48 protein-coding genes (2 of these 48 cut by a window edge) are annotated in these 57,671 nt (G+C 31.8%); 41 read left to right on the forward strand and 7 right to left on the reverse strand.

Going from position 1 to position 57,671, the window contains the following annotated elements:
* The 13 genes from N524_RS0105865 to N524_RS0105930 all read left to right on the forward strand — a co-directional run.
* On the forward strand, positions 1 to 117 hold the 3' portion of the coding sequence (locus tag N524_RS0105865; protein ID WP_029055923.1) for an FtsX-like permease family protein. 1,890 nt of this gene lie to the left of the window's left edge; the window shows 117 of its 2,007 coding nt (coding positions 1,891–2,007); its start codon lies beyond the left edge, outside the window; its stop codon occupies positions 115 to 117.
* A 122-nt stretch (positions 118 to 239) separates the two neighbouring features.
* A complete protein-coding gene (locus N524_RS0105870) occupies positions 240 to 1,034 on the forward strand; it encodes a DUF4064 domain-containing protein (protein WP_029055924.1) in 795 nt (264 codons plus the stop codon).
* Between the two features lie 358 nt (positions 1,035 to 1,392).
* Positions 1,393 to 2,577 carry a 5,10-methylene-tetrahydrofolate dehydrogenase gene (locus N524_RS0105875; RefSeq protein ID WP_017636665.1) on the forward strand — a complete coding sequence of 395 codons (1,185 nt, stop codon included), beginning with the start codon at positions 1,393 to 1,395 and terminating at the stop codon, positions 2,575 to 2,577.
* Positions 2,577 to 3,698 carry a hypothetical protein gene (locus N524_RS0105880; RefSeq protein ID WP_029055925.1) on the forward strand — a complete coding sequence of 374 codons (1,122 nt, stop codon included), beginning with the start codon at positions 2,577 to 2,579 and terminating at the stop codon, positions 3,696 to 3,698. The genes N524_RS0105875 and N524_RS0105880 overlap by 1 nt, the downstream gene beginning before the upstream one ends.
* A 177-nt stretch (positions 3,699 to 3,875) precedes the next feature.
* Positions 3,876 to 4,643, forward strand: coding sequence for a zinc-ribbon domain-containing protein (locus N524_RS0105885; protein WP_026083450.1), 768 nt, complete (start codon positions 3,876 to 3,878; stop codon positions 4,641 to 4,643).
* 523 nt (positions 4,644 to 5,166) lie between these two features.
* Complete coding sequence (locus tag N524_RS0105890) at positions 5,167 to 7,032, forward strand: assimilatory sulfite reductase (NADPH) flavoprotein subunit (protein ID WP_029055926.1); 1,866 nt, start codon at positions 5,167 to 5,169, stop codon at positions 7,030 to 7,032.
* Between the two features lie 20 nt (positions 7,033 to 7,052).
* On the forward strand, positions 7,053 to 7,670 hold the full coding sequence (locus N524_RS0105895) for an NAD(P)-binding protein (protein WP_029055927.1): 618 nt from the start codon (positions 7,053 to 7,055) through the stop codon (positions 7,668 to 7,670).
* A 250-nt stretch (positions 7,671 to 7,920) separates the two neighbouring features.
* Entirely contained in the window at positions 7,921 to 9,138 is a 1,218-nt protein-coding gene (locus tag N524_RS0105900; RefSeq protein ID WP_029055928.1) for an ArgE/DapE family deacylase, read from the forward strand.
* Positions 9,139 to 9,493: 355 nt separating this feature from the next.
* Positions 9,494 to 10,285: a CHAP domain-containing protein gene (locus tag N524_RS0105905; protein ID WP_017636659.1), complete on the forward strand. Its 792-nt coding sequence runs from the start codon at positions 9,494 to 9,496 to the stop codon at positions 10,283 to 10,285.
* Between the two features lie 283 nt (positions 10,286 to 10,568).
* Complete coding sequence (gene nrdD, locus N524_RS0105910) at positions 10,569 to 12,419, forward strand: anaerobic ribonucleoside-triphosphate reductase (RefSeq protein WP_029055929.1); 1,851 nt, start codon at positions 10,569 to 10,571, stop codon at positions 12,417 to 12,419.
* Positions 12,416 to 12,979: an anaerobic ribonucleoside-triphosphate reductase activating protein gene (gene nrdG, locus N524_RS0105915; protein WP_029055930.1), complete on the forward strand. Its 564-nt coding sequence runs from the start codon at positions 12,416 to 12,418 to the stop codon at positions 12,977 to 12,979. Before nrdD ends, nrdG begins: the two co-directional genes overlap by 4 nt.
* Positions 12,980 to 13,715: 736 nt before the next feature.
* Entirely contained in the window at positions 13,716 to 15,008 is a 1,293-nt protein-coding gene (locus tag N524_RS0105925) for an anaerobic C4-dicarboxylate transporter family protein (RefSeq protein WP_029055932.1), read from the forward strand.
* Positions 15,009 to 15,358: 350 nt separating this feature from the next.
* Entirely contained in the window at positions 15,359 to 16,981 is a 1,623-nt protein-coding gene (locus N524_RS0105930; protein WP_017636654.1) for a BCCT family transporter, read from the forward strand.
* 401 nt (positions 16,982 to 17,382) lie between these two features.
* On the opposite strand, the gene cudC is transcribed toward N524_RS0105930, so the two are convergent.
* The gene (gene cudC / locus N524_RS0105935) at positions 17,383 to 17,940 is read right to left on the reverse strand and encodes a choline uptake/conversion transcriptional regulator CudC (RefSeq protein WP_029055933.1); all 558 of its coding nucleotides are present in this window, start codon (positions 17,938 to 17,940) and stop codon (positions 17,383 to 17,385) included.
* A 383-nt stretch (positions 17,941 to 18,323) separates the two neighbouring features.
* On the opposite strand from cudC, the gene betB reads away from it, so the two are divergent.
* The 12 genes from betB (at position 18,324) to N524_RS0105995 (ending at position 33,946) form a co-directional block, all read left to right on the forward strand.
* Positions 18,324 to 19,814, forward strand: a complete 1,491-nt coding sequence (gene betB / locus N524_RS0105940) for a betaine-aldehyde dehydrogenase (protein ID WP_029055934.1) — start codon at positions 18,324 to 18,326, stop codon at positions 19,812 to 19,814.
* 144 nt (positions 19,815 to 19,958) lie between these two features.
* A complete protein-coding gene (betA, locus tag N524_RS0105945; protein WP_017636651.1) occupies positions 19,959 to 21,668 on the forward strand; it encodes a choline dehydrogenase in 1,710 nt (569 codons plus the stop codon).
* Between the two features lie 156 nt (positions 21,669 to 21,824).
* A complete protein-coding gene (locus N524_RS0105950; RefSeq protein WP_029055935.1) occupies positions 21,825 to 23,000 on the forward strand; it encodes an amidohydrolase in 1,176 nt (391 codons plus the stop codon).
* A 388-nt stretch (positions 23,001 to 23,388) separates the two neighbouring features.
* Positions 23,389 to 23,598, forward strand: coding sequence for a YozE family protein (locus N524_RS0105955; protein WP_017636649.1), 210 nt, complete (start codon positions 23,389 to 23,391; stop codon positions 23,596 to 23,598).
* Between the two features lie 31 nt (positions 23,599 to 23,629).
* Positions 23,630 to 24,103, forward strand: coding sequence for an antibiotic biosynthesis monooxygenase family protein (locus N524_RS0105960; protein ID WP_017636648.1), 474 nt, complete (start codon positions 23,630 to 23,632; stop codon positions 24,101 to 24,103).
* Positions 24,104 to 24,276: 173 nt separating this feature from the next.
* Positions 24,277 to 25,866 (forward strand): acyl-CoA synthetase MbcS, encoded by a 1,590-nt coding sequence (gene mbcS, locus N524_RS0105965; protein ID WP_029055936.1) that lies wholly within the window; start codon positions 24,277 to 24,279, stop codon positions 25,864 to 25,866.
* A gap of 240 nt (positions 25,867 to 26,106) precedes the next feature.
* Positions 26,107 to 28,737, forward strand: a complete 2,631-nt coding sequence (ppdK, locus tag N524_RS0105970) for a pyruvate, phosphate dikinase (RefSeq protein WP_029055937.1) — start codon at positions 26,107 to 26,109, stop codon at positions 28,735 to 28,737.
* 1 nt (position 28,738) lies between these two features.
* A complete protein-coding gene (locus tag N524_RS0105975) occupies positions 28,739 to 29,563 on the forward strand; it encodes a pyruvate, water dikinase regulatory protein (protein ID WP_029055938.1) in 825 nt (274 codons plus the stop codon).
* A gap of 256 nt (positions 29,564 to 29,819) precedes the next feature.
* Complete coding sequence (gene lqo, locus N524_RS0105980; RefSeq protein WP_017636644.1) at positions 29,820 to 31,313, forward strand: L-lactate dehydrogenase (quinone); 1,494 nt, start codon at positions 29,820 to 29,822, stop codon at positions 31,311 to 31,313.
* A 127-nt stretch (positions 31,314 to 31,440) separates the two neighbouring features.
* Positions 31,441 to 32,880 (forward strand): 6-phospho-beta-glucosidase, encoded by a 1,440-nt coding sequence (locus N524_RS0105985; protein ID WP_029055939.1) that lies wholly within the window; start codon positions 31,441 to 31,443, stop codon positions 32,878 to 32,880.
* A 31-nt stretch (positions 32,881 to 32,911) separates the two neighbouring features.
* Positions 32,912 to 33,226: a YciI family protein gene (locus tag N524_RS0105990; protein WP_029055940.1), complete on the forward strand. Its 315-nt coding sequence runs from the start codon at positions 32,912 to 32,914 to the stop codon at positions 33,224 to 33,226.
* Positions 33,227 to 33,367: 141 nt separating this feature from the next.
* Complete coding sequence (locus tag N524_RS0105995) at positions 33,368 to 33,946, forward strand: PadR family transcriptional regulator (RefSeq protein WP_029055941.1); 579 nt, start codon at positions 33,368 to 33,370, stop codon at positions 33,944 to 33,946.
* A gap of 58 nt (positions 33,947 to 34,004) precedes the next feature.
* Here the strand turns inward: N524_RS0105995 and N524_RS0106000 are convergent, their stop codons facing one another.
* Positions 34,005 to 34,895: a fructose bisphosphate aldolase gene (locus N524_RS0106000; protein WP_017636636.1), complete on the reverse strand. Its 891-nt coding sequence runs from the start codon at positions 34,893 to 34,895 to the stop codon at positions 34,005 to 34,007.
* Between the two features lie 155 nt (positions 34,896 to 35,050).
* Here N524_RS0106000 and N524_RS0106005 point away from each other — a divergent pair, with 155 nt between their 5' ends.
* Both N524_RS0106005 and N524_RS0106010 read left to right on the forward strand, forming a co-directional pair.
* Positions 35,051 to 35,509, forward strand: coding sequence for a topology modulation protein (locus tag N524_RS0106005; RefSeq protein ID WP_029055942.1), 459 nt, complete (start codon positions 35,051 to 35,053; stop codon positions 35,507 to 35,509).
* 157 nt (positions 35,510 to 35,666) lie between these two features.
* Positions 35,667 to 36,884 (forward strand): putative glycoside hydrolase, encoded by a 1,218-nt coding sequence (locus N524_RS0106010; protein WP_029055943.1) that lies wholly within the window; start codon positions 35,667 to 35,669, stop codon positions 36,882 to 36,884.
* 64 nt (positions 36,885 to 36,948) lie between these two features.
* On the opposite strand, the gene N524_RS0106015 is transcribed toward N524_RS0106010, so the two are convergent.
* Together N524_RS0106015 and N524_RS0106020 are read right to left on the reverse strand one after the other, a co-directional pair.
* Complete coding sequence (locus tag N524_RS0106015; protein WP_029055944.1) at positions 36,949 to 38,310, reverse strand: FAD-dependent oxidoreductase; 1,362 nt, start codon at positions 38,308 to 38,310, stop codon at positions 36,949 to 36,951.
* A gap of 214 nt (positions 38,311 to 38,524) precedes the next feature.
* Positions 38,525 to 39,082, reverse strand: a complete 558-nt coding sequence (locus tag N524_RS0106020; protein WP_029055945.1) for a hypothetical protein — start codon at positions 39,080 to 39,082, stop codon at positions 38,525 to 38,527.
* Positions 39,083 to 39,386: 304 nt separating this feature from the next.
* On the opposite strand from N524_RS0106020, the gene N524_RS0106025 reads away from it, so the two are divergent.
* Positions 39,387 to 40,319, forward strand: a complete 933-nt coding sequence (locus N524_RS0106025; RefSeq protein WP_029055946.1) for a hypothetical protein — start codon at positions 39,387 to 39,389, stop codon at positions 40,317 to 40,319.
* Between the two features lie 57 nt (positions 40,320 to 40,376).
* Here the strand turns inward: N524_RS0106025 and N524_RS13650 are convergent, their stop codons facing one another.
* A complete protein-coding gene (locus N524_RS13650) occupies positions 40,377 to 40,808 on the reverse strand; it encodes a hypothetical protein (RefSeq protein WP_072291833.1) in 432 nt (143 codons plus the stop codon).
* A 263-nt stretch (positions 40,809 to 41,071) separates the two neighbouring features.
* Here N524_RS13650 and N524_RS0106030 point away from each other — a divergent pair, with 263 nt between their 5' ends.
* Positions 41,072 to 42,409, forward strand: a complete 1,338-nt coding sequence (locus N524_RS0106030; protein ID WP_029055947.1) for an aspartate aminotransferase family protein — start codon at positions 41,072 to 41,074, stop codon at positions 42,407 to 42,409.
* Positions 42,410 to 42,482: 73 nt separating this feature from the next.
* On the opposite strand, the gene N524_RS0106035 is transcribed toward N524_RS0106030, so the two are convergent.
* Entirely contained in the window at positions 42,483 to 43,937 is a 1,455-nt protein-coding gene (locus N524_RS0106035; RefSeq protein WP_029055948.1) for an APC family permease, read from the reverse strand.
* 330 nt (positions 43,938 to 44,267) lie between these two features.
* Here N524_RS0106035 and N524_RS0106040 point away from each other — a divergent pair, with 330 nt between their 5' ends.
* The 5 genes from N524_RS0106040 (at position 44,268) to budA (ending at position 49,657) form a co-directional block, all read left to right on the forward strand.
* Entirely contained in the window at positions 44,268 to 44,954 is a 687-nt protein-coding gene (locus N524_RS0106040) for a YoaK family protein (RefSeq protein WP_017636628.1), read from the forward strand.
* 31 nt (positions 44,955 to 44,985) lie between these two features.
* The gene (gene cidR / locus N524_RS0106045) at positions 44,986 to 45,867 is read left to right on the forward strand and encodes a cidABC operon transcriptional activator CidR (RefSeq protein WP_029055949.1); all 882 of its coding nucleotides are present in this window, start codon (positions 44,986 to 44,988) and stop codon (positions 45,865 to 45,867) included.
* 322 nt (positions 45,868 to 46,189) lie between these two features.
* Complete coding sequence (locus N524_RS0106050) at positions 46,190 to 47,143, forward strand: L-lactate dehydrogenase (protein WP_029055950.1); 954 nt, start codon at positions 46,190 to 46,192, stop codon at positions 47,141 to 47,143.
* A gap of 110 nt (positions 47,144 to 47,253) precedes the next feature.
* Complete coding sequence (alsS, locus tag N524_RS0106055) at positions 47,254 to 48,918, forward strand: acetolactate synthase AlsS (RefSeq protein ID WP_029055951.1); 1,665 nt, start codon at positions 47,254 to 47,256, stop codon at positions 48,916 to 48,918.
* A 34-nt stretch (positions 48,919 to 48,952) separates the two neighbouring features.
* A complete protein-coding gene (gene budA, locus N524_RS0106060) occupies positions 48,953 to 49,657 on the forward strand; it encodes an acetolactate decarboxylase (protein WP_017636624.1) in 705 nt (234 codons plus the stop codon).
* Positions 49,658 to 49,720: 63 nt separating this feature from the next.
* On the opposite strand, the gene N524_RS0106065 is transcribed toward budA, so the two are convergent.
* Complete coding sequence (locus tag N524_RS0106065; protein WP_037555593.1) at positions 49,721 to 50,599, reverse strand: oxidoreductase; 879 nt, start codon at positions 50,597 to 50,599, stop codon at positions 49,721 to 49,723.
* 76 nt (positions 50,600 to 50,675) lie between these two features.
* Between N524_RS0106065 and panB the strand changes: the two genes are divergently transcribed.
* The 7 genes from panB to N524_RS0106100 all read left to right on the forward strand — a co-directional run.
* The gene (gene panB, locus N524_RS0106070; protein WP_029055953.1) at positions 50,676 to 51,494 is read left to right on the forward strand and encodes a 3-methyl-2-oxobutanoate hydroxymethyltransferase; all 819 of its coding nucleotides are present in this window, start codon (positions 50,676 to 50,678) and stop codon (positions 51,492 to 51,494) included.
* Entirely contained in the window at positions 51,487 to 52,338 is an 852-nt protein-coding gene (panC, locus tag N524_RS0106075) for a pantoate--beta-alanine ligase (RefSeq protein ID WP_017636621.1), read from the forward strand. The genes panB and panC overlap by 8 nt, the downstream gene beginning before the upstream one ends.
* A 1-nt stretch (position 52,339) precedes the next feature.
* On the forward strand, positions 52,340 to 52,720 hold the full coding sequence (panD, locus tag N524_RS0106080) for an aspartate 1-decarboxylase (RefSeq protein ID WP_029055954.1): 381 nt from the start codon (positions 52,340 to 52,342) through the stop codon (positions 52,718 to 52,720).
* A gap of 163 nt (positions 52,721 to 52,883) precedes the next feature.
* Positions 52,884 to 53,825 (forward strand): zinc ribbon domain-containing protein, encoded by a 942-nt coding sequence (locus N524_RS0106085; RefSeq protein ID WP_029055955.1) that lies wholly within the window; start codon positions 52,884 to 52,886, stop codon positions 53,823 to 53,825.
* A gap of 184 nt (positions 53,826 to 54,009) precedes the next feature.
* Complete coding sequence (locus tag N524_RS0106090) at positions 54,010 to 54,897, forward strand: TcaA second domain-containing protein (RefSeq protein ID WP_029055956.1); 888 nt, start codon at positions 54,010 to 54,012, stop codon at positions 54,895 to 54,897.
* Between the two features lie 344 nt (positions 54,898 to 55,241).
* Positions 55,242 to 56,333 (forward strand): zinc ribbon domain-containing protein, encoded by a 1,092-nt coding sequence (locus N524_RS0106095; protein WP_029055957.1) that lies wholly within the window; start codon positions 55,242 to 55,244, stop codon positions 56,331 to 56,333.
* Positions 56,333 to 57,671: the 5' portion of a zinc ribbon domain-containing protein gene (locus N524_RS0106100; RefSeq protein ID WP_029055958.1), read on the forward strand. It continues 26 nt past the right edge of the window; only the first 1,339 of its 1,365 coding nucleotides appear in the window; the start codon lies at positions 56,333 to 56,335; its stop codon lies off the right edge, out of view. Before N524_RS0106095 ends, N524_RS0106100 begins: the two co-directional genes overlap by 1 nt.

The raw sequence follows: 57,671 nt of genomic DNA on the forward strand, positions 1-57,671 counted from the left end.
GGTATATATATTACAAGCTTTATAAGTATTGTTCTCATTGTAGGTATAATTTATTTTATTATGTATAAAATGACATCTTATTTATTTACAAAATTAGTAAAACAATTAAAGAAATAATACTTATTAAACATTGATATAATAGGGATAATTAAAATTTTATGAATTTAATTTAATAATTTAAGCATATATTAATATTCATTTGGGTAATGATTAAGAAATAGAGAAAGAGGTGTAAATTGATGAAAAGAACAATTGAACGCATCCTTGCTTGGTTAGGGATCATTACTCAATTATTTGTAATATTAATTTTAGGGGTAGCATCATTATTTGGTGGAAGAAGTGAAGTGCAAAGTGAAATAAAAAGACAAGCGAAAGAACAAGCAGCTTCTAATCCGGCCGTAGACTCAACATCACACATGTCTGAATTATTACCTTCAATCTTTAAAGTAGGTCTAATATACGGTTTAGTTATTTTTGTAATTGCAATAATTGCAACGTTATTAATAAAAAAACATGCAAAATTAGCAGGTATCTTATTATTAATTGCAGGAGTCCTATCATTAGTGATGAACTGGATAGCAGCATTATTCTGGATAATTGCTGGTATTATGTTATTAGTTAGAAAAAACAAACAAGTAGACAATCATAATGATGACAAGCATAGAAATAATGAACATCATACTAATGATCAACATAACGATAATCAACGTCATCATGAAACTGATGAAAAAAGAAATGACCGTGTAGTAGATAATCATAATGATTATGACAATCAACGTAAAGAAGACAATGTTCATAGAGAACATCGTGAAGATATAGATAATCATTTAAAAGATGATAAACAAAGAGATAACAATGTAGACAATCATCGTGATTCATATGAAGAAGAACATAGAGAAGATGATCACTTTAATGAACATAATCATCACGAAGAATTAAGTCGTCAAAAAGATAAATTAAAAAAAGACGATTCTAACAAAGATGATTTCACTGACGAAGTAACACGTCGTTTTAACGATAATAAAGAGAAATAATTAAAGTAATATCTATAAAAAGTAAATAGGCTTATTTTTAATTCAACACCTTGAAAGGAAATCAATTGAGTTCCTTTCAAGGTGTTTTGTGTTTGAGATTAAACTTATTTATTTTAGACTATTATTTGCTAAAAAAAGTAAATGTATAAAAAGATTGTTTGTAAATGTTAATAAATACAGTTATTATGTATTATTGTCTGCTAATTCTTTTTAAAAGGTTTAAAAAGGAAAAGTTAGGTAATAATAAGATTTGCATATCATTATATTTATATATACTAAAATAGTTTCTGCTATTTTTATTAATAATAGGTAATTAGACCAAAGTTTCAAAAATTATATAAAGAAAGGAGGTATGACGATGTATACAGTAGGTTTAGTACCATCTCCAGGCGTAGCGCACGAGCATGTGACAAAAATCATTCCTAAAGTAAAACGCTTATTATCACAACGAATTAACGATGATAGTCAGTGGAACTTTGATGTAAAAGAAGATTTAATCATTGGATCTGCGGAAGATGTACACGAAAGTGTTGATAAAGCTGAACAAATTAAAAATGAAAAAAATTGGGATTTTGCAATATGTGTGACGGATCTTCCAAGTATTTCAGGAAAAAGAGTTGTAGTGAGTGATTTTGATAATGACAAACAAGTTGCAATGTTGTCATTACCCTCATTAGGAGCAATTGATTTAAAACGAAAGTTAATCAGTAGTATCACAACTATGATTGAACAACTTTATTATAATGAACCCTTAAAGAAACCTAGTACACACCCCCTCATACATTTACGTTCTGTTGAACCTGCAGAAGATGAATCCGCTAAAAGACGCTATATCAATACATTAATGTTAATAAGTTGGATTCAGTTAATATGTGGCTTAACACGAGCAAATAAGCCGTGGAAGAATGTATTTAACTTTAAAAAAATTATTTCTGTAGCCTTTGCGACTGGAACATATGTCTCAATTTTTTCAATGCCATGGGAACTCAGTGTTATTTATTCACCATTAAGATTTATTATCTTAATGATTATATCAATAGTTGGGATGGCAGGTTGGCTTTTTTACGCCCATAGATTAATTGAAAGAAAAACAGCTAAATCTCAAAGGACTTATAGATGGATATATAATGCGACTACAATGTTGACACTTGTTGTCATTACTCTTATTAACTATTTTGTATTATATATACTGTTAACTATAAGTATTACCTTATTCGTACCAGTAAGTTTATTTAATAGTTGGACAAGTGCACAAGCTGAATTTACATTTATGAATTACGTTAGATTAATTTGGTTTGTTTCCTCACTTGGTTTATTAGCTGGTGCAATGGGATCTACAGTTGAAAATGAAGAAAAAATCCGTAAGATTACTTATTCATATCGTCAGTACCAACGTTATAAAGAAGCTCAAGAAGAACAACAAGAGGAAGAACAGCAACATGATCCATCACATCAAGAAGTGGAACAGCAATCTTCAAGTGATGATCGTAATGATGATTTAAACAAAGGCAAGAAACAAGAGCACAGAGAGGAGGGACGCTAATGTCGCAACGAAAAATGATTGGTTTAGTAGTAGCACCTGGTGTTACAGAAGCACTTGCAGAAAAAATAATGGAAGATGTTCCTGATATTTTATCTGAACAAAATGAAAATCAATATGAATGGGAAATTGACTTAGTTGTCGATCCTCTGACTGGTTATGCTGAAAATGTAGAAGATATATTTAGTAAAGTTCAAGAGTATCACGATGAACGTGAGTGGGATTACGTTCTTGCAATTACAGATTTACCTATTTTTCATCAACATCGTGTGATAGCTGTAGATATTAATATGAAAAATGGTGCTGCTATCTTTTCTTATCCTGCATTTGGTTGGAGACCAGTTAAAAAGCGTTTTAAAAGTGCGATTTTAACAATTATCAATGAAGTGCATCATGCTGAACAAGATCATCGTGACTATGATGAAAATAACAATATTGAACAAAGTATAAAGCAACAGTTTCCTTTATCTAAAATCGATAAAACGCAAGTATATTTAGAAAATACAGAGACTCATCATACACGATATTTATCAAGCTCTAGAACAAGAGGTATGTTTAGGTTAGTTAGCGGCATGACATTTGCGAACAATCCACTCAATATGATGGCTAGTTTAAGTAATATTGTAGCTATCGCTTTTACTACAGGCGCCTTTGGTTTAATATTTACTACCATGTGGCAGATGGCTGACAATTTCTCAATGTGGCGATTATTTGGTATCTCTATTATTGCAATATTAGGTATGTTGCTATGGATTATGGTGTCACATGATCTGTGGGAATCTTCAAAGCACAGCAAAAATAAAAGAATCACCTTATTATATAATTTAACAACTGTTATGACATTGTTTATTGCAATTATCATATATTATATTATTCTCTATTTAATGTTTTTATTCGCAGAATTAGTTCTTTTACCAGCAGATTTCTTAGGAAAACAAATTAGTCTTAAAGGTCCAGCTGGCCCTGATTTATATTTAAGCATTCCTTGGTTTGCAGCATCTATTTCCACAGTAGCAGGTGCTATTGGTGCTGGATTACTCGATGAAAAATTAATAAAAGAAAGTACGTATGGTTATCGACAACGCATTCGATATGAAGACACACATCAAGACCAGGATTCATAAAAAGTATCGCCCTTTTTGGAGCGGTATTTTTTTATTAATTGATAGGATTAAAACAATTAATTTTAAAAATGTAAAAGAAAAGATAGTCATTTTACATAAATTAATTTAAAATATTGTATAACAATATTTTTAAAACTATAAACTGTGAACGATTATTGAGAGAAGGGAACGATGAAAATGAAATATTGTCCCAATTGTGGAAATGAATTAAAGTCTGGGCAAGCATTTTGTAATAAATGTGGGAAGTCTTTAAATAATCAGGATAAAGCAACTTCATCGGCATCACAAAATGAACAAACTAATCAACAGTATCCAGATCGTAATCAATATAACCCTCAACAAAATAAAAAGACTAAAAAACCGATATGGATCGTGATTTTATCAATTATCTTTATTCTATTGATAGCAGCATTGTTATATGGCGCTTATTATTTTTATAACAATGTAATCAATAATAGTTCTGACGATAATCAAACTACAGAGACAAATAAAAAATCTAAAGATACTAGTAAATCAAATGATAACGCATCAAATGATAAAAAAGGTTCAGAAAAAGCACCAACGATTGATGTATTTAGTAGTAACTTCGATCAAGGTTATATGAAATCTGCTTCTACTGATGGTTACAAAGGCATTTATGAAGATATGACGAGAAAAGAAGTTGAAAGTAAATTTGGCAAGCCTACAGGCAAAGTTGATGGGGGCCAAACATATTATGAAAAATATGGTGATTTAGCCGTGTTATATTCTGGTGATAAAGTTGATCGAGTGGGTGTAGCACCTTCGAATGTATCAGAAGATGATTTTACAGACGTATATAATGAGCCAGATGAACGTAAAGGCGATGAATTGATTTACGATAGTAATAAAGATAATGATTTCTCAGTCGTTGTGCATAGTAAAAAAGGCAAAATCACTTTAATTGAAAATATGGATCAATTGTAATTGGATAAATAATCAGTTAAATCTGGTTGAATCAGACTGTCGACAAAGTATATGACTTTGTGGGCAGTTTTTTTATTCGTGATTTCTTAGGAAATCTTTTAGTTTGGTATTTTACACAGCTATATCTTTCAAAATATCAAGGTGATAATACTGTTTTTATGCGAGTTAACGCATAATTGATAACAATAAAGGTATTATTTCCTGAGAAATGTTAAGTAAGATACTGTTTATAAACCACTTATCTTTAAATTTGAAATCAAATCGTATCAAATGGTACTAAAAAAGAGATGTAATTACACTATCATTTACTGTTTTAACGTTTTGGTACATAATGAAAGTAATCGAATCCGACTTAAAAATTAATATGTATAATAGAATTTTAAGATGATTAGCTATTAGTATTTGAACGCTTACAGATTGAACGTTTAAATTTAAAATTAATAAAAAATATAGAACGACAAATCATTTCATATATAAAGTACGGATTTAAAGAATTTAGTATTGAAGATAAGAGGTGGAAACAGTGAAGATTAACATCACAAATAGTCCTTTCAATGAGGAACAAGCAGAACAACTTAATGAATTACTTCAAACACTATCACCCGAACAAAAAATGTGGTTAAGTGGATACATTTTAGCTAGTGAACAAGTGTCAAATAATGAAAAAGAATCAACTTCCACGTTGAACTCAAGTGATTCAGTACAAAGTAACCAACAGACTGAAGCGCTACTAGCTGAAAAGGAACCAGAAGTTACTCCAGAATCGCGAACAATTACCATTTTATATGGTTCTGAAACAGGAAATGCACAAAGTTTGGCTGAAATATTTGAAGAAAGACTTGTGAACCTAGGAAACGATGTCACATTAAAATCAATGGAAGATTTCAATACTTCTGATCTTAAGAAAGTAGAAGACTTATTTATTATTACCTCAACATATGGCGAAGGTGACCCACCAGACAATGCATTTGAATTTCACGAAGCGTTACATAGACGCGAAGCACCAAAATTAGATGGTGTAAGATTTTCAGTATTAGCTTTAGGTGATCAAACCTATGAATATTTCTGTCAAGCTGGTAAAGATTTTGACATTAGATTAGATGAATTAGGTGCTGAACGTATCTATGACCGTATAGATTGTGATGTAGATTATGAAGAAGACGCTGAAAAATGGATGGCCAATGTGATTAATTCAATTGGTTCTAAACCTGAAGATACAGAGAGTGAACAGGTGGTAAGTGAGTCTATAAAATTAGCAAAAGAAAGAAAATATTCTAAATCAAATCCTTATGAAGCGGAAGTATTAGAAAATATTAATTTAAATGGTGAAGGATCAAATAAAGAAACACGTCATGTTGAATTACTATTAGATAATTTTGGTGAAGACTTTGAACCAGGGGATTGTATTGTTGTGTTACCACAAAACGATCCAGCTATAGTAGAGTTATTAATCAGTACATTAGGTTGGGATTATGAAGACCAAGTACTTATCAATGATGATGGAGATACACTTAACTTAGAAGAAGCATTATCATCCTACTTTGAAATTACGAAACTAACAAAGCCATTGTTAGAAAATGCTGCTGTGTTATTTGATAATGATGATTTAAAAGAGAGAGTTCAAGATAAAGAATGGATTCAAAATTATATTGATGGTCGAGATCTTATCGATTTATTAAATGATTTTGATACAACAGAATTACAACCAGATAACCTATTCCAATTATTGAGAAAATTACCGCCTAGAGAGTATTCAATTTCAAGTAGTTATAAAGCGATACCTGATGAAGTACATATTACGGTCGGTGCAGTTAGATATCAATCACATGGTCGTAATAGAAAAGGTGTATGCTCTGTAGAATTTGCAGAACGCCTTCAACCGGGTGATACAGTACCAATTTATTTAAAACGTAATCCGAATTTTAAATTCCCTCAAGATAGTGATATTCCAGTTATCATGATTGGACCAGGAACAGGCATTGCACCATTTAGAAGTTATATGCAAGAAAGAGAAGAACTTGGATTAAAAGGAAATACATGGCTATTCTTCGGTGAACAACATTTTGAAACGGATTTTCTATACCAGGAAGATTGGCAAGAGTGGTTGGATAAAGGTTATCTAACTCAACTAGATGTTGCTTTTTCTAGAGATACTGAACACAAAGTGTACGTACAACATCGTATTTTAGAAAATAGTGAGCAATTTAATGAATGGATTCAAAACGGAGCGGCTATTTACATTTGTGGAGACGAAAAACAAATGGCTAAAGATGTACATCAAACAATTAAAGAAGTATTGATAAAAGAACAAAATTTATCTGAAACAGAAGCTGAAGATTATCTAAAACAAATGAAAAAAGAAAATAGATATCAAAGAGATGTCTATTAAAATAGAAATGGGGATTACGCATGCAAATGCCAATAATGATTGATTTAACAAATATGAATGTAGTTGTTATTGGAGGCGGAAAAATTGCCACTCGTCGCGTAAGTTTGCTCCTTGAATATACATCACAAATTCATGTAGTCAGTCCGCATATTACAGATATATTGGAACAACTAGTACGACAGCAACAGATTACGTGGGAAGAAAAATCTTTTGAAGCATCAGATGTAAACAATGCCGACCTAGTGATTGCCGCTACAAATCAAGCGCATGTTAACGATGAAATTAAAAATCATATATCCCCTCACACACTATTTAATCATGTTGGTAATGCCCAACAAGGTAATATAACGTTTCCTAATCAACTTAGAAGAGGAAGATTAACTATCAGTGTCTCCACAGAAGGTGCAAGTCCCAAATTAGGAAAACAAATTATTCAAGATTTATCTGAAACATATGACAAATCTTATGAGAATTATATTGATTTCTTATATGAGGCAAGACAATTAATTAAAATGAAAGTAGTAAATCCGTCTAAGAAACAGCAACTACTTAAAGATATTTTGTCTGAAAAGTATTTTAATCAAGCGGAACAACAATCATTTATAAGTTGGCTTGAATCTATGAATTTATATAGATAGGGGACGTCTTGAAGTATTTATAAGAGTTTTAATAATACATTTAACTATGTCTATAAACAGTAAAAAATTCGTTATTTAATTAATAGAGGGTACGATGAAGAAAGTTGATATTTCATCGTATCCTCTTCGTTTTTCCAAAAAAATCTTTATACAATGAAAAACATATTTAAAATAGTGTTTATTTATTGGTTGTAAGTGAAATATTTAATGTAAAGTGAATAATTACATGAAATACAATGGGGATGATGACATGAGTGTATTTTCAGAAGAAGATAAAATAAAAATTTTAGCTGATATTGTAGAAATAAATACTGAAAATGATAATGAGCTTGAGGTTTGTAATTATTTTAAAGTATTATTGAACAAATATGATATTGATTCGAAAATAATAAAAGTTGACAATCGTCGTGCTAATTTAGTTGCTGAAATAGGTGAAGGAAAGCCTAAAATTGCTATATCAGGACACATGGATGTAGTTGACGCAGGAGATTATAATGAATGGAAATATGATCCTTTTAAATTAACTGAAGAAGATGACAAGTTGTATGGACGTGGAACAACAGATATGAAAGGTGGATTAGCAGCATTAATTATAGCCATGATTGAGATTAAGGAATCGGGTCGTTTACAAAAAGGGACAATTAGATTAATGGCTACTGCTGCAGAAGAAAAAGAAATGTCAGGTGCTCAATTATTTAAAGAACAAGGATATGTTAATGATTTAGATGGAATGATCATTGCTGAACCATCAGATGGTTTCGCTTTTTACGCAACAAAGGGATCTATGGGATTAAAAGTAACATCTAAAGGCGTACCGGCACATTCATCTTTACCATCATTAGGGCACAACGCAATCAATTCATTAATTGCATTCATACAAAGGATTAAAGAAAAATATGTTGAAATCAAAAAGAACGAAAAAGAACATTCGCTTGATGTTCATCCTTATATTGATGAATGTATTAGAGAGCAAGGTCATTATAATGATGGTGACCTAAAGGAAGATGTGGCAGCAGGCCTAGTAATTGTAAACTCAATTATTAGAGGAGGCGAGCAATTCAATACAGTGCCAGAATCTGCCTACGCAGAATTTAATATAAGAACAGTGCCAGAATATGATAATGTTGCTATTGAAAAGTTATTTAAAGATACTGTAAAAGAAATAGACAGTGAAAGATTATCTGTAGAAGTCACTGTTAATCATCCTACAGTTTATACGCATAAAGATAATCGTTTAATAAACACATTTTTAGAATATAATCACGACTTCAAAGTATCAGGTATGGTTGGTGCAACAGATGCAGCAGAATTACTAGGGGATAAAGATGAAGATTTTGATTTAGCTATTATTGGACCAGGACATATAACGTTGGCACATCAAACAGACGAATATGTTTATAAATCTAGATATTTAGATTATATAGATATGTATCAACAAGTTATATTGAATTATTTGAATCAACATTAATAGATTATCAAATACTAAGATAATAGTAGAAATAAAGCTATTATCTTAGTATTTTTATGTCTGTAATTGTCAGATAAATTACATAAACAGTAATAAATAATATAAATATAATTAAATAATAGCCTAGGCAATGAATTGAAAGCCATTACAACGATATCCAACAATTTTACAAAAAATGTTGGATTATTATGATTCATTTACAAAACATTAACATTGACCACAAACCCTTGTATGTCTGTTAGAGTGTGACTTGTCGTTATTTAACGAGTAAAAAACTTTTATTAATTGAAAATTGAAGGTAGCCACGAGATAAAGAGAATAAATAGTTATATCAATCTTTAGGAGGATATTTAAAATGAAAAAAATCGCTACAGCTACAATCGCAACAGCAGGTTTCGCAACTTTTGGTTTAATGCAACATGATGCAGATGCAGCAGAAAACAATAATAATGGATATAATCCTAATGATCCTTATTCATATGAATACACATACACAATAGACCAACAAGGTAATTACAATTACGATTGGAAAGGTAATTGGAGCCCTAACCAACAGAACCAACAAAATCAACAACAAGCTCAACAACCACAACAAGGTAATTACTATAGTTATTCATATGGTAACCAAGGAACTCAAAGCTACAATTCAAATAACGCTACAACAAATAATAATCAATCTACACAATCTTATACAGCAAATAATTCAAATAACCAAGGTGGCGGATTAGGTGCTGATTATTCAACATCAGATAAAAATATTAAAGTAACTACACAAAATGCGCCATCATCAAATAATTCAACTGCATTTTCAGGTCAATCAAGCTCTGGTTCAAATGCATACACAGCTGGTCAATGTACTTATTATGTATATGACAAAGTTGGCGGAAAAATTAGTTCTAACTGGGGCAACGCTAGCAACTGGGCAAACGCTGCTGCACAAGATGGTTACAATGTAAGTAATTCACCTAAACAAGGTGCAATCATGCAAACATCACAAGGTGCATATGGTCACGTTGCTTATGTTGAAAATGTAAATTCTGATGGTTCAATTAAAGTTTCAGAAATGAACTATAATGGTGGACCAGGTAACGTATCAACTCGTACAATTTCAGCTAGCCAAGCTGGTTCATACAACTATATTTCATAATATAGATTGAGTTTATTAAGACAAACTTACCATGAGGTGGGTTTGTCTTTTTTTTATTAAAAAAAATAAGTTATTTATGCTGATTAAAATAATAGTATTGATAAGTAGCGCACTCATTGTTATCAATTGGATTGCCATCAATAATGTAAGTATTATTTTATAGTTGTTCATTAATTAGTAAAAACTTTATGACAGTTTGGTTAAGTGTCGAGTTATTCATTGAATAACTATATATAGTGGATTAAGTTTAAATTAAACACTATATATAGAAAAGAGTGAAAAGATGAATCAACTAGAACAATCATTAACTGGACTTATAGAAAAAGACCCAACTATTGTAAATGAAAATGCTAATAAAGATAGTAATACATTTTCCACAATGAGAGATTTAACAGCAGGAATTGTTTCTAAATCATATGCTTTAAATTACTTATTACCTAAACATATAGCGCAAGCACATGAAAGTGGTGATATTCATTTTCATGATTTAGATTATCATCCATTTCAACCTTTAACGAATTGTTGTCTTATAGATGCAGAAAGTATGTTAAAAAATGGCTTTGAAATCGGTAATGCTAATGTAACTTCTCCTAAATCCATTCAAACAGCGTCAGCACAACTTGTACAAATTATTGCTAATGTTTCTAGTAGTCAATACGGTGGTTGTACAGTTGATCGTGTAGACGAATTACTTAGTAAATACGCAGAAAGTAATGAACGGCATCATAGTGAAATGGCTCATAATTATGTGAAAGAAGACCAGATTCAAAAGTATATAGACGAACAAGTTACAAAAGATATTAACGATGCTATAGAAAGTTTGGAATATGAAATTAATACTTTATATACATCAAATGGCCAAACACCTTTTGTGACTTTAGGTTTTGGATTAGGAACTGATCGATTAAGTCGAAAAATACAGCAAGCTATTTTGAATACAAGAATTAAAGGACTAGGTAAAGATAGGGTAACAGCTATTTTCCCAAAATTAGTATTTTCGATTAAAGATGGTGTGAATTTGAAGCAAAATGATCCTAACTATGATATTAAGCAACTCGCATTGGAATGTTCAACGAAACGTATGTATCCAGATATTTTAAATTACGATAAAATTGTTGAGTTATTAGGTGATTTTAAGGCACCAATGGGATGTCGATCATTTTTACCAAGTTGGCGCAATGACAAAGGAGAATTTGAAAATAATGGTCGTTGTAATTTAGGTGTTGTGACATTAAATTTACCTAGAATAGCTTTAGAATCAGAAGGGGATATGACGACGTTTTGGAAACTATTTTACGACAAAATGACATTAATGCATGATGCATTAGTATATAGAATTGAACGACTAAAAAGTGCTACAGTCAATAATGCTCCTATTCTGTATAGAAGTGGTGCATTTAAATACAAACTTAACGATGATGACCAAGTCGATACTTTATTCAAAAATAAAAGAGCTACCATTTCTATGGGTTACATTGGGTTATATGAAACTGCAACAGTTTTTTATGGACCTGAATGGGAGGATAATCAAGAAGCTAAAGCATTTACGCTAGAAATATTAAAGGAAATGAAACGTCTTCAAGAACAATGGACCAATCAATATGATATTTGGTTCAGTATTTATAGTACACCGAGTGAATCTTTGACAGATCGCTTCTGTCGATTAGATAAAGAACGGTTCGGTGACATTCCAGATATCACAGATAAAGGTTATTACCAAAATTCATTTCATTATGATGTAAGAAAAGATATTACACCATTTGAAAAAATTGATTTTGAAAAGGATTATCCATATTATGCGAGCGGTGGCTTTATACATTATTGCGAATACCCAAAATTGAATCATAATATTAAGGCATTAGAGACAGTATGGGATTACGCTTATGAAAGAGTAGGGTACCTAGGAACCAATATTCCTATTGACCATTGTTATGAATGTGGCTTTGATGGAGATTTTGAGTCTACTAAGAAAGGTTATAAATGTCCACAATGCGGCAATGATAACCCAGAAACAGTAGATGTAGTTAAACGTACATGTGGCTATTTAGGTAATCCAGTACAACGTCCTGTCATTGAAGGTAGACATAAAGAAATGTGCGCCCGTGTTAAACATATGAAGGAATCTAAAGCATGAAATCTTATTTGAAAATTGAAAATGGGCGTGGATATATCGCTAAAATAGAGACGCATAGTTTTGTAGATGGAGAAGGCGTACGTTGTAGTGTCTACGTTTCTGGTTGTCCATTTCAATGTCTTAATTGTTATAACGAAGCTGCACAAAATTTTAGATATGGAGAACCTTTTACAGATGATATATTAGAAGAAATTATCACATATTGTGAACCTAATTTTATAAGTGGCATAAGTATTTTAGGTGGAGAACCATTTTGTAATTTAGACGTAACCTTGAAGTTAGTACAAACGTTTCGACAACATTTTGGACAGCAAAAGTCTATATGGGTATGGACTGGGTTTCAATATGAATATTTAGCGCAAAATAAAGGTAAACGTCATCAATTATTAGAATATGTAGACGTTTTAGTGGATGGAATGTTTATAACACAATTGTATCGTCCTAACTTACCTTATAAAGGATCATTAAATCAAAGAGTCATTGATGTGCCACTTTCTTTAAAGAACCATCATGTAGTTGAATATATTTATAGCGGTCCATCAACATTTGAGTATGTATAATCATGTGATGAATTAAAATAGTTGAATAGGGAAATATAATAGTAAGTCAATGATAGAGAAGGTGAGACATTATGTGGTTACTAAATGGTAAATGGATTATCGCCATCGGTCTTATCGCAGGTTCAATCATCGAAGAAACTATTTATAAAAAGCGACGTCAAGCGAAGAAACAGAATAAATGAATAAGTGAAATGAGACATACCTGAGACATAAAACCTAAAATAATAACACTAAGATGATTTATTTTAATCATTTTAGTGCTTTCTTTATATCCAATACTTCGTATTTTATGGCTTCGCTATGCCCAACTTGCTTTGCTTGTAGAAACTGATTTAATCAGTTTCTCTGTGTATGGTCCCTTCCTAGGGTACAGTTTCAGCCAGAAATACTACACAGATAAATCTGTGAGAATTTCTAAGGTCTTCAACTAGTACTGTTCCCTCAGGAGGCTCGCCATAAATACTACGTATTTATATGTCATGTTATATTAAAAAACTTTTTCACTTGTCCAAAAATTTTATGTCCTAGACACTAAAATTATGTATTTTCTCAATTGTTACTAATTTTTGACTGTATTAAAACCATTGATACAACAGTTCTGATAGATATTTTATACATACAAAAACATGATTTTGATTTTATAATCAAATATGAAAATATATACTTATCACATATTAAAGTGATAAAATATTAATGTTCCAAAATTTAACTTCAATAAAGATTAGGGGTTCATGAATTGCTACTATTTATAATAGAAATCATCATTATGATTTTAGCAGTGCTACTCGGTTTAAGAACAGCTGGCGCGCTTGGCTGTGGAATCTTTGCCATCGTAGCCCAACTTATTATGATCTTCGGGTTTCAATTGCCACCAGGTTCAGCACCAGTAACTGCAGTATTGATTATACTTTCAATAGGTATAGCAGGAGGTACGTTACAAGCTACTGGAGGTATTGATTATCTAGTATATATTGCATCAAAAGTTATCGAAAGATTTCCTAAATCAATCATTTTTATCGCACCTATGATTGTATTTATCTTTGTTTTTGGTATAGGTACTGCAAATATTGCTTTATCATTAGAACCAATTATTGCAAAGACCGCTCAAAAAGCCCATATACAGCCTAAAAAGGCTTTAACTGCATCAGTTTTGACAGCTAATTTAGCACTTTTATGTAGTCCAGCTGCATCAGCTACAGCATACATCATTTCTGTATTAGCAGGTTATGAAATTTCAATGGGTAAATATTTAAGTATCGTATTACCTACTGCTATATTGAGTATGCTTTTATTAAGTGTATTTTGTACGTTTGTCGGTAAAAAAGAACCAATACCATCACATAAGTTAGTTGAGTTACCTGAAGAAACGTTGCAAAGTCAATTTTCTAAAAAGGTTAAATTTGGCGTGCTAGCATTCTTATTGTGTGTATTGTGTATTTTAACATTCGGCATTTTTCCAAATTTGATGCCATCATTTAATGTGAACGGTAAAACCGTTAATGTTGAAATGACTGATATTGTTCAATGCTTTATGTATTTAAGTGCAGCAACAAACTTATTACTAGCCAAAATTAACACTTCTGACATTTTAACTTCTCATATTACACAGTCAGCATTTGGTGCTTTATTTGCTGTATTAGGACCAGGTTGGTTAGGTGCAACTATATTTAATGCACCGAATAACTTGAAAATATTAAAACAAGATATTGGTGCAACAATTAGTAATACACCCTGGTTAGTTATTATTTTAGTTTCAGTTGTTGCGATGATTGTTATTTCTCAAACTGCGACTGCATCTATAATGGTACCTATCGTTATGAGTTTAGGTATTCCGCCTATTTATTTTGTCGCAATGATCCAAACACTTAATGTTAACTTTGTAATTCCTGCACAACCAACATTATTGTTTGCAGTTGAATTAGATGAGACAGGTAGAACAAGACCAACTAGTTTCATCATTCCAGGATTCTTTGTCATTGTCGTATCTATCATCATTGGTTTTGCATTAAAATTCTTATTAGGTTATTAACAAATATATAAATAAAGCAACTATCTTTCATCATTCGTATGAAAGATAGTTTTTTTATTTGAAATAAATAAATATTCTTTTATTTCGTATAAAAATTCAATATTAAACTAAAGTAAAGTTTGTTCAATACGTTAAATCTAAACTTAACACTGTTGTCACGACAATTAATAGTGATGAATTATATGACGGAAATTATATAAATATTCAATTTGACTGTTGTTATTGTTTGTATGTAATTTGCATTATTATTAAATGTTCGTTATTGTCAATTTTGTGAATCGAATAATTTTGAGCGTGTAACTTTTAGAACATCAAGATTCATAAATCATTTAGTATTAGGGGGATCACGATTGAAAAAGGAAAAAGTTATGGACTGGACGACCTTTATAGGTGTAGTCGTAGTATTACTTATAGCTGTTATACCTATGATGGTTTTCCCGAAAGCAAGTGAAACAATTATTACAGATATCAATAGTGCTATTTCAAATTCCATTGGTTCTGTTTATTTGTTTTTAGGTTTAGTTATATTTTGTTTCGTATTATACATAGCATTTGGCAAGTACGGTAATGTTACCTTAGGTAAAGCAACTGATAAACCAGAATTTAATACTTTCACTTGGGCAGCAATGTTATTCTGTGCAGGAATAGGTTCAGATATTTTATATTGGGGTGTCATTGAATGGGCATTCTATTATCAAGTGCCACCAAACGGCGCTAAAGGTATGTCTGATGAGGCTCTCCAATACGCAACCCAATATGGCATGTTCCATTGGGGACCAATAGCGTGGGCAATTTATGTGCTACCAGCATTACCAATTGGTTATTTAGTATTTGTAAAAAAACAACCAATTTATAAAATTAGCCAAGCATGCCGTCCAATTTTAAAAGGCCAAACTGACAAATTTGTCGGTAAAGTAGTTGATATCCTATTTATCTTTGGATTATTAGGCGGCGCGGCAACATCCTTAGCATTAGGTGTGCCTATGATTTCAGCAGGTATTGAAAGACTTACAGGACTTGATGGTCATAACATGATTATGCGTTCAATCATTCTCTTGACGATTACTGTTGTCTTTGCAGTTAGCTCTTATACTGGACTGAAAAAAGGTATTCAAAAATTAAGTGACGTCAACGTTTGGTTATCGTTCCTACTATTAGCATTTGTATTCATCGTAGGACCAACAATATTTATTATGGAAACAACAGTTACTGGATTAGGGAATATGATTAATGACTTTTTCCATATGGCAACTTGGGTTGAACCATTTGGAGGAATAGGGCACCGTAAAGAGTCTCATTTCCCACAAGATTGGACTATTTTCTATTGGTCATGGTGGTTAGTTTATGCACCATTTATAGGGTTATTTATTGCTCGAATTTCAAAAGGTAGAACATTAAAAGAAGTAGTACTAGGTACAATGTTATATGGTACCTTAGGTTGTGTTCTATTCTTCGGTATTTTTGGTAATTATGCTGTTTATTTACAAATTTCAGGACAATTTAACGTAGTAGATTTTTTAAATCATCACAGTACAGAGTCGACAATTATTGAAGTGATGCATCAACTACCATTCCCATCGCTGATTATTGTTCTATTCCTAGTATCAGCATTCTTATTCTTAGCAACAACATTTGATTCAGGATCATATATTTTAGCTGCTGCATCTCAGAAAAAAGTAATCGGCGAACCATTAAGAGCCAATCGTTTATTTTGGGCATTTGCATTATGTCTATTACCATTCTCATTAATGTTAGTAGGCGGGGAGCGAGCATTAGAAGTTCTAAAAACAGCTTCCATATTAGCCAGTGTACCGCTGATAGTTATATTTATATTTATGATGATTTCATTCTTGATTACTCTAGGTAACGATCGTATCAAGTTACAAACGCGTGCTGAAAAACATAAAGAAATAGAAAGACGCTCATTGAGGATTGTTCAAGTTAGAGAAGAAGAACAAGACGATAATTTATAGAATAAGAAAATGGGAGCGGGACAGAAATATAAAGCACTACTCCTAATTTTATTAGGTTAGTAGTACTTACACATTAGCTTTAGCTAAGGTGTACATTAATGGAACACATGAGTTGAACTCATGCGTAAGAAATACTAATTTCTAAAGAAAAAGTATTTCTTTATCGTTGTCCCACCCCGGCAAGGTTGACTAGAGTTGAAAAATAAAGTGTCACTACTATTTTAATAGTTTAGTGATACTTACACATTAGCTTTAGCTAAGGTGTTCCACTAAGGATTACATGAGTTAACACTCATGCATAAGTAATTCTAATTTCTAAAGAAAAAGAATTACTTTATCAGTCAACTACTGCCTATATATAATTGTAGCCTGAGACATTGATTTATGTCCCAGGCTGATTTTTATTTATCATCATTATGTTCTGGAATAGGGAAGTATTTAAATATTTCACCGGTTTCTAAGGCTTCGCTAAGCTGAGCTAACCACTCGTAATAAACCTTTGAATGGTCGAGTTGTGCTTTGACTTTATTAATGTCTTGACGTTCTTCATCAGTTAAATCGTTGTTATCCAGTAGCGGTTTTAGAAGTGTTTCCGCATCTTTAACAGCTTCCATATTAGTGTCAATTTCTCTTTCCCATTTTTTAGTGAAGAAATTACGAAAGAAAGTGAAGAAATCTTTTTCAGCGATAAAGTGTTGCTTTCTACTACCTCTTGTAAATTGTTGTTTGACGATATCATATTCTTGTAATTTTTTAACCCCTGCACTCATGCTAGGTTTACTCATTTGTAGTTGTTGTCGCATTACATCAAGTGTCATACTTCCTTCAAACACCATGATACCGTAAAGGTTACCGACACTACGATTAATTCCATATAAATCCATAGTTTCTCCAATGGAATTAATGACCAAGTCTTTGGCTTGCTCGACTTGAGATGAGTAGTTATTCGATTGTGTCATGACTGTACCTCCAATAATAATTATTTTATTTTACCACGTATCACAACAAATTTAACATGATTTCATTTTTTATATGCCAACATTTTATATATTTTATTTTAAAGAGATGAAAAACGACTATATATTATCATTATTTATTGATGAATATATGAAAAGAAGTTCTTTACCATTTCTTTGTTTCTCACCAATTCGAATCTGCTGAGATTAAAAAGGAACACCTTAGCTAAAGCTAATGCGTAAGTATCACTAACCTATTAAGAATAGGAGTGATACTTTATTCTCCAGACCTTTTTGATAAATTGACATATTTTCAATTTCTATGCTAACATAATTCTGTAAAATTCGTTAAATAAAAATTTAACAAACTTAACGGAGGTCATTTGATGGAACTTGTAAAGGACTTGTCTAATCGCCAATATATTGATGGTGAATGGGTAGACAGCTCAAATAAAAATACGAGAGAGATTATTAATCCATATAATCAAGAAGTTATTTTTACAGTAGCTGAAGGTACAAAAGAAGATGTAGAACGAGCAATTTTAGCTGCAAGAAGATCATTTGAAGATGGCGAGTTATCTTCAGAAACAGGTGAAGTCAGAGGTCAAAAAGTCAGAGCGATTGCAGATAAAATTAAAGAACATCGTGACGAATTAGCTAAATTAGAAACATTAGATACTGGTAAAACATTGGAAGAGTCATACGCAGATATGGATGACATCCATAATGTATTTATGTATTTTGCTGGTTTAGCAGATAAAGATGGCGGAGAAATCATCAATACGCCAATTCCAAATTCAGAAAGTAAAGTTGTTAAAGAACCAGTAGGCGTAGTGACTCAAATCACACCATGGAATTATCCTTTATTACAAGCATCTTGGAAAATCGCACCGGCCTTAGCAACAGGTTGTTCATTAGTAATGAAACCAAGTGAAATTACGCCTTTAACAACAATTCGTGTCTTTGAACTAATGGAAGAAGTAGGATTTCCTAAAGGTACAATTAACTTAGTATTAGGTTCAGGTGCTGAAATTGGTGACGTCATGTCAGGTCACGAAGAAGTAGATTTAGTGTCATTTACAGGTGGCATTAAAACAGGTAAACATATCATGAAACAGGCTGCAGACCACGTAACTAATGTAGCTTTAGAACTTGGTGGTAAGAACCCTAATGTTATTTTTGATGATGCTGACTTTGAATTAGCAGTAGACCAAGCATTAAATGGTGGTTACTTCCACGCTGGTCAAGTATGCTCAGCGGGTTCTAGAATTTTAGTTCACAACGATATCAAAGAAAAATTTGAAAAAGCACTTATAGATCGCGTTAGTAAAATTAAATTAGGTAATGGCTTTGATGATGATACTGAAATGGGACCAGTTATTTCTCAAGAACATAGAGATAAAATTGAAAATTATATGCAAATTGCAAAAGATGAAGGTGCAACAATTGCTATAGGTGGCAAACGTCCTGAAAGAAAAGATTTACAAGATGGATTATTCTTCGAGCCTACGGTAATTACAGATTGCGATACATCTATGCGTATAGTGCAAGAAGAAGTATTTGGACCAGTTGTTACTGTTGAAGGATTTGCAGATGAAGCAGAAGCAATTCGTTTAGCTAACGATTCAATATATGGATTAGCAGGCGCTGTATTTAGTAAAGATATTGGTAAAGCACAACGTGTAGCTAATAAATTGAAATTAGGTACAGTTTGGATTAACGATTTCCATCCTTACTTTGCACAAGCACCATGGGGTGGATATAAACAATCAGGTATTGGTAGAGAACTTGGTAAAGAAGGCCTAGAAGAGTATTTATCTACTAAACATATCTTAACTAATACAAACCCAGAACCAGTTAACTTCTTTAGTAAATAAAACATAACAATTATTCAGAGGTTTGAATGATGCGCTATTACTTAATAGGTCATTCGGCCTCTTACATATGTAAGAACGATTCAAGATAACTATGAAAGAGATGAATATAAAAACTAAAAAAATTAATTTCGGAGGTTATTTGTGATGAGTAGAAAACATGATTCATATGATTATATTATCATTGGCGGAGGTAGTGCAGGTTCAGTTTTAGGTGCACGACTAAGTGAAGATAAAGATAAAAATGTATTAGTATTAGAAGCGGGACGCAGTGACTATTTCTGGGATTTATTTATTCAAATGCCAGCAGCATTAATGTTCCCTTCAGGAAATCCTTTATATGATTGGATTTATCAAACTGAAGAAGAACCGCACATGGGACGTAAAGTTGACCATGCACGAGGTAAAGTGTTAGGTGGTTCAAGTTCAATTAACGGAATGATCTTCCAAAGAGGTAACCCAATGGATTATGAAGGTTGGGCAGAACCAGAAGGTATGGAAACTTGGGATTTCGCACATTGCTTACCATACTTTAAAAAGTTAGAAACAGCATATGGATCAGCGCCTTATGATAAATACAGAGGTCATGATGGACCAATTAAATTAAAACGAGGTCCTGCAACGAATCCATTATTCAAATCATTCTTTGATGCTGGGGTTGAAGCAGGATATCATAAAACACCAGACGTAAACGGATTCCGACAAGAAGGTTTCGGACCATTTGATAGCCAAGTTCATCACGGACGCCGTATGTCTGCATCAAGAGCATATTTACGACCTGCAATGAGACGTAAAAATTTAGATGTAGAAACAAGAGCATTCGTAACAAAAATTAACTTTGATGGTAGAAGAGCTACAGGTGTGACTTATAAGAAAAACGGCAAAGAAAGAACAATCAATGCCAAAGAAGTTATTTTATCAGGTGGCGCATTTAATACACCACAATTGCTACAATTATCTGGAATTGGTGATTCAGAATTCTTAAAATCTAAAGGTATTGAACCTAGAGTTCATTTACCTGGCGTTGGAGAGAACTTCGAAGACCATTTAGAAGTGTATATCCAACATGAATGTAAAGAACCGGTATCTTTACAACCTAGTTTAGATGTAAAACGTATGCCATTTATTGGATTGCAATGGATTTTTGCTCGAAAAGGTGCAGCAGCTTCTAACCACTTTGAAGGTGGAGGATTTGTACGTTCAAATAACGAAGTAGACTATCCTAACTTAATGTTCCACTTCTTGCCAATCGCAGTTCGCTATGATGGTCAAAAAGCACCAGTAGCGCACGGTTATCAAGTACACGTTGGACCTATGTACTCTAATTCACGCGGTAGCTTAAAAATTAAATCTAAAGATCCATTTGAAAAGCCAAGTATAGTATTTAATTATCTTTCAACTAAAGAAGACGAACGTGAATGGGTAGAAGCTATTCGAGTTGCAAGAAATATCTTATCTCAAAAAGCGATGGATCCATTTAATGCAGGAGAAATTTCACCTGGACCTTCTGTACAAACAGATGAAGAAATTTTAGATTGGGTGCGTAAAGACGGAGAAACTGCATTACATCCATCATGTAGTGCTAAAATGGGACCAGCATCAGATCCAATGGCAGTTGTTGATCCACTTACTATGAAAGTACATGGTATGGAAAATTTACGTGTCGTAGATGCTTCTGCTATGCCTAGAACAACTAACGGTAATATCCATGCACCAGTACTTATGTTAGCTGAAAAAGCTGCAGATATTATTCGAGGTAGAAAACCTTTAGAACCTCAATATGTAGATTATTATAAACATGGTGTACATGATGAAATGGCAGGCGCTAAAGAAAACGATCCATTTTATAAGCACTAATTAATTATATGATTTCAATCACTTCAATATGACAATGCTCATATTGGAGTGATTTTTTTCTAAATTTATGTCATTTTTAGTCAATAAAAGTGTGACACAACAATAAACGGGAATAACATATTATAATGTAGATGTATAGATAAAGGAGAGGATTTTATGAGTAATACTTTAGTTGAAAAATTACGCGAAAAAGAAGATCGAATGATAGAAATTAGAAGACATCTTCACCAACACCCAGAATTATCCTTCCATGAAGAAGAAACACCAAAATATATTGCTGACTTTTATAAAGATAAAGATTGTAAATTGGAAACAAATGTGGGACCAAATGGTGTCAAAGTAACTATCGATAGTGGTAAACCTGGCAAAACATTAGCAATTCGTGCAGATTTTGATGCCCTACCTATTAAAGAAGAAACAGGATTATCATTTGCATCTAAAAATGATGGTGTTATGCATGCGTGTGGACATGATGCACATACAGCTTACATGCTTATTTTAGCCGAAACATTAATTGAAATGAAAGATCAATTTAGCGGTAAAGTAATTGTCATTCATCAACCAGCTGAAGAAATGCCTCCAGGTGGCGCGCAAGGTATGATTAAAGATGGTGTGCTTGATGGTGTTGACCATGTATTAGGTGTTCACGTTATGAGTACGATGGAAGCTGGGAAAATTTTTTACAAACCAGAATTTGTACAAACAGGTCGTGCTTACTTTAGATTAACAGTTCATGGTAGAGGCGGTCACGGTTCATCACCTCACATGGCAAATGACGCAATTGTGGCAGGATCTAACTTTGTAACAACTGCACAAACAGTTGTATCTAGACGTTTAAGTCCATTTGAAACTGGTGTCGTTACAATTGGTTCTTTCGATGGTAAAGGTCAATTCAATGTGATTAAAGACACTATCGAAATTGAAGGTGACGTGCGTGCGCTTACCGATGATACAAGAGATACAATTCAAAAAGAATTAACACATCTTGTTGAAGGATTAGAAGCTTCATTTGGCGTAAAATGTGATTTCGAATTTAACAAAGATTACCCTGCATTATATAACAATCCAGAATTCACATCTTATGTAGCTGAAACAATTAAAAATGCAGAAGGAACAGACATTCAAGGTGTTGAAGAATGTGAAGCACAACCACCTTCTGAAGACTTTGCATTTTATGCAGTAGAACTACCAAGTACATTTATTTATTCAGGAGCAGCACCAGAAGATGGCGAAGTATATCCACACCATCACCCTAAATTTAATATTAGTGAATCATCTATGTTAGTTGCTGCTGAAGCAGTAGGTACTGTTGTATTAGACTATTTAAATTAAGATAGATGACTATAAATTACAGATTAAAATATGTAAATTAAAATAATAAGTATGCCCGTCAGTCTAACAGCACTCTTATGTGCTATGTTGCTATTAGTACTGGCGGGCTACTCATACATATGACTATTGCGCTTATAAGTTTTAATATTTTAACTTATCAAACCCATGTTTAAACTTATATTTAACGTTGTTTAAATCATTAAGCAAACTGATGAACGAGACATCAATAACTAATGTATTAAAGAGAAATTTATGATATAAAAACGAACTAATTAATTTCGTCATTATTTTGCAAATAGAAAAATATATTAGACTATTTAATTTTGATTGGTGTTTTATTTACTAATTCGTGATATCATTAATATATTAAGTAAGAAGAGGTGATTTAGTGACGTTTTATGAGTTTATACAAGGATTTACTGGAGACCAAACACCTCTAGGAGAACTAGCCGCTTGGGTTGATAAAGATGTACAATTTCCAAAAGAAGAAAAATTAGCGAAGAATATTTTAAATTATTTTAAACAAATAACAAATTTAGATGATGAAATACTAGAAATAGTTAAAAGATCACTTTCAATATATGAACAAAATATTTAAACGTAAAATGAATTAGAATGAAGGAACTAATATGTTACTAAATGATTATTATAAAACGTATAAAATGAATGAATCTAATGATGAATTTATGATTGAGAAAAATAATGATGCACAATATTATGATATTTTAGAATCAATTAATCAATTATCAAATGATACATTTTGTGTGCTCAATCATTTATTTGTAAATGAAGATAAAGAAGACCAATTTGAAGATAAATTCTTATCACGTCAAAAACACCTTCAAGATGTACCAGGGTTTAAAGCATTGCGCTTCCTTAAACCTCGAACAAATCATAGACATTATATTATTGTTACATTATGGGAATCGAGACAAGCGTTTTATGACTGGCAAAATTCATCAGAATACGCACAAACACATCGTAAACGAGGTACTAAACAAGGCGTTGATAATCAAATTGTGAATCGTGATTTGTCATATAACATTAGAATAGAATTAGAAGATTTGAAAAAACAAATGCTAGATTATGAAGATATATTTTAAATCATAGAAGGGCGGACAGAAATCATTTTATGTAAATGCTATTTCGGATCCGTCCTTTTTTTATTATAAAAGATCATTTTAGTTTAGTAGATAGATACTAAAGAGTAAAATATATCAATGAGATTATACATTTGATAATATAATAGTGAATGTTAAGGAAAGGGAGTAATATAATGGAAAAAACTGATTTACTAGCACCAGAAAAATACAATATTACATCTGCAATCGAACAATATGCTTCAGACGCATCTAAAAAAGCAATCATTTATCGTGATTCAGAACATGATCATATAGAAGTGACTTATCAGGAATTAATAAAAAATGCTAATAAAGTAGGTAATATATTTAAAAAGCATGGTTTGAAATATGGTGACAAAGTTTTAATTATGATGCCAAGAGCTATTGCTACCTATGAATTATACATTGCAGCTTTAAAATTAGGTATTGCCATTATTCCAAGTTCTGAAATGTTACGTACAAAAGACTTACAATATCGTGTAAGTCATGGAGAAATTGATGCGGTTATTTCATTTGGAAAATTTATTAAGGAATTTGAAGGATTAAAAGAATATCAAAGCCTTACTAAATTTATCGTTGGTGATACACACGAAGATTGGATTTCGATTGAGGAAGAAAAAGCAAATGTTAGTGATGAACTTGAAGCAGCAGACACATCTCGTGAAGATGTTGCTATATTATCTTATACATCAGGCACTACAGGAAACCCAAAAGCAGTTACTCATTCACATGGTTGGGGTTATGCCCACCTACAAATGGCACCTAAACATTGGTTATGTATTAAAGAAGATGATTTAGTTTGGGCAACTGCTGCACCTGGATGGCAAAAATGGGTATGGAGTCCTTTCTTATCAACTTTAGGTTCTGGAGCAACAGCATTTGTTTATAATGGTCGTTTTAAACCAGAAACATATCTAGAATTATTACAAGATTATCAAATTAACGTCCTATGCTGTACACCTACAGAGTATCGTATGATGGCTAAACTACAAAATCTTGATGAATATAATTTAGAACATTTGCATAGTGCAGTTTCTGCAGGTGAACCATTAAATAGAGAAGTTGTAGAACAGTTTAAAAAATATTTTGATATTATTGTTAGAGATGGATATGGTCAAACAGAAAGTACATTATTAATTGGATTCCTGAAAGATACAGCACCTCGACCTGGAGCAATGGGTAAATCTATACCAGGAAGTTATACAACAATTATTGATGACGATGGTAATGAAGTAGAAGCCAATGTTAAAGGTAATATTGCAGTCCCATTAGACTTACCTGCACTGTTTAAAGGTTACTATAAAGAACCAGAACGAACTGCTTCAGCAAGATTAGGCGATTACTATGTTACTGGAGATTTAGCACACCAAGATGAAGATGGTTATTTCTGGTTTGAAGGTCGTAAAGATGACATTATCATTAGCTCTGGCTATACGATTGGACCATTTGAAGTTGAAGATGCTTTAACAAATCATCCAGCTGTCAAAGAATGTGCTGTCGTTGCAAGCCCTCATGAATTGAGAGGTAATATTGTAAAAGCATTTATTATTCTTCAAAATGGATATGAAGGAACTGAAGAATTAATTAAAGAACTTCAAACATTTACGAAAAATGAAGTTGCACCATACAAGTATCCTCGTTCTATTGAATTTGTAGAAGATTTACCTAAAACTAATTCAGGTAAAATTAGACGTGTAGAATTAAGAGATGCAGAAATTGAAAAATATAATCAACAACATGAATAAATAAGTATATTAGACACCGCTTTAATTAAAGTGGTGTCTTTTTTAATAGATATTAGTATGACACATTTAACCAAAATAATATTAATATTTAAACAGTTCTAATTTAAGAATGTTTTATAACCAAATTATGACAATATTATTAACTAATAGAAAACGTTTACATATAAATCTTGTCTTTTTTAGCTTAATATGACATACTCTAAAATGATTAGTATGACATATTAAGAGAGGTGCTTATTTATGGAAAAATTAATTTATGCATTTGATGAAGGTAATAAGACTATGAAAGATTTACTTGGAGGTAAAGGTGCGAATTTATCTGAAATGAAACGGTTAGGATTACCAGTTCCAGATGGTTTTACTATTACAACTGCAGCATGTATTGACTATTTGAAACAAGGTGGACAGTTATCTGATAATGTGACATCACAATTACAAGAACATTTAAACGCATTTTCAAATCGAACAGGTAAGTCATTTTCATCTCAAGAAGACTTATTACTTGTATCAGTGCGTAGTGGTGCAAAAATATCGATGCCTGGGATGATGGATACGATTTTAAATTTAGGATTAAATGACGAAAACGTTGAAAAACTTGCAAATAAAACTAATGACGCCAGATTTGCATATGATTGTTATCGTCGTTTACTACAAATGTTTGGGGACGTTGTATACGGCGTACCAATGAATCGATTTGATACATATTTTGATAACTATAAGAAGAAACATCAATTTGAGTCAGATGCAGATATTACTGCCGATGGATTAAAACATATATGTGAAAAGTATAAAGATATTTATATGGAGTATGGTAGTAAACCATTTCCTCAAGATCCTTATAAGCAATTAAAAGAAGCAATTGAAGCAGTATTTAAATCTTGGGACAATGATCGTGCACGTGTCTATAGAGATTTGAATGATATTCCTCATGACATAGGTACAGCTGTAAATATACAGGAAATGGTGTTTGGTAATAGTGGAGAACAAAGCGGTACTGGTGTGGCGTTTACTAGGAATCCAGTTACTGGAGAAAATAAATTGTTCGGTGAGTACTTATTAAACGCACAAGGTGAAGATGTAGTGGCAGGTATACGTACGCCACAAGATATTAATACATTAAAAGACCAAATGCCTGATGTACATAAAAATTTTGTCGAAGTAACAAAGCAATTAGAAACACATTATAAAGACTTACAAGATATTGAATTTACTATTGAAAATGGACAACTATACTTACTTCAAACACGTAATGGTAAACGTACAGCACGAGCAGCAATAAAAGTTGCAGTTGATTTAGTTAATGAAGGTCTTATATCTAAAGAAGAAGCTGTAACTCAAGTAGATGTTAAATCAATTGAAACACTTTTACATCCAAACTTTAAAGAAGAATCATTAAAGCAGGCAACTGTAATTTCTAAAATGGGACTTCCAGCCAGTCCAGGGGCTGCTACTGGTCAACTCGTATTTTCTGCGGAGGAAGCTAAAGAACAAGCAGAAAGTGGTAATAAGGTGATTTTAATGAGACCTGAAACATCTCCAGAGGATATAGAAGGAATGGTAGCTAGTGAAGCTATAGTAACAACTCATGGTGGAATGACATCTCATGCAGCAGTCGTTGCAAGAGGTATGGGAAAATGTTGTGTTACTGGATGTTCTGATGTAGAGATAGATACAGTGAATAAAACTGTAAATTATCCTAATGGAGATGTTTTACGTGAAGGAGATATTGTATCCGTAGATGGTAGTGCAGGTGATTTATATCTAGGGGAAATTGAAACAGTAAGTGCAGAACATAGTGATGAATTTGAACAGTTTATGCAGTGGTCTGAAGAAACGGCTAGATTACAAGTACGCATGAATGCTGAAACTCCTCAAGATATTAAATCTGGGTATGAATTTAATGCTAAAGGTATTGGTTTAGTAAGAACAGAGCACATGTTCTTTGGAGCTGAACGACTAGTAGAAATGCGAAGATTTATTTTAGCGTCAAATTATGAAGAACGTGTTGAAGCATTAAACAAAATTAAAACATATCAAATAGAAGATTTTGAATCTATTTTTAAATTATCGGATGGTCGTCCAACAATTGTACGTTTACTCGATCCACCATTACATGAATTTTTACCAGCTTCAGAGGAGGATGTTCAAATTGTAGCCAAACAATTAGATGTCTCAACTGATTACTTAAAAAGAAGAATCAATGATTTGAATGAAGTCAATCCAATGTTAGGTCATAGAGGATGTCGTTTGGCAGTCACTTATCCTGAATTATATGAGATGCAAGTAGAAGCAATTATGAGTAGTGTATTTAACCTTCAACAACAAGAAATAGAATCCCAACCTGAGATTATGATTCCACTAGTTTCTACAGTAGAGGAATTTACGACACTAAAAAAACAATTAATTACAACAATCAATGATTTAGAGAATGAAACGAATAGCAAAGTACCATATTTAATTGGCACAATGATTGAAACACCAAGAGCATGCCTGATTGCTGGCCAATTAGCACAACATTGTGATTTCTTTAGCTTTGGAACTAACGATTTAACACAATTGACATATGGTTTCTCAAGAGATGATGCAGGTAAATTTATAAACGTGTATACTGAAAATAACATATTACAGCTTGATCCATTCCAAACATTAGATAATGATGGTGTAGGTCAATTGATTAACTTAGCCGTAACAAATGCTAAACAAGTCAATCCGTCTATTAAAATTGGAGTTTGTGGAGAATTAGGTGGCGATGCTAAATCAATTCATCGTTTTAATCAGTTATCTATTGATTATGTTTCATGTTCTCCATTCCGCGTGCCTGGGGCAATCTTAGCTACAGCTCAGAGTCAAGCTGAAGAAAGTGAGAGATAAGGTGAAAGAACATAATGAACAAGAATTAACGATTTATATTGTTTCTGATTCAATAGGGGAAACAGCTCAGCGAATGATTCATGCAACGCTAACTCAATTTCCAGATTTAACACAAATAGAAATTAAGAAATTTCCTTATATTAAAGATGAGATGGAGTTTCTTAACGTATTAGAATTGGCACGTGAAAAAAATGCCATTGTTGTTACAACATTAGTTAATGAATCATTTAATGCATTAGGACATCAATACGCGAACGAACATCAATTATCATATATAGACTATATGTCAGAATTAATTACGATGATTGAAAAACATACGACATATACGCCTTTAATGGAAAGTGGCGCGTTACGTAAGATGAATACAGAATACTTTAATAGAATAGAAGCTATAGAGTATTCTGTGAAGTACGATGACGGTAAACATTTTACTGATATTGGAGAAGCGGACGCATTAATTGTCGGTGTTTCCAGAACGTCTAAAACACCGTTAAGTATGTATTTAGCTAATAAAGGTTACAAAATTGCTAATATACCATTAGTACCTGAAGTTACAATTCCTGAAAGTGTATTTCAACATAAAAATTTAAAAGTATTTGGATTAACAGCAAGCCCTAATTATATTGCCAATATTAGAAAAAATCGTGCAGAAGCTTTAGGTATTTCTAAAACATCAACTTACAATAGTTTAGAAAGAATTAAGAAGGAACTGTCCTACGCTGAAGAAATATTTAATAAATTAAATGCTATTGTGATTAATACAGAATACAAATCGATAGAAGAATCGGCATTTTATATCGAAAGGTTTTTACAACAGAAAGACTAAAAGTTAAAACTATTATGAAATGAAGTAAAGTAATATATAGATTTGCATGCTTTTGTGAATAAAATATAATCATAAACAAAACCAATTTCTATTATTATAAAGAATAATAATTTACTTTTCCGATAGCTTGATTTAACATAATAATAGAAGACTAGTTTGCGAGATGGATTGTTAGAAAAATTGTATTGAGCTTTGATTGAAAATACAGTTTTAGTGGACTGGTGTAAGTATTTATTATATTGGAGAGGTGAACAAAATGGCAAAGTCTGACAAAAAAGACGTAATTTTAATTGGTGCCGGTGTACTTAGTACAACATTCGGTTCAATGCTAAAAGAAATTGCGCCAGACTGGAATATTCATTTATATGAACGTTTAGACCGTCCTGGTATTGAAAGTTCTAATGAACGTAACAATGCTGGTACAGGTCACGCCGCACTTTGTGAATTGAACTATACTGTTCAACAACCTGATGGTTCAATTGATATTGAAAAAGCAAAAGAAATCAACGAACAATTTGAGATTTCTAAACAATTTTGGGGTCATTTAGTTAAAACTGGAAACATTGAAGATCCACGTGCATTCATTAACCCATTACCTCATATTAGCTTTGTAAGAGGTAAAAATAACGTTAAGTTCTTAAAAGACCGTTATGAAAAAATGAAAGCTTTCCCAATGTTCGATAATATCGAATACACAGAAGATATTGATGTAATGAGAAAGTGGATTCCATTAATGATGAAAGGCCGTCAAGATGATGGTAGCTACATGGCAGCAAGTAAAATTAATGAAGGTACAGATGTTAACTACGGTGAATTAACTCGTAAAATGGCTCAACACCTTCAAGAAACTGACAATGTAGATGTTCATTATAATCATGAAATCATTGATTTTGAACGTTTATCTAATGGTAAATGGTCAGTTAAAATTAAAAACCGTAACACTGGTGAAGTTTTTGAACAAGAAACTGACTATGTATTTATTGGTGCCGGTGGCGGAGCAATTCCACTATTACAAAAAACTGGTATCCCTGAAAGTAAACATTTAGGTGGGTTCCCAATTAGTGGACAATTTATCGCTTGTACAAATCCAGAAGTGATTAAACAACACGATGCCAAAGTTTATGGTAAAGAACCACCAGGCACACCACCAATGACTGTACCTCACTTAGATACACGTTATATTGATGGTGAAAGAACATTGTTATTTGGACCATTTGCGAATGTAGGTCCTAAATTCCTTAAAAACGGTTCAAACTTAGATTTATTCAAATCAGTTAAACCATACAATATTACAACATTATTAGCATCTGCTGTTAAAAACTTACCATTAATTAAATATTCATTCGACCAAGTGATTATGACTAAAGAAGGTTGTATGAACCACTTACGTACGTTCTATCCAGAAGCACGTGATGAAGATTGGCAAGTTTATACAGCAGGTAAACGTGTTCAAGTAATCAAAGATACTAAAGAACACGGTAAAGGTTATATCCAATTTGGTACAGAAGTAGTAAACTCTGAAGATCACTCAGTAATTGCATTATTAGGTGAATCACCAGGGGCATCAACTTCAGTATCAGTAGCATTAGAAGTACTTGAAAAGAACTTCGCTGAATATGCTGATGAATGGAAACCATTAATCAAAAAAATGATTCCTTCATACGGTGAATCATTAATTGAAGATGAACAATTAATGAGAAAAATCCGTAAACAAACTTCAAAAGATCTAAAATTAGGTTATTACGAATAGTAATAGATAGAATAACTCAACCAAAGTTGAACGAACACTTTGGTTGAGTTTTTTGTTTATTTTATCGAAAATTTGAAAAATAAATTGTTATAATAAAACCAATAAATAGAGAAATGAGGTTTTATAAATGTCTAAATTACCAAAAGATTTTCTATGGGGTGGCGCGTTAGCAGCCAACCAATTTGAAGGTGGATATGATCAAGGTGGAAAAGGTCTTAGTGTTATTGATGTCATGACAGCTGGTGAACATGGTAAAGCACGTGAAATTACACAAGATGTTGATCCTAATAAATATTATCCAAATCATGAAGGTATCGATTTTTATCATCGTTATAAAGAAGATGTGAAATTATTTAGTGAAATGGGATTGAAATGTCTTCGTACTTCTATTGCGTGGACAAGAATATTCCCTAATGGCGATGAAGTAGAACCAAATGAAGAAGGTTTGAAATTCTATGATGATTTATTTGATGAATTACTAAAATACGATATTCAACCAATTATTACATTATCTCATTTTGAAATGCCACTTCATTTAGCTAGAGAATATGGTGGTTTTAAAAATAGAAAAGTAGCAGATTTCTTTGCTCATTTTGCAGAAACTGTATTTAAACGTTATAAAAATAAAGTTAAATATTGGATGACTTTTAATGAAATTAATAACCAAATGGATTTAAATAATCCAATTTTCCTATGGACGAATTCTCGAGTATTACTTTCAGAAGATGATAATAAAGAAGAAGTGCTATATCAAGTTGCACATAATGAACTTATTGCTAGCGCTAAAGCTGTTAAAATTGGTAAAGAAATTAACCCTGATTTTGAAATTGGTGCTATGATTTCTCATGTTCCAATTTATCCATATAGTTGCAACCCTAAAGATATGATGGAAGCAGAAATTGCTGGTAGATTAAGATTCTTCTTCCCAGATGTTCAAGTAAGAGGTTATTACCCAGGTTATGCTACAAAAATGTTCGAACGTGAGAATATGGATATTGGTTGGGTAGAAGGTGATGATCAAATTTTACGTGAAGGTACTGTAGATTATATTGGATTTAGCTATTATATGTCTACTGTTGTTAAATCTGATAGTGACACAAGTGTTGAAGATAATATCGTTAATGGAGGACTACCTAATTCAGTTGAAAATCCTTACATTCAAACAAGTGATTGGGGTTGGGCAATTGATCCAGTTGGACTTAGATTTACATTAAATGTATTATACAATCGTTATCAAATTCCATTATTCATTGTAGAAAACGGTTTTGGTGCTGTGGATGAGTTTGATGAAAATGGAGAAATACATGATGATTATCGAATCAATTATTTAAAAGAACATATTCAAGCCTCAATTGAAGCGGTTGATCAAGATGGCGTAGATTTAATGGGTTATACACCTTGGGGGATTATTGATATCATTTCATTTACAACAGGAGAAATGAAAAAACGTTATGGTTTAATACATGTTGATCGAGATAATGAAGGTAATGGTACACTTGATCGTACTAAGAAAGATTCATTTGATTGGTACAAACACGTGATTGAAACCAATGGTGAGGATTTATAGAAATATAATAACAAACTAAAGGAGACGCAAGATGGCCTATTATTTAGTAAAATTTGTACACACCGATATAGAACATTGGAAACAACATGTGAGAGATCATGCAATATATCTATATCAACTTGTTGAATCAGGAGATTTATTACTTTCAGGACCTATTGAAAATAATGATGATCATCAAAAAGAAGCTTATCTGGTAATCAAAGCAGACAATGAAGCACAATTAATGGAATTGTTGAAAGCTGATCCATTTTGGAAACAAGGGTTAGTATCAGATTATACTATCGAAAAATGGACACCAATGTTTGGGAATCCTGAAAATATCTATATAACACCTCCTGATGAATAATAATATAGCTGTTATAAATGGCACTATGAGTTAAATTACTCATAGTGTTTTTTTAAATTATAAAAATAACGATATATCGTTGACTTATTTCGATATATCGTTTTTGATACTGATATATCGAAATAGAGAAAGGTGATTAATATGTTTAATAGAAATGAAAATAGAATGAACGGTCATATGAGAAGATTTGAAGGATTTGGTATGAATGGAGGACCTGGTAGAGGACCAGGACAGTTTGGTGGCTTTAGACAAATGAATGGCAAAGATAGATTTTTTAAAAAAGGAAATCTTCAATATGTCATTTTACAAATGTTACAAGAAGAACCAAGACACGGGTATCAAATTATTAAAGATTTAGAAGGAAGATTCAATGGATTCTATGCACCTAGCCCAGGTTCAGTATATCCAATATTACAAATGTTAGAAGATAGAGATTTTGTATCTATTCATAAAGAAGGAAATAAAAAAGTATATTCTATTACTGATGAAGGTACTCAATTTTTAGAAGAAAATCCTGAAAATGAAGACTTTAAGAAACGAATGGAACAATTTAAAAATGCTGATTTTGAAGGAATGAAAGCAGCACGTAAACAACTACATGAAGTGTTTAAATTGTTTATGGAAGCATCACAACAAGCAATGAATAATAACGAGAAAAAAGAAAAATTTGATGCGATTATTAAAGAAACTAAAGAAAAATTAGAACAACTAACTAAATAATAGATAAGAATAAAAAAAGACACGTGATTTAATCACGTGTCTTTTCTATATTAATATATTAGTTTTTATTAACTGAAGCATCATAGATTGAATCTACTGCGTCACCTAATGCTTTATCGAATTCTTCTTGTGATTGACTAGCTCTTAAGTCACTAGCTAATGCACGAGAGAAGCTTGCGATAAGATCTTCGTTGTCTTTTAATAATTTATTAGCTTCATCTCTGCTGTAACCGCCTGATAATACTACAACACGTACAACATTTGGATGTTGAGCTAATTCTTTATATAAGTTAGGTTGAGTTGGGATAGTTAATTTAAGCATAACTAATTGATCGCTGTCTAAATTGTCTAAACCTTTTTTAAGTTCATCTTTTAAGACATTTTCAATTTCTGCTTTATCTTTAGCGTTGATATTTACTTCAGGTTCAATAATTGGAACTAAACCTTTAGCGATAATTTTTTTAGCGAATTCAAATTGTTGTTCAACAACATCTTTGATACCTTGTTCATTTAATTCTAAAATGTTTGAACGCATTTTAGTACCGAAAATATGACGTTCATTAGCACGATCTAAAGTGTCGTCTAAATCGTCAATTGGTTTCATTAATTGAACACCGTTTTGTTCTTCAGCTAAACCTTTATCTACTTTTAAGAAAGGAACAACACCTTTATCAGCTAAATAGTCTCCAGTATATTTACCTTCAACTTCACGATCCATAGTTTGTTCGAAAAGAATCGCACCTAAAATTTTATCAGCTGAGAATGATGGTGAAGTTACAACGCGTGTACGCATATCATGAACAAGTTTGAACATTTCATCATCATTGCTATATTCATCTTCATTAATACCATATTCTTTTAAAGCTTTAGGTGTACTACCACCACTTTGGTCTAATGCTGCAATAAAGCCTTTACCGTTCTTCATTTTTTCTAATTGTTCTTTATTCATACTTTCCACTCCTTAACTTAACTTTCATCTACAGTATGATAAAAATTAATCTGATTCTCAAGCGATTCAACTTATAAATTTCAAGAAAATTACACTATAATAGTATAAAGTCAAAAAATCGACTTATAATAATGTTCGTAAAGGTGGTGGGGATGATGTGTAGAAGAATACTAATCATTGGTAGTCCAGGAACTGGTAAATCAACTTTAAGCAATCTACTTAGCCATCAAATGAATTTACCACTTTATCATTTAGATGACATATTTTGGAAAAATTCAATTTCAACTATAAGCCAACAACAATTTATTAGTGAAATTCAGAAAATAATAATGTTAAATAAATGGATTATTGATGGAAACTATACAGATACTTTAGAAATGAGAGTGTGTAAGGCTGATACAATAATTTGGTTACAAGAAACACGATTAAAGTGTATGTTGAGAGCAGTTAAAAGATATATCAAACACGTTGTAACCAATAAAAATGTCGGTGCGAATCCTAAAACAATGAGTATAGAATTTCTAAAGTACATATGGGACTTTCCTAAAGAAAATCACGAAAAAATAAAAGCGATTAAACGTCAATATCCAGAGAAATTATGGATTATTAAATAACCAACAATTATTTCCGATAATTTATGTATGTAAAATACAAATTAAATGATGCAATGTGCTAATATATAATTAAGAAAAGTTTTCTTTAATTTAATATATTGTTTAAAAACATAAAATGGTTAAGAAATCTTTTTTAATACACATAAGGGGTTTAGGGATGAATCATAAAAAATTATGGGTGACATTAGCAGCAAGTTCAATAATTATCGCAGGTTGTAGTAATGGTAGCAATAATGGCAACAATGATAATAAAGATACTAATAAATCAGAACAAACAGCAAACCAAAAGAATAAAGTAGCATACCCTAAAGATGGTGTTAAAGGTATTTATGTTACGAGTAATTCAACACAAGGTGAGAAAATAGATCAATTGATTAAATATGTAAAAGATGCAAAATTAAATGCAATGGTTATCGATGTTAAAGATGACGAAGGTAATGTCACTATGAAATTTAATACAGGTAATAAATTGATAGATAAAAATACGATGGATATTGCAGAAGCAAAACCATTATTGAAAAAATTGAAAGATAATGATATTTATCCCATTGCTCGTATAGTCACATTTAAAGATACTAAATTAGCTAAAGAACACCCAGAGTGGTCATTTAAAGAAAAGGACGGCTCAGTTTGGCAAAATGGCAAAGGAGAAAGTTTTGTTAACCCATTTGTCAAAGATGTTTGGAAATATAATGTAAACATTTCAAAAGCAGCCGCAAAAGCCGGATTCCAAGATATTCAATATGATTATGTTAGATTCCCTGAAGGTTTTGAAAATGAAGCAGATCAATTAGATTATGATAAAGGCGATTATAAAAACAGTAAATTAAGTAAAGGTGACCAACGTGTAGATACGGTCACAAATTACTTAGAATATGCACATAAAGAATTAAAACCGTATAAAGTTAAAATATCTGCAGATGTTTTTGGTTATTCTGCACTAGTAAAAAATGCGCCAGGAATTGGACAAAGTTTCCCTAAAATCTCTAAAAATGTTGACGCTATTTCTTCAATGATTTATCCGTCTCATTGGAGTCCGGGTGATTTCGGATTAGAAGCGCCAGATACAGAACCATATAAAACAGTAAATAGATATATTCAAAAGGAAAATAGTATTTTAGATGAATTAGGTAAGAAAAAGCCAATTTCAAGACCTTGGATTCAAGACTTTACTGCTTCTTATTTAGGAGAGGGAAATTATAAAGAATATGATGCACAAGCATTATCTGATCAAGTCCAAGCTTTAAAAGATAATGGTGTGAATGAATTCTTATTATGGAATGCAGGTAATGACTATACTGAAGGAGCTAACTTTAATCCTAAAAAAGGTGAAAACCAAGATAAAGATTATCAAAAGGATAAACAAAATAAATAGAAATTAAAAACACCTCTTGTGGCTAATTAACCACAAGAGGTATTTTACAATCAATAATATTGAATTAGAATAACATTTGATCGCTACCGAACGTATCATTTAATGCTTGTTGAGCTAATACGTTTAAATAGTTCCAAGGACGGTCATAATCTGGTTGGAAGAAGAAGTCTTGTACTGCTAATTGTTCTAAAGTATAACCAGCAGAGATTGCAATAGAAATAGTATTAATTGCTTCTGTAACGTCTTCTTTAGACATTAATTGAGCACCTAGAATTCTATGACTATCTTCATCAAATATCACTTTCATATGAATGTCTGTTTCATCTTGCATGAATTTAGGTCTAATAAGTTCTTTGACATATTTTTCACCTAAATTACCATCATAGCTATCTTTTTCAGTTCCGTGAACACCAGTTTGACCAAATTTATAATCAAATAATTGTAATCCTGAAGTACCAGAGACACGTGGCATTTCTACGTCATGACCTAACATATTTTTAGCAGCAGTCACACCTTGACGTCTTGAATTAGTAGCTAATGCAATATAACGGTCTTCTTCAATAGGTGCGAATGGAACTAACGTAGCGTCGCCACCAGCATAAACATCTTTAGCTGAAGTTTCTTGTTTATGATTAATTTCGATAATACCTTTATTACCTAGTTTAATTTTGCCGTCTAACCATTCAGTAGCAGGTGCAACACCTACAGCTATTAATACTGTATCCGCTTCATATTCATTTTTATCAGTTACTACTTTATTTACATTACCTTCATTGTCGCCTTCTAAAGCTTTTACTGATTCGCCGCCAATAAATTCTAAGTTATGTTCTTTACTATTTTGTTCTAAAATATCAGTGAACTCAGAATCTAAATAGGTATTTAAAATACGTTCAGCAACATCGATAACTTTTGTTTCAATACCTGCTTTAGCAAATGCCTCTGCTGCTTCAATACCGATATAGCCGCCACCAACTACAACAGCTTTTTTAGCATTAGGCATGCGTTTTTTAATTTGATCTGCCCATTCGCGACCACGCATAAATAGTACGTTGTTATATTTATCTATACCATCAAAAGGTGGTGCAACGGCTTTACCACCGGGACTTAAGAATAATTTATCATAAGATACTTCTGAACTATTGCCATCTTTTTCAACTGTAACTGTTTTATTATCTGTATCTAAATCCGTTACAGTACTATTAACATGAATATTAACACCTTGGTCTTTGTATGATTGTTCGTTTGCATAGTGTAAAGAATCTAAAGAAGGTGATACATCTTCTAAATAGCTTTGAATACCACAAGAAAGGAATGAAGGTTTGTCACCACTTTCGAATACTTCTATTTCTGCATTTTTATCTTCTTTTAAAATAGTTTGAATAACTTCGTAACCTGCATGGGATGTACCTACAATTACATATTTCATTATTACATTACCTCCTAATGTATTTATATATATAAGCGTTTATATATTGAATTTGTCTACAGATAATATATACCACGACATAGTTTTTTTATTCAGGTTGTTCTAAAATAGTAGGCATTTTTCAAAAATTCGTCACTATTTAAATGAGAAATTATATAAAAAATAGAGAGCTATCATTTTAAAAACGATAACTCTCTACATATATATATTGAATTTATGAGGTTTTTCTTAATTGTCTTTGGCTAATAAGTATTGTACCTGCAACAAGTGACAGACCAGCTAATGCTTCATTAGGTAGTATATCTTTTTGGCCAGATTCAGGTAGTTCATCTGATTTTACATGACCAACATAGTAAGCATTTAACTCTTTTGTACTGTCTACAGATGTATTTTCTTGTTTAGCATCTTCTTTTTCGTTATAGGATTTTGAACTAATACCTTGTGCAGTATAATTATCTTTTGAATTTAAAGTACTATATTCTCCAAAGTTACCACTTTTATATTCAACTTCACCATTTTTATATACTTTATATGTTCCAACGCCAACACCAGATTTATTGTTTATACAAATGATGAAATATTGTCCTTTATCTTTAACTTGATTAAAGTTTTGCAAGTCGGGATTACCACCACTATTTGTCATAGCCTGTTTTGCCACTTGGACGGCATTGTTTGTTGTGACTTCCTCAGCTTTAGCTTCACTAGCAAATGATGTTGAAAAGAGAACAGCAGTTGCTAAAACAGTTGTTACTAGTATAGAGCGTTTCTTCATAATGAAAACCCCATTTCCAATTAGTGAATGATTTAATATTTCTTACATCAATAGTGTACCACCCATTTTTTATAAATAGGCTAATTTAAAGTAATCAACACTTAAACTTTAAGTTATGTTAAAGAACTTAATAATTCATACAGATGGGACTATAACGATTTAAATTGATATTGAAAACAATACTATTGTTAAAGTTATGTAAATTACAACTATTGTGTAAATGGATATATGTTTTTGAAATAATGTAGTTTATAATAAAATTATAATGTAATGTATATACAAAAATAACAAAGGGGATTGTTTAATGAAAAAGGTAGCAGGGGCTTTATTAACAGCATCTTTACTTTTAGCAGGGTGCAGTTTTGGAAATAATGACAATGACAAAGGAAGTTCTAAAGTATCTGATGACTCAACTAGTGAGAGTAATAGTAACAGTGATAATAAATCGAATAACAATCAATCTTCACAATCTAGTAGTAGTTCAAATAATTCATCTTCAAATCATTCAAAATCACAACAAGAAGATACAAACTCTGAAGAATATTATGCTAAAGTTTGGTTAACTGCGCTAGATAGTTATAGAGGTTCTAAAGAAAGCCAATTTGAAGATTTAGAAATCCAACATGGAGATGCGTCAAATGGGCTCGTTAATCCATACATGCCTAAAAATTCTGCTCGTTTACCAGAAGGTACTCAAGTATTATTACCGAGTGTTAATGCAGCAGGTCAGGTTGTATATAAAAATAACAATGATGGCACAATCACACTTTATAATGTTCCATCACATTTCCAAGGAAAAGAATGGGTTACACCTAGTTATTCCGATAGAGAAACACAAAGAATTATAGATGAAGCGAAAACAGTTAAATTATATGATGCGAGTCAATCCGAAATTGATAAAATGTTAAAATACATGTCATCTGAAGAAGTTAAAGGTTTTGGAGAACCTATTGATGAAAATCAAGATTTTAGTGAATCAGACGATTCTGATGATAGTGATAGTTCTTCAGATTCTGAATACACAACTGTAACGCGTGATAACGTGATAGATAAAGTTGAAGATTATGAAGGTCACAAATTAGATACTGACACATACACATATAAAGAACCAGAAAAGAATAGTGATGGAGAGTGGGGCTTCTCATTCACTGATAAAGACGGTGACCTAGCAGGATCATATATTGTTGACGAAGATGGTAATGTTACTAAATATGATGAAAATGGTGACGAAGAATAGAAAAAGTTAAATAAGCTAAAAAAGGTCGATGCATGAATTTGCGTCGACCTTTTTGCTTTATCTATATTTATTGTTCCTACTAATGAAACTGATACTGATATACATTAATAAAGTGAAAATAATATGTGCAATCATCCACCACATGTATTCTAACCAACTAAATGTGAAAAATGATCTTTGAGCAATACTAATAAGTAAAGGGTACATAATTACAAATATAATCATTAATGGTAGATAAGCTAAATGATAAAAATGTTTAGAAATATAATACAAAATCACAAAAACAATATAAATGCTAATACCAATAAATAGGTGAATAATTATCTCCATCCAAGTTGGTACATTTTGAGGATTAGTTAAAAAATCTATATTAAGTAACAATTGAGTTAAGTGCGTATGTTGTAAAAATAAGTCTATAACGACATTACTTATTAATAAGATAAAGGAAATGATTATAGCACTTAAAAAATGGTATAAAATTTTTAAAATAAATAACACATCCTAACAGTTATTTGATAGTAATGATTTCCCTATTTACTACTATTTATACACAAATATTTCAGTATAAATAGTAGTTATGATTATTTTTAGTTAGAATTTTCGGAAAATATTTACAAATCTGAAAAATATTAGTATATTGAGTACTATCATCAAATCGAAATCATTTTATAACTGAGGAATAATGAATATTATTTTATCTAATTAATTAACAGTAATGAAGTGAAGTTCAATCATGGAAGGATGATTTGATTATGAGTAAAGCGCACGACTTAATAAAAGAAGATGAGCAATATTTTGCTAAATCTGGAAGAATCAAATATTATCCTTTAGCCATTGATCATGGCTATGGTGCAACATTAGTTGATGTTGATGGCAAAGAATACATTGATTTATTAGCTAGTGCAAGTTCACAAAATGTAGGGCATGCACCAAAAAAAGTAACAGATGCAATTAAAAAACAAGTCGACAAATTCGTACATTACACACCTGCTTATATGTATCATGAACCATTGATTCGTTTGTCTAAAAAATTATGTGATATTACACCAGGTGACTACGAAAAAAGAGTGACATTCGGTTTAACAGGATCAGATGCTAATGATGGCATTATCAAATTTGCCCGAGCATATACTGGTCGACCATATATTATTAGTTTTACTAATGCCTATCATGGCTCAACGTTTGGGGCTTTATCCATGTCAGCGATTAGTTTGAATATGAGAAAAAGTTATGGACCGTTATTGAATGGTTTTTACCATATTCCATTTCCTGATAATTATAGAGGTTTATTTGAACAACCCGCTTCAAATACTGTAGATGAATATTTAGCACCACTTCGAGAAATGTTTGATAAGTATGTCCCAGCTGAAGAAGTCGCTTGTATTGTTTTAGAAACGATTCAAGGCGATGGAGGTTTATTAGAGCCAGTGCCAGGTTATTTCAAAGCTTTAGAAAGTATTTGTAGAGAACATGACATACTCATTGCTGTAGATGATATTCAACAGGGATTAGGTCGCACAGGTACATGGAGTTCAGTTGAACACTTTGATTTTACACCTGATTTAATTACATTTGGCAAATCATTAGCTGGTGGATTACCTATGTCAGCTATTGTTGGCCGTAAGGAAATTATGGAGACACTAGAAGCTCCGGCTCATTTATTTACTACGGGTGCTAATCCTGTTAGTTGCGAAGCGGCATTGGCGACCCTTGAAATGATAGAGGAAGAACATTTACTTGAAGCAAGCACTGAAAAGGGTAAATATGTGCGTCAAACAATGGATCGATGGGTAAAAGATTACGACTGTATCGGAGATGTAAGAGGTATAGGATTATCAATAGGTATTGATGTCGTATCTAATTCTATAGAAAAGACACGTGATCCAGAAGCTGCATTAAAGATTTGTAACTATTGCTTTGATAAAGGCATAGTTATTATCGCAGTTGCAGGTAACGTATTAAGGTTCCAACCTCCATTGGTTATCACATATGAACAGTTAGATTATGCTTTAACTACAATTGAAAATGCGATAAAAGCATTAAATAATGGAGAATTAAATCAATATGAAATAGAGGGCCAAGGTTGGTAATCTATAGTGAAAATATCTAAAAAAAGAGAGTTCCACAAAGTGAATTAAACTTCGTGGAACTCTTTTTTTGTTTTTAAGATTTTTTAGGTGAGTGATATGCATCGTCACGGTCTTTTTTAGAATGTCTCATTCCATAAAATAGATAAATGATTATACCAACAATAAACCAAATTAATGTATATAATTTAGCTTCAAAACTTAATCCCCAGAATACTAATAGAACAAGGATAAAAGTTACTGCTGGTAATACTGGATACAATGGTAACTTAAACGATGGAACAGGTAAGTCTTTACCTTCACGTTTTCTAAGTTGATACATTGCTAACGAAACAAACATAAATGCTATTAATGTTCCAGCTGAAATTAATTGTGCTAAGAAAGCAAATGGGAACATTGATCCAATAATAACGGCGACGATTGTTAAAATAACTAAGGATCTATTTGGTAAATGTTTGTTGTTAAGTTTTCCTAACCAAGCAGGTAACAAACCATCACGTCCAAATGAATATAGCAATCTTGAACCTGCTAACATCATTCCAATTAAAGCAGTAAACATACCAATAACTGAGATAGCTTGTACTATAGCTGCAATAATACCATGACCACTTTCACGTAATGCCCAACCTACAGGCTCAGCATTATCAGCGTACTGACTGTAATGGAACATACCTACTAATACTAATGCTACCGCTACAAATAATACGACAGCAATGACTAAAGAACCTAAAATACCTCTAGGCATTGTTTTAGAAGGGTTAACCGCTTCTGCAGAGTTAGCAGCGATTGAATCAAATCCAATATATGCTAAGAAAATCATAGATACGCCAGCATAAATACCTTGCCAACCACCGAAGTCACCTGCATCAGTTACTTTATGTTCAGGAATAAATGGAACATAATTGCTAAAGTTAAGGGCAGTTAAACCTACAATTACAAATAATATGATAGCTAATACTTTTAAAATTACTAAAATATTTTCCATACGAGCAGCTTCACTCATACCTCTTGATAAAAGTAATGCAGTTAAAATAATAACAATGGCAGAGACAATATCAATGACACCGCCATTACTACCTAATGGATTCGATAATGCTTTAGGTAATTCTATACCAAGAGGCTTAATTAGACCCCTTAAATTGGCCGAGAAACCAGATGCAACGAATGCAACGGCAATGAAGTATTCTGCTAATAAGGCCCATCCTGCAACCCAACCAAAGAATTCACCAAATAAGACATTGATCCATGAATAAGCAGAACCAGCAAAGGGCATTGTAGAGGCCATTTCTGCATATGTAAATGCAACTAATCCGGCTACAATAGCTGCTAATAAAAATGATAGAGCTACTGCTGGACCTGCATGTTCCGCAGCTACTACCCCAGGTAATGTAAATATTGATGTGGAAACGATAGTACCCACACCTAATGCAAGAAAATCACGAACACGTAAAGTTCTTTTTAAATGACCATCTTTACTTTGATAGATGGAAGGATCTTCTTTTTGTGTTAAACGTTTAAAAAAACTAGACATACTAAACCTCCGTAAATAAATGAGTTATATTTAACTGTCATTTTAATAATTTATATAATAGCATAAATCGTTTGTATTTTGTCTAAAAATTCTGAAAAATTAAAACTTTCCGTTTTAATTGGAGGATATTGTTGACAAAATATTCAAATATAAAAGGATAAACTTGATTATAACAGAAAATAACCCTATAAAAAGTATTTTTTTAATAAATGTGAACTATATTTTAGCTTTTTACAATTTATTCTTTACAATAGAGTTATATTGAACTTTCAATAAAATAAAGATTATCACGTTTTAATATTTTAAAAGTAAAAAATAGAGGCGATAAATGTGGCTTTAGAAAAATTTATTAGAGAGAACATATATCAAAGTAAAGAAATTGCCGTACTTCTTACCTTTGTAGGCGGATATATTGATGCATATACCTTCTTAACTAGAGGAGGCACACTTGCAGCCGGACAAACAGGAAACATTATATTTCTTGCTTCAGAGTTATCACATAGTGATTTAAATGGAGGAATGTTAAAAATTTCGTCAGTCATTTCATTTATGGTTGGTGTCATGTTCGTCTCTTTAATCCATCATCAAATGGCAACACGATATTGGAGATTAGTATCTTTAGTGCCTATCACATTAAGTTGTATTATTGTCGGGTTTTTACCTACTTCTGTTTCAAATTTATATATTCTCCCTCCACTAGCATTTGGTATGGCAATGCTTACAACATCTTTTAGTAAAATTGAGGGTGAAGGATATAATAATACCTTCTCTACAGGAAACATTAAGAATGGTGTCATTGCATTGAGTGAGTATATGTTAAATAGGGATAAGGCTCAATTGAGAAAGGCTCAACTTTACATTAGAATAGTATTAAGCTTTATTATTGGTGCCATTGTCTCAGCAGAAGTTCAACTATTTTTAGGAACTTATGCCATATTAGTTGCGGCAACAATATTGATAGTCATTTTTATATTTTACAGTTCATTAATTTATAGAAGAGAACATACAGCTGAATAACTACTAAACTTTAATTTAAGAGGTAAAAGCTATGGAAATAAAACAAATCAAATACTTTGTTGAAACAGTCAGACGTGGTGGTATGACACAAGCATCAGAACATCTATATATCGCACAGTCAACGATAAGTAAAGCAATCAAAAGTATAGAAAATGAATACGATATAACATTATTCGATCGTTCTCAAAAGCAAATCAAACTGACAGATATTGGTCAGACATTTTATGATAACAGTTTAGAATTTTTAGCGTTATTTGAAAAACTATCATTAGAGATGAATGATGTCATGAATGTGCAAAAAGGACATATTAGAATAGCCTTGTCACCAATGATGAATGTTCAATTATTTACTGATAGTTTGAATCAATTTCACCAGTTATATCCGAAAGTGACTTATGAAGTCATGGAAGGTGGAGGTAAAATAGTTGAGAACCTCACAGAAACAGATGAAGTAGATATTGGAATTACGACGTTACCTGTCGATGCATCATTATTTCATTCAGTTCCACTATATAATGAAGAGTTATTGTTAGTGGTTAGTAAAAATCATTCACTAGCACAACAAGAAAAAGTCGATTTAGCTGAACTTAAAGAGGAAGAATTTGTATTGTTCCATGATGATTATTATCTTAAAGATCAAATTATTGAAAACTGTAAGCGATTAGGATTTTATCCTAAGACTGTAGCTAATATATCTCAAATTAGTTTTATAGCGAATATGATTAGTCAAGGTATCGGAATTAGCGTGGTACCAGAGAGTTTAGTTCGTTTAATGGGAGATAATGTAAAAGCACTACAATTAGAAAATGCAGATTTATCATGGCATCTAGGTTTAATTTGGAGAAGAGATGCATATCTTAATTTTGTAACACGTGAATGGATTCAATTTATAAAAGACTTAAGAACGAAATAGACATTTAATTTAATATCAGAACAGTAAAAAATACTTTAATGGACATGTACATTGAAGTATTTTTTCTATTCCTTTTTGGAATGTTATTAATCGAAATTATGTATTTTATTAATACTTCACAAACTACTATAATTAAGTGCGTAGGGAACTTAAAACCAACAAATTAGTGACGTTAACATCATTTGAACCCTTGTATGTTTACACACAAATATTAATAAAGTATATTTAAAATGAAAGTGGATTATATGTAATTAAATATATGTATGAGGCGATAACATATGCTTTGTATTCAGTCTCATCAAAAATGAAGGAGTTTTTCGATATGAAAAAATTTGGTAAAAAAGTTGTTTTAGTTGGAGATGGCTCAGTAGGATCTAGTTATGCATTTGCAATGGTAACTCAAGGTGTTGCAGATGAATTCGTAATTATCGATATTGCTAAAGATAAAGTTAATGCTGACGTTCAAGACTTAAACCACGGCGCACTTCATAGTGATTCACCAGTTGTCGTTAAAGCTGGAGAATATAGTGATTGTAATGATGCAGATTTAGTTGTAATTACAGCTGGAGCACCACAAAAACCAGGTGAAACACGTTTACAATTAGTAGAGAAAAACACAAAAATCATGAAAGATATTATAACTAGTATTATGGATAGTGGTTTTGATGGTTACTTCTTAATCGCTGCAAATCCAGTAGATATCTTAACTCGTTATGTTAAAGAGTTAACTGGATTACCAGCTGAACGCGTTATCGGTTCAGGTACAGTATTAGACTCTTCAAGACTTAGATATTTAATTAGTAAAGAATTGAATGTAGCACCTGCAAGTGTCCACGCTTCAATTATTGGTGAACACGGTGATTCTGAATTAGCTGTATGGTCAAAAGCCAACATTGCTGGTATTTCAGTTTATGACACACTTAAAGAACAAACTGGTAGCGAAGCTAAAGCACAAGAAATTTATGAACAAACAAGAGATGCTGCTTATGAAATCATTCAAGCTAAAGGTTCAACTTATTATGGTATTGCACTAGCATTATTAAGAATTTCAAAAGCATTATTAAATAATGAAAACAATGTATTAACTGTATCTTCACAATTGAATGGTGAATATGGATTTAATGGTGTATATGTTGGTGTACCAACTTTAATCAATGAAAATGGTGCAAGCAAGGTTTATGAAACACCTTTAAGCGATCATGAAAAAGAATTATTCAAACAATCTGTTGAAGCATTAGAAACAACTTATGATTCAGTGAAACATCTTTTAGATTAATCTATCAGAATATACTTTAAATATTTTATCAAGTAATGGGGAATCATTTTCACACTGATGTTATCGTCACGATAAAATAAATATGTGAAAAATGGAAGGAAATGAATAGCATGGCAGACAAACAATATACCGCAGCCGATATGGTAATTGATACTTTTAAAAATAATGGTATTGAGTACGTATTTGGTATTCCAGGTGCAAAAATTGATTATTTATTCAATGCATTGGAAGACGACGGACCAGAACTTATTGTAACGCGTCACGAGCAAAACGCGGCAATGATGGCACAAGGTATAGGACGATTAACTGGTAAACCAGGTGTCGCACTTGTTACAAGTGGTCCAGGAGTGAGTAACTTGACTACTGGATTATTAACAGCAACATCTGAAGGAGATCCCGTATTAGCATTAGGAGGACAAGTTAAACGTAATGACTTACTTCGTTTAACACATCAAAGTATCGACAATGCTGCTTTATTAAAATATTCAACAAAATATAGTGAAGAAGTTCAAGATCCTGAATCTTTATCAGAAGTTATGACAAACGCAATGAGAACAGCGACATCAGGTAAAAATGGTGCAAGCTTTATTAGTATTCCGCAAGATGTCATTTCAGCACCAGTTCAATCTAAAGCAATCGCACATTGTGAAAAACCTAGTCTTGGTATTCCAAGTGAACAAGATATTAATGATGTGATTGAAAAGATTAAAAATGCTGAATTCCCTGTTTTACTTGCTGGTATGAGAAGTTCAAGTGCTAACGAAACGAACGCAATTCGTAAATTAGTTGAAAAAACCAATTTACCAGTTGTAGAAACGTTCCAAGGTGCTGGCGTGATTAGCCGTGAATTAGAAAATCATTTCTTTGGTCGTGTAGGATTGTTCCGTAACCAAGTTGGTGATGAATTACTTCGTAAAAGTGATTTAGTAGTTACAATAGGTTATGATCCAATTGAATATGAAGCAAGTAACTGGAATAAAGAATTAGATACTAAAATTATCAATATTGATGAAATTCCAGCAGAAATTACTAATTATATGCAACCAATGAAAGAATTAATTGGTAATATTGCAGGAACAATTGAAATCATTTCTAACAAAGTTGATGAACCATTTATTAATCAACAACATTTAGATGAATTAGAAAAATTAAGAGCGCATATTATTGAAGAAACTGGTATTAAAGCAACACATGAAGACGGTGTGTTACATCCAATCGAAATTATCGAATCAATGCAAAAAATGTTGACTGATGATACAACTGTGACAGTAGACGTAGGTAGTCACTATATATGGATGGCTCGTAAGTTCAGAAGCTATAATCCAAGACATTTACTATTCAGTAATGGTATGCAAACATTAGGTGTTGCTTTACCTTGGGCTATTTCAGCTGCACTTGTAAGACCAAATACACAAGTTGTTTCAGTTGCTGGAGATGGTGGTTTCTTATTCTCAGCACAAGATTTAGAAACAGCCGTGCGTAAAAATTTAAATATCATTCAATTAATTTGGAATGATGGTAAATATAATATGGTCGAATTCCAAGAAGAAATGAAATATGAACGTTCATCAGGTGTAGATTTTGGTTCAGTTGACTATGTAAAATATGCCGAAGCATTTGATGCTAAAGGAATACGTGTCACTAACCAAGAAGAACTAGAAGCAGCTATCAAAGAAGGATATGACACTGATGGTCCAGTATTGATTGATATTCCAGTTAACTATAAAGATAACATGAAGCTTTCTACAAACATGTTACCTGACGCATTTAACTAATAAAGATGAACACGAATTAGGAGTGAAATTGTTTATGACTAATGTCTTATACCAACACGGTACATTAGGAACATTGATGGCAGGATTACTAAAAGGGACTGCATCAATTAATGAACTATTAGAACATGGTGATTTAGGAATAGCAACACTTACTGGTTCTAATGGGGAAGTAATATTTATTGATGGTAAAGCTTATCATGCTAATGAACATAAAGAATTTGTTGAATTAAAAGGCGATGAATTAACACCTTATGCTACAGTAGCAAAATTCACAGCAGATACGACTTATCAAACTAAAGATAAATCATCTGAAGCGGTCTTTAATGAAGTGAAAGAAAAAATGCTTAGTGAAAATTTATTCTCAGCAGTAAAAATTTCTGGAGTTTTCAAAAAAATGCATGTACGTATGATGCCAGGTCAAGAACCACCGTATACTCGTTTAATTGATTCAGCACGTAGACAACCTGAACAAACTGAAACGAATATCAAAGGTTCTGTAGTTGGTTTCTTTACACCAGAATTATTCCATGGTGTAGGTTCAGCAGGTTTCCATGTTCATTTTGCTAACGATGATCGTAACTTTGGTGGTCACGTATTAGACTTTGAAGTCGAAGACGTTAAAGTTGAAATACAAAACTTCGAAACATTTGAACAACATTTCCCATCATATGATGAAACATTTACAAATGCTGATATTGATTATAAAGATATTGCAGATGAAATAAGAGAAGCTGAATAATTATAGTAAAACTGAGGCGTGATCAATAACGTCTCAGTTTTTTTGTTTGTCTATAAAAATAAATTATTGTGAACTTGAATTTTGAATAATACGTTGTTGATAGCTAGATAAAAATGAATAAATAGTATCTAAATAAGGCGTATGTAATTGATGTTGTCGTGCCTTATTGTATATATAGCCCTGTATTGCTTCCATTTCTAAAGGCCGATTAGACATGATATCGTAATACATACTTGTTCCCATTTGATCAGGATAACCTTCATATATTGTCATAATAGAGTTTAGCGTGCTTTCATCAAAAGTGATTCCCTCAGCATTTGCTACTGTAATACCCTCTGAAATAATTTCTCTACAAATATGTTTAATATGAGCTGAATGCAAAATTTTAGCTGTATCTCGACCTACTGCTGTTATTGAATTAATTCCTAAATTGACTAATAGTTTATACCATATTTTTTGTTCAATATTATCTTCAAGTATTATTTTAATTTTAGTTTTGTTAGTTAACTTTTGTAATTGTCGTGTTCTTGTTGTATCTTTCAAATGAAGACAATAGTCTCTATAATGCACGATATTATTATTGTTTTTCTGACCACTGATATAGACTACAGCTTGATATGCATGTTCATAAGGAATTTTCTCTAGATATCCATATCCATTTTGAGCAAGGATAATTAATGTATTTTCATGTATGATTGAAGATAATTTTGAAAGTACAGAATCTAGTTGGTATGTTTTAACGGCAATGAATAGTACATCAAGAGGTTGAATTATATTTTGATAAGGTGTAACAGACATTGTGATTGCTTCTTTTTCATTTTCTGGGAAATAATGTAATTCTTGTCTTTTTTTACCAATTAATAAAGTGTCAGGATATTTCTTTTGTAATTCAATAGCTATAGTCGTTCCAACAGCTCCAGGACCAATAACACCAATTGTCATAATATTTATGCTTTCCTTTCTTGATTAGATTCATTATACTATTGCTAATAATATAGGAAATTGAGGATGAATTGAATTGAAAACTTTAGCTCAGTTAATTGAAATGAAACAAATAGGTAACAAAATTTCAATGGTTACTGCTTATGATTTTCCTAGTGCAAAACAAGCACAAGAAGCAAATATAGATATGATACTAGTGGGAGATTCCTTAGGGATGACTGTGTTAGGTTACGAAAGTACAGTTCAAGTTACAATAGATGATATGATACACCACGCAAAAGCCGTACGTCGTGGAGCGCCAGACACGTTTGTAGTCGTAGATATGCCAATTGGTACGGTTGGTATCAGTGATGAGCTGGATTTACAACATGCTTTAGATTTATACCAACAAACGAACGCAAATGCGATTAAAGCGGAAGGTGCTCATTTAGCAACATTTATAAAAAAAGCGACTAGAATGGGTATTCCGGTTGTAGCACATTTAGGTTTAACACCACAAAGTGTAGGCGTAACAGGATACAAATTACAAGGTAGTACTAAAGAAGCAGCATTACAATTAATTGAAGATGCTTGCCTTATGGAAGAATCGGGTGCAATTGCGCTAGTTCTTGAAGCAATACCTAGTGATCTTGCCCAAGTAATTAGTGAAAAATTGTCGATTCCAGTCATAGGTATCGGTGCAGGAAAAGACACTGATGGGCAAGTATTGGTTTATCATGACATGCTCAACTATGGTGTTGAACGTCATGCAAAATTTGTTAAGCAATATAGTGACTTTTCAATTGGTATTAATGGTTTAAAACAGTACAATGAAGAAGTTAAATCAGGCGCATTTCCCTCTGAAACACACACGTATAAGAAAAAAATTATGAGTGAGGTAAATAACAATGACTAAAGTGATAACAACGGTAAGTGAAATGCAAAATATTGCTAAAGAATATAAGACACACGGACAAACGATAGGTTTTGTACCTACTATGGGTGCTTTACACGAAGGTCATTTGAAAATGATGGAATTATCATCAGAATTTAATGATGTAACTGTAGTGAGTATTTTTGTTAATCCACTACAATTCGGACCTAATGAAGATTTTGATGCATATCCTCGCCAAATTGATAAAGATGTTGAAATGATAGAACAAATTGATGTCGATTATGTGTTTTATCCAAGTGTAGAAGAAATGTATCCTGATGAACTAGGTGTAACACTTAAAATTGGTAAATTAGCACATGTACTTGAAGGTGCACAACGTCCGGGACATTTCGAAGGTGTTGTAACTGTAGTTAATAAATTATTTAATATTGTAAGCCCAGATTATGCTTACTTTGGTAAAAAGGATGCGCAACAACTGGCAATCGTAGAAAAAATGGTCAAAGATTTTAATCAGCCAATTGAAATTATAGGTGTGGATATTGTTCGAGAAAAAGATGGATTAGCAAAAAGTTCAAGAAATGTTTACTTAACAGTAGAGGAAAGACAAGAAGCGGTTCATTTAAGTAAGAGTTTGAAATTAGCACGTGAATTATATAATAATGGAGAACGCAATAGTTCAGTTATTATAGATGAAATTACTCAATATTTACTTGATTACACAAGTGGTCAAGTAGATGAAGTGGCTATCTATAGTTATCCAGAGTTAGAAGAACAAACTAAAATTGAAGGTCAAATCTTTATTTCATTAGCTGTTAAATTTTCAAAAGCACGTTTGATAGATAATATAATAATTGGAGCTGAATAAGTTGATAAGAACAATGATGAATTCTAAAATTCATAGAGCAAGGGTGACAGAAGCTAACTTAAACTATGTTGGCAGTATCACTATTGACTCAGATATTTTAGAAGCGGTTGATATATTACCAAATGAAAAGGTTGCAATCGTAAATAATAATAACGGTGCGCGCTTTGAAACTTATGTCATTGCTGGTGAAAGAGGTACTGGTAAGATTTGCTTGAATGGTGCTGCAGCTCGTTTAGTTGAAATAGATGATGTAGTTATAATTATGACTTATGCTCAATTAAATGAAGAAGAAATTAAGCATCATGCACCAAAAGTAGCTGTATTGAATGAACATAATGACATCATTGAAATGATACATGAAAAAGAAAACACAATTGTTTAATAACAGTGATAATTAAATATATAAATGCAAGTCCTAACAAATTAGTATAATTTATTGTTAGGACTTTTTAAATATTAATAAATAAAATAAAAATAATATAGAATAGGGTGTTGGAATGTAATATAATCTATCTAAATAGTTATAGTGGAGGAATTAAAAATTCATGAAATGTCTTAATTGTGGTCAGAATCATCAACCAGAAGATCGATTTTGTGTTCAATGTGGTGCAGAAATAATTAAACCAGATGAAGCGACACAAAACGTTCCAACAGCATCTACAATGACAGAGGACCAACAACTTCAAAGTACTTCAAAGCAATCTCAGAAAAAAGATGATGTTAATAATGAACGTCAATTATATAAAAAGACGACATCGGTTCATCAAACAACGAGAAAGCGATCTACACTTGAAGAAAATGACTCATTTGTTGAAGAAATAACAGATGATAATATGTCATCGATGGAAAATTTCTTTAAAGATTTACAAATTGAAGGTAAAAAATTCTTCACCCATGTATTTAAATCTGTGGATGATATTTTTGAGAATCAAGTCACATTTAATTATCGTTTTTTATTATCATTAGTATGTATAGGAACGTTGTTGAGTACTTTACTAATAATCATTTTATCTTCAGATTTATTTTTATTTATGGCAAGCAGCTCACCTTTAAAGATAACTTTCTATATATTGATGATAATGTTAGGTAGTACAACTTTATCAATTGGCGTGTTGTATAGTGTTTTGAAAATAAGTTTAAATACGAAAGTCCAACTTCACAAGGTCGTGTCTGATTTCATTGTCGTTAATACGTTTTCAGTCATAACATTATTAATAGGATTGATATTAGCTATACTAGGCGTAACAAAATTAGCTATCATTATCTTAGTTGTTGCTAGTGTTTTCTTATATATCATTTCACCGTCATATATTTTGGCTAAATATAGTGTTATGTATAGTACAAAAATCGCAAGCATATATAGTATCATTATCTATCAATTGGTAATGACAATTTTAGTTTATTTATTAGGTCATATGATTATAGAACAATTAATCAACGATTATCTTATGAAATTATGGGATAGTGGTTTTAATGGCTTACTGTAAACAATGCAAGAAACCTATGTATATTAATAATGATTACTGCACAAGATGTTATCATTCTATGTTAGCTACAAAAAAATATACAGAAAGATATTCGCATCAAATTCATGCTTCTCATGCGTCTAAAAGGTATCGATTTCGCAAACCTAAAAAACCATTGTCACTTATAATACTGGTACTTTGTTTGATGACGATCATATTAATTAGTATTTTATCTTTCTATAGATTAGAAAACGCACTAGATAAAAAGGTTCAATTATTTTCAGATGCAATCGATCATAAAAATACGGACCAATTGATTGAATTAGTAATATCCAATAATCAACAATTAACAAATGAAGAAGCTAAGGCATATGTATCTTTGATCAATTCATTTGGTGGTAATAAAAAATTCTTACATCAATTAACATCGGCAGCATATCATTTAAAACAAAATAAAGGTAAAACACAAGATGTTGAATTAGAAGGAGTGACAATCTTAACGATACATCAACAGATTCATTTATTCGGTTTGTTTAAAAACTTTCAATTTGAAATACCACGATTTAACTTTACATTAGATGCTAAAGATAATGGTAAATTGACATATCGTTTAAATAACAAAAAGTATAATGTTCGTTTAGTAAAAGGTCATATCGTTAGTTTAAATGCTGTACCTTTAGGTGAATATAAATTAGACGCAACTAAAAAAATCGGAAATCGTACATATGACGGCAATATTATTTTTAGTTTGAAAAAATATGGTACTTTAGCTAAAGAAGATTTTAGTGAAAAACGATTTAAAGTAACAACTAAAAATAGTTATATGTTTAATAAAATGGATTTAGTTATTAATGATAAAAATGTTGGTAGATTAAAAGACTATATTAATTATGGACCTTTTAGTGGAGAAGATGACTTGCTTGTTTATGGTGTAGGTTATGTAGGGAACCAAGCATTTAAATCAAATGAAGTGAATGTACCATCTATTAATAGTGATGAAAGTCCTGTTAATGTTGTTCTTACATTTAATGAAGCAGAAGTATTTAGTCAATCTGATCATCAACTAAATAAGAAAATACATAAAAATAAATAATAACAATTAAGAACCTGGGACATATCTTTTAGAAAAATGGCTAGTAAATGAGTTTATCAAAACTCGTTTACTAGCTTTTTTATTTACAATATATCGTATTTTTGTGTGACTTTAAATTAAAAAATAAAACGCTTTTTATATTAGGACTAATTGTGTTACCAACTACTTACTATCTATTAAAAAATATTTTTTTAGTAAAAATATCTATTAAGGTATTTGATATATCTAAAAATATAACAAACTTTATTAAAGGTTTTTAAAAATATTTGAAATTTCATAGAAAACAACATAAATAAAATGTTATAATTTGCAAAGATAAACAATAAAATACTGGAGGTACCATTATGAAATGCCCTAATTGTGGTCATCAAATCGAACAAGATGATGTATTTTGTGGAGAATGCGGCACAAAAGTTAATCGTCAATCTAATGCAGTTACATCAGCAGAGGACGATATTAAACAAGCTGATTCTCACTCAAATAAACAACAGGCCACTCAATCAACTCATAATAGCACAATGAATTCTACTAGCAATGCCTCACATGAACAATCACAATCAATGAATCAAAGTAATGCATCTGCAGAAACTCACGCAAATCACAATCAATACCAACACTCACAACCTAACAACACACAACAGCAATACCAAAATCAAAACCCAAACCAGAATCAAAATCAAAATCAAAATCCAAATCAGAACCAATACCAGAATCAATATCAAAACTATAATCAAAATCAACAGTACCAACAACAACCACATCAGTATCAACAACAAACAAATCAGTTTAGTGAACAAGCTAAAGAAGTGACTCAAGAAAGTAAAGGTTTCTTCAAAAGTGCTTTTGTAGATCCTGATAGAGAGATTAAAAGTACTCATACATTCAGTTTTAAATTATTAGGTTCACTATTAGCAATTGGATTAATCGTACTTGCAATCATTCTTTTCTTAGCTATTCCAGAAGAAGTATCTTTATTTACTTCAGAATCCAAAATCGTGTTCTCTATTATTATTAGCTTAATTATTCTTTTAGCTGCAATTGTAGGTACAATATTCGGAATGACAAGATTAGTTGTAGTTCAAGCGATACCATTTAAAAAGGTATTTTCTGATTTCATATTAATTAATAGTGTCACAGTTGCAATGTTACTTGTATCTATCATTCTATTAGTTATGGAAGCATACACATTTGGCATGGTTGTCTTAATGTTATCTTTCGTTATACTTGTAGCTTCTGGTGTATATTTAATTGCGAAATATAGTGGTATTAACTTCACTAGATTTTCAAGTTTTTATGGTATTGTTATTTACTTAATTGTTATTTTTATCTTGATGAGAATTTTCGGAGAAGTAACACTTTCAAGTATTTTAGAATCATTTGATGAAACAAGAGATTCATTCTTTAATAACTTATTCGGTGGAGGTAGTGGTTATTAATGAAATATTGTAGTAATTGCGGTAAACCTTTACGCCAAGACGTTAAAATTTGTACTAATTGTGGGGCACCAGTTAACACATCTCAGGATTCACAACAAAATTCTCACAATCATACTCATTCACAACAACCTAACCAAGGTTATAATAATGCATCTATGTATCAACAATATGAACCACAACCGAAGAAAAGTAAGAAAAAAACAATATTAATCATTGTTATAGTTGCAGTTGTTTTAGCAATGTTAATTGCTATCTTTGCAATTTTAAAACATCAATTTTCACCTGAAAAACAAGCAGACCAAATCGCACATGCAGTTAAGAAAGATGATGCAAAAGGTCTAGCTAAACAAGTGACTTCAGCAGATAATAAATTGAGTGAACAAGAAGCACGTGCTTATTTAAATTACCTCAAGGCTGAAGGCGACTTAACTAACGTAGCAAACCAAATTGAAAGTAATACGAAAGAAGTTGAGCACGGTAAATGTCATAGTTTATCTGTTAATACAGACGATGATAATGTATTAAATATTGAAAAAGACGGCAAAAAATATTTATTCTTTAATAACTATAAATTCAATATTCCACAAAAAAAAGTATATATTGAACCTACTGATACCGGTGATATTACTTATAAATTTAATGGGGAAAAACATCATCTTTCTGTTGATGAAGCTGAAAGTAAACCAATGGGCACGTTCCCAATTGGAGATTATAATTTAAAGGCCTCTAAGAAAATGGAAGGTAAAACATTCGATGGTGCGATTAACATTACTATGAGTGAGGAAGACGGTATTGCGAAAGAATCATTTAGACAAAAGCGATTCAACGTAACTACTGAAGGTGGTTCAATGTTAGATGATATTAACATCTATGTGAACGATAAAAATGAAGGCGATGAATCTGATACATTTGGTCCTTATGATCCTGACGAAGATGTCATCGTATATGCACAAGGTACTTTAGAAGGTGAAACATTTAAATCAAGTTCTGTAAATGTTTCAAGTGCTAGTGAAGAAGATAATGGCGTATCAGATGTAACAGTCAAATTTGATGAAGACGCTATAGATGATTATTACGATAAGAAAATGGAATCAGACGACGATGATGATGATGATGATAGTGACAGTGATTCAGAAGAAGTAACTCGTGATAACGTTATCGACAAAGTTGAGTCATATGAAGGACATACATTAGATACAGATGAATATACGTACAAAGAACCTGAAAAAACAGATGATGGCAAATGGGGATTCTCATTTGAAGATAAAGATGGTAATTTAGCAGGTTCATATACTGTAGATTCAGATGACGGTTATGTAACTGAATATGATGAAGACG

The sequence above is a fragment of the Staphylococcus sp. URHA0057 genome, from assembly GCF_000620265.1.
Classification (GTDB): Bacteria; Bacillota; Bacilli; order Staphylococcales; family Staphylococcaceae; genus Staphylococcus; species Staphylococcus pasteuri.

What these genes read in the sequence shown, in the direction of transcription:
- N524_RS0105960 (WP_017636648.1), top strand. Translation starts at nt 23,630, where the DNA reads ATGTTACTAAATGATTATTATAAAACGTATAAAATGAATGAATCTAAT.
- N524_RS0105985 (WP_029055939.1), top strand. Translation starts at nt 31,441, where the DNA reads ATGTCTAAATTACCAAAAGATTTTCTATGGGGTGGCGCGTTAGCAGCC.
- N524_RS0105885 (WP_026083450.1), top strand. Translation starts at nt 3,876, where the DNA reads ATGAAATATTGTCCCAATTGTGGAAATGAATTAAAGTCTGGGCAAGCA.
- N524_RS0105870 (WP_029055924.1), top strand. Translation starts at nt 240, where the DNA reads ATGAAAAGAACAATTGAACGCATCCTTGCTTGGTTAGGGATCATTACT.
- mbcS (WP_029055936.1), top strand. Translation starts at nt 24,277, where the DNA reads ATGGAAAAAACTGATTTACTAGCACCAGAAAAATACAATATTACATCT.
- N524_RS0105990 (WP_029055940.1), top strand. Translation starts at nt 32,912, where the DNA reads ATGGCCTATTATTTAGTAAAATTTGTACACACCGATATAGAACATTGG.
- N524_RS0105950 (WP_029055935.1), top strand. Translation starts at nt 21,825, where the DNA reads ATGAGTAATACTTTAGTTGAAAAATTACGCGAAAAAGAAGATCGAATG.
- N524_RS0106000 (WP_017636636.1), bottom strand. Translation starts at nt 34,895, where the DNA reads ATGAATAAAGAACAATTAGAAAAAATGAAGAACGGTAAAGGCTTTATT.
- N524_RS0106065 (WP_037555593.1), bottom strand. Translation starts at nt 50,599, where the DNA reads ATGACAATTGGTGTTATTGGTCCTGGAGCTGTTGGAACGACTATAGCT.
- N524_RS0106005 (WP_029055942.1), top strand. Translation starts at nt 35,051, where the DNA reads ATGTGTAGAAGAATACTAATCATTGGTAGTCCAGGAACTGGTAAATCA.
- N524_RS0106035 (WP_029055948.1), bottom strand. Translation starts at nt 43,937, where the DNA reads ATGTCTAGTTTTTTTAAACGTTTAACACAAAAAGAAGATCCTTCCATC.
- nrdG (WP_029055930.1), top strand. Translation starts at nt 12,416, where the DNA reads ATGAAATCTTATTTGAAAATTGAAAATGGGCGTGGATATATCGCTAAA.
- N524_RS0105880 (WP_029055925.1), top strand. Translation starts at nt 2,577, where the DNA reads ATGTCGCAACGAAAAATGATTGGTTTAGTAGTAGCACCTGGTGTTACA.
- lqo (WP_017636644.1), top strand. Translation starts at nt 29,820, where the DNA reads ATGGCAAAGTCTGACAAAAAAGACGTAATTTTAATTGGTGCCGGTGTA.
- alsS (WP_029055951.1), top strand. Translation starts at nt 47,254, where the DNA reads ATGGCAGACAAACAATATACCGCAGCCGATATGGTAATTGATACTTTT.
- N524_RS0106085 (WP_029055955.1), top strand. Translation starts at nt 52,884, where the DNA reads ATGAAATGTCTTAATTGTGGTCAGAATCATCAACCAGAAGATCGATTT.
- N524_RS0106020 (WP_029055945.1), bottom strand. Translation starts at nt 39,082, where the DNA reads ATGAAGAAACGCTCTATACTAGTAACAACTGTTTTAGCAACTGCTGTT.
- budA (WP_017636624.1), top strand. Translation starts at nt 48,953, where the DNA reads ATGACTAATGTCTTATACCAACACGGTACATTAGGAACATTGATGGCA.
- N524_RS0106025 (WP_029055946.1), top strand. Translation starts at nt 39,387, where the DNA reads ATGAAAAAGGTAGCAGGGGCTTTATTAACAGCATCTTTACTTTTAGCA.
- N524_RS0106010 (WP_029055943.1), top strand. Translation starts at nt 35,667, where the DNA reads ATGAATCATAAAAAATTATGGGTGACATTAGCAGCAAGTTCAATAATT.
- nrdD (WP_029055929.1), top strand. Translation starts at nt 10,569, where the DNA reads ATGAATCAACTAGAACAATCATTAACTGGACTTATAGAAAAAGACCCA.
- N524_RS0106090 (WP_029055956.1), top strand. Translation starts at nt 54,010, where the DNA reads ATGACGATCATATTAATTAGTATTTTATCTTTCTATAGATTAGAAAAC.
- N524_RS0105875 (WP_017636665.1), top strand. Translation starts at nt 1,393, where the DNA reads ATGTATACAGTAGGTTTAGTACCATCTCCAGGCGTAGCGCACGAGCAT.
- betB (WP_029055934.1), top strand. Translation starts at nt 18,324, where the DNA reads ATGGAACTTGTAAAGGACTTGTCTAATCGCCAATATATTGATGGTGAA.
- N524_RS0105905 (WP_017636659.1), top strand. Translation starts at nt 9,494, where the DNA reads ATGAAAAAAATCGCTACAGCTACAATCGCAACAGCAGGTTTCGCAACT.
- N524_RS0106015 (WP_029055944.1), bottom strand. Translation starts at nt 38,310, where the DNA reads ATGAAATATGTAATTGTAGGTACATCCCATGCAGGTTACGAAGTTATT.
- ppdK (WP_029055937.1), top strand. Translation starts at nt 26,107, where the DNA reads ATGGAAAAATTAATTTATGCATTTGATGAAGGTAATAAGACTATGAAA.
- N524_RS0106050 (WP_029055950.1), top strand. Translation starts at nt 46,190, where the DNA reads ATGAAAAAATTTGGTAAAAAAGTTGTTTTAGTTGGAGATGGCTCAGTA.
- cidR (WP_029055949.1), top strand. Translation starts at nt 44,986, where the DNA reads ATGGAAATAAAACAAATCAAATACTTTGTTGAAACAGTCAGACGTGGT.
- N524_RS0105900 (WP_029055928.1), top strand. Translation starts at nt 7,921, where the DNA reads ATGAGTGTATTTTCAGAAGAAGATAAAATAAAAATTTTAGCTGATATT.
- betA (WP_017636651.1), top strand. Translation starts at nt 19,959, where the DNA reads ATGAGTAGAAAACATGATTCATATGATTATATTATCATTGGCGGAGGT.
- panC (WP_017636621.1), top strand. Translation starts at nt 51,487, where the DNA reads ATGACTAAAGTGATAACAACGGTAAGTGAAATGCAAAATATTGCTAAA.
- N524_RS0105995 (WP_029055941.1), top strand. Translation starts at nt 33,368, where the DNA reads ATGTTTAATAGAAATGAAAATAGAATGAACGGTCATATGAGAAGATTT.
- N524_RS0105895 (WP_029055927.1), top strand. Translation starts at nt 7,053, where the DNA reads ATGCAAATGCCAATAATGATTGATTTAACAAATATGAATGTAGTTGTT.
- cudC (WP_029055933.1), bottom strand. Translation starts at nt 17,940, where the DNA reads ATGACACAATCGAATAACTACTCATCTCAAGTCGAGCAAGCCAAAGAC.
- N524_RS0106095 (WP_029055957.1), top strand. Translation starts at nt 55,242, where the DNA reads ATGAAATGCCCTAATTGTGGTCATCAAATCGAACAAGATGATGTATTT.
- N524_RS0106030 (WP_029055947.1), top strand. Translation starts at nt 41,072, where the DNA reads ATGAGTAAAGCGCACGACTTAATAAAAGAAGATGAGCAATATTTTGCT.